The following is a 57,671-nucleotide window of genomic DNA, read 5'->3' on the forward strand; positions in this document are numbered from 1 at the left end:
CTTTTGGAATGACCGAGGCAACCGGCTGCTTGTCCGCCACCAGGCCGTTGACCATGTAGCCCCAGGTGCTGGACGCCGCGACGCCTTCGTTTTTGACGTCGCTCATCTGGACCGTTGCGTCATGCCAGTAGCGGTGGATCAAGGGCTGTTGCTTGCGAAGCAGATCCAGCGCCGCTTTGTATTGCGCTTCGTTGAGCTGGTACGGGTCTTTGATGCCCAGTTCCGGCTGTTTCGATTTGAGATAAAGCGCCGCATCGGCGATGTAGATCGGGCCGTCGTAGGCCTGGACCCGGCCCTTGTTGGACTTGCCGTCCGGCAGGGTTTGCTCTTCGAACACCACGCTCCAGCTGTCCGGCGCCGTTTTGAAGATATTGGTGTTGTACATCAACACGTTCGGGCCCCATTGGTACGGGGTGCCGTAGGTTTGCTTATTGACGACGTACCACGGGCCATCCTTGAGCCGAGGGTCGATGTTCTTCCAGTTCGGGATCAACGCCGTGTTGATCGGCTGCACACGCTTGCCGGCGATCAACCGCAGGGAGGCGTCGCCGGATGCCGTCACCAGGTCGTAACCACCCTTGGACATCAGGCTGACCATTTCATCGGAAGTGGCGGCAGTCTTGACGTTGATCTTGCAGCCGGTTTCCTTTTCGAAGCCAGTGACCCAGTCGTAGGCCTTGTCGCTTTCGCCACGTTCGATGTAGCCAGGCCAGGCCACAATATCCAGCTGACCTTCGCCGGCACCGACGGCTTTCAGCGGTTCGGCGGCCTGGATACTGGCACTGGCCAGCAGCGCGGTGGTGATTGCACTGAGCAGTGCGGTCTTGTGCACGAACATGGGGTTTCCCTCTTCTTTAATTATGGTCGGGGCAGTTTTGAACGTGGTGAAGCAGGCCGTTAGCGGCTTGTTATAAGCGTAGTCAGAGATGCTGGCCGTGGCGGGCCATGATGTGCCGCACCACGCTGTAGTCCTGGAGCGAATCGCTGGATAAGTCTTTGCCGTAGCCCGAACGCTTCAGGCCGCCGTGGGGCATTTCGCTGACCAGCATGAAATGACTGTTGATCCAGGTGCAGCCGTACTGCAAGCGCGCTGCCACCTGCATCGCCTTGTCCAGGTTCTGGGTCCAAACCGAGGAGGCGAGGCCGTATTCCGAGTCGTTGGCCCAGTCCACGGCTTGTTCGAGCTGATCGAAACGGGTCACGGTGACCACCGGCCCGAACACTTCGCGCTGGACGATCTCATCAGTCTGCTTGCAACCGGCCAGCAAAGTTGGCTGGTAATAGAAGCCGGCACCGGAATGCACTGCCGCGCCGGTCACTCGTTCGATGTGTGGCTGGCCGAGGGCGCGCTCGACGAAACTGGCCACGCGATCACGCTGGCGGGTGCTGATCAGCGGGCCGATCTCGTTGTCGGCGTCGCGCTTGCCGGCGAAGCGCAGGCTGCTGACCGCTGCGCCGAGTTCGGCCACCAAGCGGTCATGAATCCCGGCCTGTGCATAAATGCGGCAGGCCGCGGTGCAATCCTGGCCGGCGTTGTAGTAGCCATAAGTGCGCACGCCTTCGACCACGGCTTGAATGTCCGCATCGTTGCAGACGATCACCGGCGCCTTGCCGCCGAGTTCGAGGTGAGTGCGTTTCAGGGTTTTCGCCGCGGCTTGCAGGATTTTTTGCCCGGTGACGATATCGCCAGTCAACGACACCATGCGCACTTTAGGATGACTGACCAAGTGGCTGCCGACGCCTTCACCGCCACCGCAAATGATGTTGATCACACCGCGCGGCAGAATCTCGGCCAGCGCGGGCGCTAGGGCCAGAATCGACAGCGGCGTGTGTTCGGACGGCTTGAACACCAGTGTGTTGCCGGCGGCCAGGGCCGGGGCGATTTTCCACGCGGCCATCATGATCGGGTAGTTCCACGGCGCAATCGAGGCCACCACACCAATCGGATCGCGGCGAACCATGCTGGTATAGCCCGGCAGGTATTCGCCGCTGAGCTGGCCAGTCTGGCAACGCACGGCGCCGGCAAAGAAGCGGAACACATCGACCGTGGCGCTCAAGTCATCCTGACGCGCCAGGTGCAACGGTTTGCCACAGTTCAGGGATTCGAGGCGGGCGAGGAGGTCGGCTTGTTTTTCGATGGCGTTGGCGATGTCCAGCAGCAGGTTCGAGCGTTGTTGCGGCGTGGTCCGCGACCAACCGGCAAAGGCGCGGTGGGCGCCGAGGATCGCGGCTTCGACTTGCTCGGTGCTGGCTTCGGCGATGTGCGTCAGCACTTCCCCGGTGGCCGGGTTGAGGATCGGTTCGACAAACCCCTGGCCCGCAACCAATTCGCCATCGATCAACAACGCGGTGAACAACGGGGTCTGTGCGCCAGCCATTTTTCGGGTTCTCTTTTCTTGTGTGGCCATGCTGCTCCCTGTGACTGGGGCGCGGCTGTCTTATAGATGTACCAAGACTAGGCGCCGCACCCGAGGTCGACAAATACTAAATACTGAAGGTGGCGTTCGATTAAATAGATGGCTTGCGCCCGCCGTGGGGCTGCTCGCGGGCGACGGTCAGAAATGGGTCCACCAGCGCTGGGCGCGCGGTGCCCCGACGCCAGGCCAGGCCGACGTCGAGGGTCTGGCTCAGGTCGGCAATCGGCCGCGCTTCGATGATGTCGCCCTCCAGTGACCATGGGCGATAAGTCATGTCGGGCTGGATCGACACGCCCAAACCCGCTGCCACCAGGCTTCGCACCGCTTCCGTCGACGCCGTTCTCAAGGTGATGCGCGGTTGTTGGGAGGCCGCTGTCCACATGCGCTGGGCGTTGCGGTCCATTTCATCGACGTTCAGCTGAATCAACGGCTCACGGGCCACGTCGGCGAGGTTGATGCTGTCGTGTTCCAGCAGCGGATGTTGGGCTGGCAGCCATAACCGATGGGGCGAGTGGGTCAGCACTTCGGTCTGCAAGGCGTGGCGATCTTCGAGGTTGGAGAGGATCAGTACGCCGACATCGATCTCGCCGCTGACCAGCAAATGCTCGATGTAAGGGCGCTCGTCCTCCATCACCCGGATCTCGACGTTGGGGTAGGCGCGCTGGAAACGGGTGAGCAAGTCTGCGAGGTAATAACCGGCCACCAGGCTGGTCACACCTATGATCAACTGCCCGGCGACCTGATCGGTACTCTGCTGCAGGCTGCGTTTGGCGTTGTCCACCGTCGCCAGAATCAGGTGCGCCTGGCGTAGGAATTGGTGGCCCTGGTGGGTCAGCGTCATGCCCTTGGCGTGGCGGTTGAACAGGCCGACGCCGATTTCCTGTTCCAGTTGCTGGATGGCCAGGGTCAAGGTGGACTGAGAAATGAACGCGGTTTGCGCGGCGGCGGAGATCGAGCCGGTCTCGGCCACGGCGATGAAATGACGGATCTGACGCAAGGTCATCATGGAGAAAGTACCGGTGGGCGGTTTTTATAGATTTGTTTGAGTGTATATCCATTTTTCTGAAGGGTTGCGGTCGGCTGAGCGGCGCTGCGCAACATCTCGAAGCACTCTCGCCCCCGAATGCCGGGCACTTTCGATCTAGGCTGATGGCCTTATTGATCCGGTTAACCCCTTTTTTGGAGGCGGCAAATGAACACGCGTGGATTGCTCGATCAGCTACTCAAGTCCGGTCAGGACATGTTGCAGAACAAGGCCGGCGGCTCACAAAACAAGACCTCCGGCGGTGGTTTGGGCGGATTGCTCGGCGGCAGCGGCGGTTCGGGCGGCCTCGGCAGTTTGCTGTCGGGCGCGGGGGGCGGTGCGTTGGCAGCGGGGGCCATGGGGTTGCTGCTGGGCAGCAAGAAAGGGCGCAGTGTTGGCGGCAAGGTCCTGACTTATGGCGGCCTGGCTGCGTTGGGCGTGATTGCCTACAAGGCCTATGGCAACTGGCAGGCCCAGCAGGGCACCGCGGCGAAGACTGAACCGCAAACCATCGACCGCTTACCGGTGGCGCAAGTTGAACAGCACAGTCAGGCGATTCTCAAAGCATTAGTGGCAGCCGCTAAAGCTGATGGCCATGTCGATGAGCGGGAACGTGCGCTGATTGAAGGTGAATTCACCAAGCTTGATAACGATCAGGAGTTGCAGCACTGGCTGCACGCCGAACTGAACAAACCGCTGGACCCGGCCGACGTCGCCCGCGCCGCGAGTACGCCGGAAATGGCCGCAGAGATGTACATCGCCAGCGTGATGCTGGTGGATGAGGAGAGCTTCATGGAGAAGTCCTACCTGGATGAACTGGCGCGTCAGTTGAAGCTTGAGCCGGGGTTGAAGGCTGAGTTGGAGAAGCAAGTCAGGCAGGCGTCGTTATCGGTCGCCTGATCGGGTCGCTTACAACAAATCCCATCAGTGCTTTCCTGTATCACTGATGGGGGTTGTTTAGTTTTAGATTGGGCTTAAGAAGGCAACTAATGCTGTCATCCCCGATGAGGGATAGTGTTACCAAGGATTGGACATTTTAAAGTTTCCGCCGACCTCTTCATTACTTCCCTTTAATGTAACGTGGTAACTGCCTTCGGCGGATTCACCTTCCAGTCCGAAAGTAACAGTTAGCGTGCCTTTTTCAATTTCCCGATTGACGCCATTTACGTCCACGGTCCATTTCAGGGAATCAGGAAGCTGGGCGAAGTCCTCTGGATAGACCACGGTATGGAGGCCATCTTCCAGATCCTTCGGGGCACAAAGCGCTACCTGCCTGTATTGGCCTTCGTATCCGATGATGAATCTCGTACTCCCGTGAAGTCCGTAGTAGACCCTTTCACTTTTGAATATTTCTTTTGAGTCTTGCATAACATTTATTGTGCCTGTGGAGGCTTTTAGATCTTTTACAACATCGGCATAAGAAAGAGCAGGCATGACGAATTCCTTTCAAGTTTTGAAACTCGAGTTTCCGGAAGTTCGGGCTTAAAGTGCTACTGACATAAATGACAGTTTTTTATCGTATCTTGGAATCGATTGAATGGTTTTTATATAAAACCAAGATGAGTCACCTAAAATCGGCTCATGGAGCTTCGGGTTGCGCTCTGACCAGGGCATTTTTTCAACAGTGCTACAGAGTCCAATGGCCCGTTTTCTTCCGATTCATCACGGGTACCTGGCTCCCGATCTGGCGCAAAGTCTCCCAGAACTCATCCCACCGTCTTATAAATGAAACACCCTCAGCTATACTCCGCAACATTTCAACCGCCCCTCGAGGACTGACTGTGAAGAACTGGACGTTGCGCCAACGCATCTTGGCGAGCTTTGCGGTGATTATCGCCATCATGCTGCTGATGGTCGTCGTGTCGTATTCGCGGCTGTTGAAGATCGAAACCAGCGAAGCCAGCGTTCGTGAAGACGCACTACCCGGGTTGTATTACAGCTCGATGGTACGCAGTGCCTGGGTCGACACTTACCTGCGGACCCAGGAAATGCTGGGCTTCAAAGAGGGGCAGGGCTTCAGCGCTGAAGAGGCCGAAAACTTCAAAAACTTCGAGGTGCGTCTGCAAGAGCAGATGACTAACTACCAAGGCACGATCACCACGGACGAAGACAAGGTTGAGTTCGCCGCTTTTGAAAAACTCCATGGTGATTACAACAAGGTCCTGGCGGCCGTGGTCGATTTGCATAAGCGCAATCAGGAAACTGAAGCCATCAAGATGTTCAACGAGCAACTGACTCCGGCCTGGACCGCAGGTCGCATGAAGCTCAATGACATCATTCGCGAAAACAAAGCGGTGGCCGACCAGGAAATCGCGAACATCGATGACGCTGTGGACACCGCGAAAGTCATCATGGGCATTTCCCTGCTGGTCGCGGTCCTGGTCGCCGGCCTCTGTGGTCTTTTGTTGATGCGCGCAATCATGGCGCCGATGAACCGCATTGTGCAGATCCTCGAAATAATGCGTACCGGCGATCTCAGCAGTCGCCTGAACCTTGATCGTAAAGATGAGTTCGGCGCCGTGGAAACCGGCTTCAACGACATGATGACCGAGCTGACGTCCCTGGTGTCCCAGGCCCAGCGCTCCTCGGTGCAGGTCACCACCTCGGTGACCGAGATCGCTGCCACCTCCAAGCAACAGCAAGCGACCGCCACCGAAACCGCCGCCACTACCACCGAAATTGGCGCGACGTCCCGTGAGATTGCGGCCACTTCGCGGGATCTGGTGCGCACGATGACTGAAGTCTCCACCGCCGCCGATCAGGCCTCGGTGCTCGCCGGTTCCGGGCAGCAAGGCCTGGCGCGGATGGAAGAGACCATGCACTCGGTGATGGGCGCGGCCGATCTGGTCAACGCCAAACTGGCGATCCTCAATGAGAAGGCCGGCAACATCAATCAGGTGGTCGTGACCATCGTCAAGGTCGCCGACCAGACCAATCTGCTGTCGCTCAACGCGGCGATTGAGGCCGAAAAGGCCGGTGAATACGGCCGCGGGTTTGCCGTGGTCGCCACCGAAGTGCGGCGTCTGGCGGACCAGACCGCCGTTGCCACGTACGACATCGAGCAGATGGTGCGCGAGATCCAGTCGGCGGTGTCGGCCGGGGTGATGGGCATGGACAAGTTCTCTGAAGAGGTGCGCCGCGGCATGTCCGAGGTGCAGCAGGTCGGCGAGCAGCTGTCGCAGATTATCCATCAGGTTCAGGCGCTGGCGCCGCGGGTGTTGATGGTCAACGAAGGCATGCAGGCCCAGGCCACGGGCGCCGAACAGATCAACCACGCGCTAGTGCAGTTGGGCGATGCCAGCAGCCAGACCGTCGAGTCCCTGCGCCAGGCCAGTTTCGCCATCGACGAATTGAGCCAGGTGGCCGTAGGGCTGCGTGGTGGCGTTTCGCGATTTAAAGTCTGATGAGCGAACCCACGGCCAAACGCACCGCCGTGAAGCCGGCGCTGCACTCATTGTTTCTGGTGTTCCGCATCGGCAACGAGCGCTATGCCCTGCAGGCCATCGAGGTGGCGGAAGTGCTGCCGCGTCTGCCGTTGAAACCGATTCCCCGGGCGCCGGACTGGGTGGCCGGGGTGTTCGCCTACCGCGGCGCGGTGGTGCCGGTGATCGACCTCAGTGCGCTGACGTTCGGCCAGCCGGCGCAGACCCGCACCAGCACCCGCCTGGTACTGGTCAATTACCGTCCGGATGAATTCGCTGAGGCGCAATTGCTCGGGCTGATTCTGGAACAGGCCACCGATACCTTGCGCTGCAACCCGGCGGATTTTCAGTCCTATGGCCTGGACAATCGTCAGGCGCCGTACCTTGGGCCGGTGCGTGAAGATGCTCAGGGTTTGCTGCAATGGGTGCGGGTTGCCGACTTGCTCGACGATCAGGTTCGCGCGCTGCTGTTTCCGTCGCAGCCGTTGGACCTGGCGCTGTTTGAGGAGCGGCCATGAGCAGTGATCAACGGTTTTTCGATTTTCTCAAAGAGCGCATCGGTCTCGACGTGACCTCGGTGGGCCCGGCGATCATCGAGCGTGCGGTGCGCCAGCGCAGCACGGCATCCAATGCGCTGACGGCCGATGAGTACTGGCACACCTTGCAGGGTTCGCAGGACGAGCAGCAGGCGTTGATCGAAGCGGTGATTGTCCCCGAGACCTGGTTTTTCCGTTACCCGGAATCCTTCGCCACGTTGGCGAAACTGGCCACCAAACGCCTGAACGACATCAACAACATGCGCGCACTGCGGATTCTCAGCCTGCCGTGTTCCACCGGTGAAGAACCGTATTCCATCGCCATGGCGTTGCTCGATGCCGGGTTACAGCCGCACCAGTTCAAGGTCGAAGGCATGGACGTCAGTCCGTTGTCGGTGGAAAAAGCCCGGCGCGCGCTGTACGGCAAGAATTCGTTTCGGGGTCAGGACATCGCCTTTCGCGACCGGCATTTCGCCGCCGAAGGCGAGGGCTATCGCCTCAGCGGGCGAGTGCTCGAACAAGTGCGTCTGCAGGTCGGCAATCTGCTGGATCCGACATTGTTGGCCAACGAGCCGCCGTATGACTTTGTGTTTTGCCGCAACCTGCTGATCTATTTCGATCAGCCGACCCAGCAGCAAGTGTTCGAAGTGCTCAAGCGTTTGACCCATGTGGATGGCGTGCTGTTTATCGGCCCGGCCGAGGGCAGTTTGCTCGGCCGTTTCGGCATGCGTTCGATCGGCATCCCGCAGTCCTTTGCGTTCAGTCGTCAGAGCACACCAGAGCCTGCGCCCATTGCGACGTTCGTTCCGACGCCTCTGCCCGTGCACCAAGCGGTGCGCAGCGTGACACCGCCGCCCGTTCGCAATCGACCCTTCGCAACGGTGGCGCCGCTGCCTGTCGTGACGAAAGTCGCCAACCCGGACACCGCCGCACTGCTGGCGAACATCGCCGCGCTGGCCAACGAAGGCAAAAGTGCCGAGGCCCGCGCCGCGTGCGATAGCTATTTGCGCAGTCATGAACCTGTGGCCCAAGTCTTCTACTGGCTGGGCTTGCTCAGCGATGTCGCCGGCAGAGTCCTTGAGGCTCAGGGTTTTTATCGCAAGGCGTTGTACCTCGACCCGCACCATCCCGACGCGTTGATGCACCTGGCGGCGTTGCTGCAATCCCTGGGCGACACGGCGGGAGCCAGACGATTGCAGGACCGCGCCGCCCGCAGTGAGCGCGCCGCTGACAGTGAGCGTAACCGATGATCGCCGCCGACACTTTTAGCCTCACCCATCAAGATGCCCAGGCCATCGATGACTGCTGGAACCGCATCGGTATCCACGGCGACAAGTCCTGCCCGCTACTGAGCGATCACATTCACTGCCGCAATTGCGCGGTGTATTCGGCCGCGGCGACGCGCTTGCTCGACCGCTACGCGTTACAACAGGAAGACCGCGGGCAAGTCTCCACGGCGGTCGAGAGCGAGGTGAAAACCCGTTCGCTGCTGATGTTCCGTCTGGGCGAAGAATGGCTGGCCCTGGCCACTCGCAGTCTGGTGGAAGTGGCGCCGCTGCAAGCGATTCATTCCCTGCCGCACCAACGCTCCCGGGCCTTGCTCGGCGTGGCCAATGTGCGCGGCGCGTTGGTGGCGTGCCTGTCGCTGGTGGAATTACTGGCGCTCGACGGCGCCAGCAGCGTGGCGACCGGCGCACGGGTCATGCCGAGGATGCTGATCATCGCTGCCCACGGCGGACCGGTGGTGGTGCCGGTGGATGAAGTGGACGGGATTCACGCCATCGACGAACGCGTCCTCGAGGCGGCGTCCCGCTCCGGCACGCAGGCCAGCGCCAAATACACCCGTGGCGTGTTGCAATTCAAAGGTCGCAGCCTGCGTTGGCTGGATGAAGAACAGCTGCTGTCCGCCGTGACCCGGAGCCTTACATGACCCCCGAGCAAATGCGCGACGCCTCTTTGCTGGAACTGTTCAGTCTGGAAGCCGAGGCCCAGACCTTGGTGCTAAGCGCCGGCCTGCTGGCGCTCGAGCGCGATCCGACCCAGGCCGATTACCTCGAGTCGTGCATGCGTGCGGCCCACTCGCTCAAGGGCGCGGCGCGGATTGTCGGCGTCGATGCCGGGGTCAGCGTCGCCCATGTGATGGAAGATTACCTGGTCAGCGCCCAGGAAGGGCGCCTGTACCTTCGGCCCGAATACATTGATGCACTGTTGCAAGGCACCGATCTGCTGATGCGAATTGCGACGCCGAACAACGCTCCGGCGCCTGCGGATATCGAAGCTTACGTCGTCTTGATGGGACGGCTGCTTGATCACATGGTGGCTACCCCCATCGCGCCGCCGATGGCAGAACTTCAGCTGGAACCGCCGACGCCCAAGGTTGAGCCGCCCATGCCGGCCGCCACCGACGCCCCCCCGGCAGCGCCCGCCGAGCCAACGCCCAAGACTAAACGCACCACCGAAAACGGCGAGCGGGTGCTGCGGGTCACGGCCGAACGCCTGAACAGCCTGCTTGATCTGTCGAGCAAATCCCTGGTGGAAACCCTGCGGCTCAAACCGCACCTGGCCACCATGCAACGCCTCAAGCGTATGCAGAACAAGGGCCTGCGGGCCCTGGAAAACCTCAACGTCCACCTCAAGGAACATGCCTTGAGTCTGGAAGCACAGGAAGCCCTCGAAGACGCTCGTCGGCTACTGGCTGAATCTCAGCAATTGCTGGTGGAAAAGAACGCCGAACTGGATGAGTTCGCCTGGCAGGCCAGTCAGCGGGCGCAAGTGTTGTACGACACCGCGCTGGCCTGCCGCATGCGGCCGTTTGCCGATGTGTTGAGCGGGCAAGAGCGCATGGTCCGCGACCTTGGTCGCAGCCTCGGCAAACAGGTGCGGCTGGAGATCGAGGGTGAGAAAACCCAGGTCGACCGCGACGTGTTGGAAAAGCTTGAAGCGCCGCTGACCCACCTGCTGCGCAATGCCGTGGATCACGGCATCGAATCCCCGGAGCAACGGCTATTGGCGGGTAAACCCGCTGAAGGCCTGATCCGTTTGCGCGCTTCCCATCAGGCCGGATTGTTGCTGCTGGAACTGAGTGATGACGGCAATGGCGTCGATCTGGAAAAGGTCCGCCGCAGCATCATCGAGCGCCAGTTGTCCCCGGCCGAAACCGCCGCGCAATTGAGTGAAGAAGAGCTGCTGACCTTCCTGTTTCTACCGGGTTTCAGCCTGCGCGACACGGTCACCGAAGTCTCCGGGCGCGGCGTCGGACTGGATGCGGTCCAGCACATGGTCCGCCAGGTGCGCGGCGCGGTCGTGCTGGAGCAGGTGGCGGGCGAGGGCAGTCGTTTCCATCTCGAGGTGCCGCTGACCCTGTCGGTGGTGCGCAGTCTGGTGGTGGAAGTCGGTGACGAGGCGTATGCCTTCCCGCTGGCCCACATCGAACGGATGTGCGATCTGGAGCCGGCGGACATTGTCCAGGTCGAAGGCCGTCAGCATTTCTGGCACGAAGGCCGGCATGTCGGGCTGGTCGCGGCCAGTCAGCTGTTGCAGCGTCCGGCGGGTCAGAACAGTCAGCAAACCCTCAAAGTGGTGGTGATTCGCGAGCGCGAGGCGATTTACGGCGTGGCGGTCGAGCGTTTTATCGGCGAGCGGACCTTGGTCGTTTTGCCGCTGGACGAGCGTCTGGGCAAGGTGCAGGACATTTCCGCCGGGGCCTTGCTCGACGACGGTTCGGTGGTGCTGATCGTCGACGTCGAAGACATGCTGCGTTCGGTGGACAAACTGCTCAATACCGGGCGTCTTGAGCGTATTGCCCGCCAAGGCCACCAGGCGGTTGAAGCGGCTCGAAAACGGATTCTGGTTGTCGACGATTCGCTGACCGTACGTGAGCTGCAACGCAAGTTGCTACTCAATCGCGGCTACGACGTGGCAGTGGCGGTGGACGGGATGGATGGCTGGAACGCCTTGCGATCGGAGGATTTCGACCTGCTGATCACTGACATCGATATGCCACGCATGGATGGTATCGAACTGGTGTCTTTGTTGCGTCGGGACAATCGCCTGCAATCCCTTCCGGTGATGGTGGTGTCTTACAAGGATCGTGAAGAGGACCGTCGCCGTGGACTGGACGCTGGAGCCGACTATTATCTAGCCAAAGCCAGTTTTCATGACGACGCCCTGCTTGACGCGGTGGTTGAGCTCATTGGAGGAGCGCGTGTATGAAAATAGCGATCGTCAATGACATGCCCATGGCGGTAGAGGCTCTACGCCGCGCCTTGGCGTTCGAGCCGGCACACGAGGTGGTCTGGGTCGCCAGTAATGGGGCCGAGGCGGTGCAGCGTTGCGCTGAAAATACGCCGGATCTGATTCTGATGGACTTGATCATGCCGGTGATGGATGGCATCGAGGCGACCCGGCGGATCATGGCCGAGACGCCGTGCGCGATTGTCATCGTTACGGTCGACCGCGAGCAGAACGTGCATCGGGTGTTCGAGGCCATGGGCCACGGCGCGCTGGATGTGGTCGATACGCCGGCCATCGGTGCCGGCAATGCCCAAGAGGCAGCGGCCCCGTTACTGCGCAAGATCATGAACATCGGTTGGCTAATCGGTGACCGGGGTAATCGGGAGCGTGCCGCCCCGAGCCCGCTGCGCAGTTCCGGTTCGCGCCAGCGCTTGATCGCCATTGGCTCATCCGCCGGTGGGCCGGCTGCGCTGGAAGTATTGCTCAAGGGGTTGCCGCGAGATTTTTCGGCCGCCATCGTTCTGGTGCAGCACGTGGACCAGGTGTTCGCCGCCGGCATGGCCGAATGGCTCAGCAGCGCCAGCGGCCTGGATGTGCGCCTGGCCCAGGAAGGTGAGCCTCCGCAGGCCGGCGTGGTGCTGCTGGCGGGCACCAACCACCATATTCGCTTGTTGAAAAACGGCACGCTGGCCTACACCGCCGAACCGGTCAACGAAATCTACCGGCCCTCGATCGATGTGTTCTTCGAGAGCGTGGCCAGTTACTGGAACGGCGATGCCGTGGGTGTTTTGCTCACCGGCATGGGACGCGATGGCGCACAGGGGCTTAAACTCATGCGCCAACAGGGTTACCTGACCATCGCTCAGGATCAAAACAGCAGTGCGGTGTACGGAATGCCGAAGGCGGCAGCGGCCATCGACGCCGCTGTGGAGATTCGCCCACTGGAAAAGATAGCGCCACGGTTGCTGGAAATTTTCCCCAAATGAACACTTTTCACAGCAATCTGGCCCAAGTAGTACTCAGGTGACTGCCCATGACTGAATTACAGCTCGACGACTTCAAAACCGACGAAAACGCCGCCATGGTGTTGTTGGTGGACGATCAGGCAATGATCGGCGAGGCGGTGCGCCGCGGGTTGTCGAACGAAGATAACATCGACTTCCACTTCTGTGCCGACCCGCACCAGGCCATCGCCCATGCGATCCGCATCAAACCGACAGTGATCCTCCAGGATCTGGTGATGCCCGGTCTTGACGGCTTGAGTCTGGTGCGCGAGTACCGCAACCATCCGGCGACCAAGGACATCCCGATCATTGTCCTGTCGACCAAGGAAGACCCGCTGATCAAGAGCGCGGCGTTTGCGGCCGGGGCCAATGATTACTTGGTGAAGTTGCCGGACAACATCGAACTGGTGGCGCGCATCCGCTACCACTCGCGTTCCTACATGACGTTGCTGCAGCGTGACGCAGCGTATCGCGCGCTACGGGTCAGCCAGCAGCAGTTGCTCGACACCAACCTGGTGCTGCAACGCTTGATGAACTCAGACGGCCTGACCGGGCTGTCGAACCGCCGGCATTTCGACGAATACCTGGAGCTTGAGTGGCGCCGTTCGCTGCGCGACCAGAGTCAACTGTCGCTGCTGATGATCGATGTCGACTACTTCAAGTCCTACAACGACAGCTTCGGCCACCTTGAAGGCGATGAAGCCCTGCGCAAAGTGGCCACGGCGATTCGTGATGCCAGCGCCCGACCTTCGGACCTGCCGGCCCGTTACGGCGGCGAAGAATTCGCCCTGGTGCTGCCCAATACTTCGCCGGGCGGCGCGCGACTGGTCGCGGAAAAACTGCGCCAGACGGTGGCTTCGCTAAAGATTCCGCATATTTTCCCGGCCGAAGGTTCGAGCCTGACCATCAGCATCGGCCTGTCGACCATGACCCCGCAACCGGGCGGCGATTGCCGTCAATTGATCCTGGCGGCGGACAAGGGGCTGTACCTGGCGAAGAACAATGGGCGTAATCAGGTCGGGATTGAGTGAAAGGGCTGGTTGGTATCTGTGTTGTAGCTTGAGTCCACCCCTCACCCCAACCCTCTCCCCACGGGGGAGAGTGGGAAAGGGAGCCGATCGGGGGATTTTCAGAACCTGAGTTCGACTCGGAATTTTCAGGTCGCAGTATTTCGCAAGACACTTAGGTCAGTCCCCTCGCCCCTTGGGGAGAGGGTCAGGGTGAGGGGGAGCGATCTCAGCGATCTCAAGCCCGATAAAGAACCCGCTAAAGCCGCCAGGCGGGCTGCCGTGACAGCCTGATTACGTTATACTCGCCGGCTTTCAAAAGTTCGCCAACGAGTGCTGCCCGCCATGGAAATCAACCCGATCCTTAACAGTATCAAGGACCTGTCCGAGCGCTCCGAAACTATTCGGGGGTATCTTTGACTACGATCAAAAGCATGAGCGTCTGACTGAAGTCAATCGCGAGCTTGAAGATCCGTCTGTCTGGAACAACCCGACGTACGCTCAGGAGCTGGGCCGCGAGCGGTCCCTGCTGGCTCAGATCGTCGAAACCCTCGACGAAATGCACACAGGCCTGGCCGACGCCAAAGACCTGCTGCTGATGTCCGCCGAAGAAGAAGACCAGGCCGCCGTCGACGACGTCGCTGCCGAAGTCGAGCGTTTGCGCGAATCCCTGGAAAAACTCGAATTCCGTCGCATGTTCAGCGGTGAGATGGACGCCAACAACGCCTACCTGGACATCCAGGCCGGCTCCGGAGGCACCGAGGCTCAAGACTGGGCCAACATCCTGCTACGCATGTACCTGCGCTGGGCCGACAAACGCGGTTTCGACGCGACCATCATGGAGCTGTCCGCCGGTGAAGTCGCCGGGATCAAGGGCGCGACCGTGCACATCAAGGGCGAATACGCCTTTGGCTGGTTGCGGACCGAGATCGGCGTGCACCGTCTGGTGCGCAAGAGCCCGTTCGACTCCGGCAACCGCCGTCACACCTCGTTCTCGGCCGTATTCGTGTCGCCGGAAATCGATGACAACATCGAAATCGACATCAACCCGTCGGACCTGCGCATCGACACCTACCGCTCCTCCGGTGCCGGTGGTCAGCACGTAAACACCACCGACTCGGCCGTGCGTATTACTCACGTACCGACCAACACCGTGGTCAGCTGCCAGAACGAACGCTCCCAGCACGCCAACAAAGACACCGCGATGAAAATGTTGCGGGCGCGCTTGTACGAGCAGGAAGTGCAGAAACGTAACGCCGCGTCCCAGGCCCTGGAAGACACCAAGTCCGACATCGGCTGGGGTCACCAGATCCGCTCGTATGTACTCGATGCGTCGCGAATCAAGGATTTGCGCACTAACATCGAACGCAGTGACTGCGACAAGGTGCTCGACGGCGACATCGACGAATACCTGGTGGCCAGCCTGAAACAAGGCCTGTAAACCGCCAGTCAAGACCTCAAGTCCCCTGCCACCGGTGGGGGCAACGAACCTGTGATGGAATTTTTAAAGACATGAGCGACCTAGAACTCGACCCGCAAGCCCTGCAACAGGAAGAAAACTCCCTGATCGCCCTGCGCAAGGAAAAGCTGGCTGCCGAGCGCGCCAAGGGCAATGCCTTCCCGAACGACTTCCGCCGCGACAACTACTGCGAAGACTTGCAGAAACAGTACGCGGACAAGACCAAGGAAGAGCTGGCAGAGGCTGCGATTCCGGTCAAGGTTGCCGGTCGCATCATGCTCAACCGTGGCTCGTTCATGGTGATCCAGGACATGACCGGTCGCATTCAGGTCTACGTCAACCGTAAAACCCTGTCCGAAGAAACCCTGGCCTCGGTGAAAACCTGGGACATGGGCGACATCATCGCAGCCGTTGGCACCCTGGCGCGTTCCGGCAAGGGCGACCTGTACGTCGAAATGACTGAAGTGCGCCTGCTGACCAAGTCCCTGCGTCCGCTGCCGGACAAACACCACGGCCTGACCGACACCGAACAGCGCTATCGCCAGCGTTACGTTGACCTGATCGTCAACGAAGACGTGCGCCAGACCTTCCGCGTACGTTCGCAAGTGATTGCGCACATCCGCAGTTTCCTGATGCAGCGTGACTTCCTGGAAGTGGAAACGCCGATGCTGCAAACCATTCCGGGTGGCGCGGCAGCCAAGCCGTTCGAGACTCACCACAACGCGCTGGACCTGGAAATGTTCCTGCGTATCGCGCCTGAGCTGTACCTCAAGCGTCTGGTGGTCGGTGGTTTTGAAAAGGTCTTCGAGATCAACCGCAACTTCCGTAACGAAGGCGTTTCGACTCGTCACAACCCTGAATTCACCATGTTGGAGTTCTACCAGGCTTACGCCGACTACGAAGACAACATGGACCTGACCGAGGAACTGTTCCGCGAGCTGGCGCAGCTGGTTCTGGGCAGCACCGACGTGCCTTACGGCGACAAAGTGTTCCACTTCGGCGAACCGTTCGTGCGTCTGTCGGTGTTCGACTCGATCCTCAAGTACAACCCTGAGCTGACCGCTGACGACCTGACTGATATCGAGAAGGCCCGCGCCATCGCCAAGAAGGCCGGCGCCAAGGTGCTGGGCTTCGAAGGTCTGGGCAAATTGCAGGTGATGATTTTCGAAGAGCTGGTCGAGCATAAGCTGGAGCAGCCGCACTTCATCACGCAATACCCGTTCGAAGTGTCGCCGCTGGCCCGTCGTAACGACGACAACCCGAACGTCACCGACCGTTTCGAACTGTTCATCGGTGGCCGCGAAATCGCCAACGCCTACTCCGAGTTGAACGACGCGGAAGACCAGGCCGAGCGCTTCATGGCGCAGGTGGCTGACAAGGACGCCGGCGACGACGAGGCCATGCACTACGACGCCGACTTCGTTCGCGCGCTGGAGTACGGCATGCCGCCAACGGCCGGTGAAGGTATCGGCATCGACCGTCTGGTGATGCTGCTGACCAACTCCCCGTCGATCCGCGACGTGATCCTGTTTCCGCACATGCGGCCACAAGCGTAAGTGTTTCGATAAAAAAGCCGCCTAAAACAGGCGGCTTTTTATTGCCTGTCTGGTACAAACGTATCAATTGGTTACTTTTCAAGTAAGAGAGGAATACCTGTCGTGAACCGTGCAATTGCTCAAGAGGGTGCAGCGGACGTCGCCACTGCGGTCGCTGAAAGTGTTCAGTACCAGGGTCGCAAGGCTAGCCGACAGGGCAGTGAGCAGCGTCGACAGGACATTCTCGATGCGGCGATGCGCATTGTCGTGCGCGATGGCGTGCGGGCCGTGCGTCACCGCGCGGTGGCCGCCGAGGCTGGTGTGCCGCTGTCGGCCACCACTTACTATTTCAAGGACATCGATGACCTGCTCACCGATACCTTTGCCCAATACGTGGAACGCAGCGCGGCGTTCATGGCCAAGTTGTGGGCCAGCAACGAAGGCCTGCTGCGCGAGATGGTTGCTTATGGCGATGGCAGCCCCGAGTCCCGTTCACAGTTGGCCGACGATATCGCGCGGCTGACCGCCGATTATGTGCAGCGGCAATTGCACAACCGTCGCGAACACTTGATGGCCGAGCAGGCGTTCCGTCAGGAAGCCCTGTTGAACCCGCGCCTGGCGGTGTTGGTGCGCTCGCATCAGCAAATTCTTCTGCAAGGCACCTGCCATTTTTTCGAGGTGTTGGGTTCCCGCGAGCCACAACAGGATGCCAAAGTGTTGACGGCGATTATCGGACGGATGGAATATCAGGGCCTGCTCAACGACGCCGAGCCTGTCGCCGAAGCCGAAATGCTCGGCATCCTGACTCGCTACATGCATTTGGTATTGGCGTCGGTATAACCCTGGTGGGCGCCACACCTCCTGTGGGAGTGAGCCTGCTCGCGATAGCGGTTTAACATTCAACATTGATGTTGGCTGACACACCGCTATCGCGAGAGCAGGCTCGCTCCCACAAGGGGAGTCGGTGCTCACTTGAGGATTGCGTGTGTTCATAGGGAGTGTTGAATGAAAGCCTGGCGTGTCGTTGTGATCGCCTTGTCGTTCCTGCTGCTCAGCGGCTGTCTGGTGACCTTCAAGGAGCCGCTGCCCTCGAGCGAGCCCGCGCCTAAAGGGTTACTCGGCAAATGGACCAGCACCAACGCCTGGGGCCAGCCGCTCAATCTGGAGCTGACGCGCCTGGGCGACAATCACTATCAGGCCGTCAGCTACTTCAAGGCTAAACCCAAGGAGCGTGAAGCCTGTCCCTTCACGGTGACTCGCCATGGCAGTCGCTGGTACCTGTCGGCCAAGGTGCCGGCGCAATTCGGTGGGCATTTCACGCTCTTGGGTTTTGAACTCACCGATAAGCATGAGCTGGTGGTCTATAACCTCGATCTCGAGCAGATCAACCAGGCCCTGAGGCAAAAAGTCCTCAACGGCGAAGGCTTCCAGACCGACGACGGCGACGGCGTGTTGATCAACAACAATCTGGACCAGGTCTTCGCCTACCTTGATGACCCGGCCAATTCCGATGTGTTCGTCGAGGCCGTGCGCTATCAGCGCCTGGCCAAAGCCAAATAACCCCAGCACGTAAACGGTTTTTCTACAGGAGTTTCGGGTGGACGATTACCAGCAGTCGATACGCATTTTGTCCGATCGCATTGTGCTGGCGCAGACGCCGATTCGCGTCCTGGATGCGGTGAAGTGGGACGACAACATCCGCAAGGGTTTCCTCAAGGCCAAGGGCAAGGAAATGCCGGCGGTGGACCGCGATTACTACCTGAACCGGCCGCTGGCGTTCGACTCCAGCAAGGTGAAGCTGGAATTCCAGAACATCGAGCGCGACATCACCCGTCAGCTTGGTCAGTTCAACCCGGTCGGCCAGATCATGCGCCGCATGTGCAAGGAATACCGGATGGTGGTGCGCATGCTCGAAGCGCGCGGCACCGAGGATTTCGGGCTGATTTCACAGGAGCTTTACGGTGCCGCTTCCGACGCGTTCCACGCCGGCGATCCGACCCTTTCCGACTTGGGCCTGATGCTTTCGGATTACCTGAACAACATCGATGGCCGTGGCGATCTGAAGGACGAACCGAAACTCCTCACCGCCAAGGAAGCCGTCCACCTGCTGCAAACCCGCTTGAACAAGGTGTTCGGTGAGGCCGAGGAAACCATTCGCGTATTCGAGTCCGACGGGATCGTCGCCGATGCGGCGGCCGGCGCCGACTACATCAAGATCCGCGCCGACGCGATGTTCAACGACCGTGACGTACGCGCTCTGGAAGTCCACGAAGGGCTGGTGCATGTGGGGACCACGCTTAATGGTCTGAACCAGCCGATCTGCACCTTCCTCTCCAAAGGCCCGCCCTCGTCGACGGTGACTCAGGAAGGCCTGGCGATCCTGATGGAAATCATCACCTTTGCCTCGTACCCGAGCCGCCTGCGCAAACTGACCAATCGCACCCGCGCCATTCACATGGTGGAGGAGGGCGCGGACTTCCTGCAGATCTTCGAGTTCTTCCGCGAGCAAGGCTTTGAGATGGCTGAAAGCTACGGCAATGCCAGTCGGGTGTTCCGTGGCTCGGTGCCGACAGGTCTGCCATTTACCAAAGACTTGTCCTACCTCAAGGGCTTTATCATGGTTTACAACTACATTCAGTTGGCCGTGCGTAAAGGCAAGCTTGAGCAGATACCGCTGCTGTTTTGCGGCAAAACCACGCTGGAGGACATGCGCACCTTGCGCCAGTTGGTGGACGAAGGGCTGGTGGTGCCTCCGAAGTATTTGCCAGATCAGTTCCGTGACCTGAACGCGCTGTCGGCGTGGATGTGCTTCTCCAACTTCCTCAATCACCTGAGCCTGGACCGGATCGAAGCGGATTACTCCAATATCCTGTGATTGATACAGATCGTTCCTACGCTCTGCGTGGGAATGCATCCCGTGACGCTCTGCGTCACAGAGGACGCGGAGCGTCCATGGCGGCATTCCCACGCGGAGCGTGGGAACGATCATCACTTCAATTTTTGCGAGGTTTCATCGGATGAGATTCCTCGGGATTTTTTGCCTGCTGCTGACTTTGAGCGGCTGCAGCTCGCTGCTGTTCTACCCCGAGCCCGGCCAGCTGTTCACCCCGGAAAAAGCCAAACTCGAATACCGTGACGTCACCCTGACCACCGCCGATGGCCTCAAGCTGCACGGCTGGTGGTTGCCGGCCAAACAAGGGGTCGAGGTCAAAGGCACGGTGCTGCATTTGCACGGTAACGGCGGCAATCTGCCCATGCACCTAGGGGGCAGTTGGTGGTTGCCGAAAGAAGGGTATCAAGTGCTGCTGGTGGACTATCGCGGTTACGGGCTGTCTGAAGGCAAACCGAGTTTGCCGGCGATCTATCAGGACATCGACGCCGCGTTCAAATGGCTCGACCAGGCGCCGGAGGTCAAGGGCAAGCCGCTGATCTTGCTCGGCCAGAGCCTCGGCGGTTCGATGGCCGTTCACTATCTCGTTCAACACCCCGAACGGCAGAAGCAACTCAAGGCTTTCGTCCTCGACGGCGTACCCGCCAGTTACCGCAGTGTCGGTCGCTTTGCGTTGAGCAACTCATGGGTTTTCTGGACGTTCCAGGTGCCGCTGTCCTGGCTGGTGCCGGACGGTGATAGCGCGATCAACTCCATGGCGCAACTCAATGGCGTGCCGAAACTGATCTACCACAGCATCGACGATCCGATCGTGCCCCTTTCCAACGGCATCCGTCTGTATCAAGCTGCGCCGCCGCCGCGGGTGCTGCAACTGACCCGTGGTGGTCATGTGCAGACGTTCGCCGACCCGGTCTGGCGCAAAGTCATGCTGCGTTTTCTCGATGACCCGCAGCATTTCAACGGTCTGCGCCGCCTGGGTGAAGTCCCGAATTACCCGGCGCCGAAAAATTCTGAAGATGAACCACCAGAGAGTCCGCAATGAGTGAAGAACGTAACGCCATCCCGCTGATCATCACCGGTATCTGCAGCATCCTCGGCACTGTCGGAGCCCTGTGGTTCTACGGCTACCTGCACTTCGCCAAACCCGAAGATGCGCTGCTGCTCAGCGACTTCACCATGCTCAAGACGGTGCCGGGCGAAGACTACAAAGTCTCCCTGGAACCGGCCTCGCAAGTCGCGCAGTGCATCGATGGCGTGCTGGTGATGTTCGACACCGAACAGAAAGGCCTGAGCGGCGTGTTGGTCAACAACAAGAAAAAAGCGGTGCGCTGCATGGGCGAGGAAACCCCGCAGAAGCTCGAGCAGTAACGCCGGATGTATTTGTCGATGATGATCCATTGTGGTGAGGGGGAAAGCCTCCTCGCCGCATCGGCTGCACTGATTACTTATTCACTGTAAAAGGGCGATTGACTGCCCATCCGGAGCGCTTGCCGTCGATCTGCTGCCATGCACTTATCGAAAAAGGTCCGGGAGGCAGCGTCCAGGTACTTGTTACGTTCCATTTGCCATAGGCATCTACAGTGGTTTCAGCCAGCACGCTGTATTGAAGGCCACTTTGCACCACGCGAATGTGAGCCCCTGGAATCCCCGTTCCCGACAGCTGTGGGTTGGCTCCGCTGGCTGAGTTGGCCACCGGCGTTTCGATGACTGGAGGCTGTACTACCAGGTCAATGACTTTGAACATTCGAGCTGCCGATACGATTGCCTTGCTGTTGCCGAAGACCTGAAGAGCCGCGATCGTGTGGTTCCCCTGGGACTGGTTGGTCGCAGGGCTTATAGACCATCGTCCGTGAGCATCCGCAGTCGTTGTCATCGTGGTATTTGGATTTTGAGCGTCGGTAATCTGGATAACGGCTCCAGGCCACCCGGTCCCGGCAATGACTGGTTTGAATCCGGTTTGGGCATTTTGCGCCGGTGTGTCGATTGTCGGGGCAGGAACTGTTGTCGTGCAGTCGGGTAGTCGTACATCGTTGAAGGCAACAGCCAACGTCACGCCTGCCTTGTCTGCCGTACATACAGCGACTTTGACTTTAGCGGTCGTATCCTCCAGTACCTGGCCTGGCTGTAACGTCGGGTCATTCGTTGATGCTGTTTGCGGTGTAGCGTCCAATTGAATGTTGGAAACTGTACCTCCCATGTTGGTGTACCTGATCCATACGCCAGTCACGCGGTTATCGTCCGCGGAGAAACCGTCGAAAGGGGTCGGTTGCCTGAACTCCAGAGCAATCTGCGTAGGGCTGGTGGGGCGATTGATGACATACGATTGAGGGCCTGGAGTTCCCAGGGCTGTCAAACGGTAGAGTCCTGTCTGGCTGATGACAGCTGCTTGTGAGTCATCGAGCCATCCGGAATACCAGCGATTATGAGCGGGATACAGCGTATTGCCACCTGATACCGAGTCGCCGGTGTCGCGGTAGCCGATGACTGTGCATTGCTCGGGAGCAAAGACTGTCACACCGGTTTTCGGGCAATTGATATAAGTCCCCCCATGGTGGTAACCCAGACTGTGCCCAAACTCGTGATTGAAGACATGGGCTGTGTTGGGCGCGCCATAGACGCCCATCGTATTACCTGGAACGTAAGCGCTTGCGCCACCACCACAATCAACGACAGTGACGAGATAGTCGTAGGCAATGTTTTGCGCCTTTGCTGCTGCGTCTCCCAATCGCCATACCGCTCCCAGACCACAAGTTTGTATTCCGAACTCGGCTGAGATCATTTGCCCTTCAAGTAGAAGTTTCCCTCCCGACGCCGCCCGGATATAGGACCGGAATGAGAGTGGGTCGTCAGAAAAGGTTTGTTTCCAGAGTTTCGCAGTATCGAACCTGTAGCCGTTGTTCCAGTGACCTACTACTAGCAGCGCTTTTTTCTTACCAACCATGGGACGTTGGCTGATGGCTGCGTTTAATTCCAGATCTTCGCTGGGCACGGCATCATCGTCTCGATAGCCGAAGCCGTCATCGGTGGTATTGCTGTTCATCCCGGAGACAGCTGTGCCGCTTTTTTGAGGGGCAGTGCTGGTTTGCGCTGATACTGGCTGAATGTGCATCAGACATAACGCCAGGCACACGGCGAGCAGTTTCATGGATTGATTCCACCTAGGCTTGTTAAATGGCTTTGGGAAACTATCAATCCATCCAGCCGAGTCTATCTACTGTCAGAAATAACAGGAGCGACGAACGGCAACCGCACCCAAGTATAGAAAAGCCCCGCCTGATCAGATCAGGCGGGGCTTTTGTGTTTCAGCAGGCGATGCTTAGTTCGAGCTGACCGCCGAACGCGGGATCACCGGCTGGTTGTCGTTGGAAATGGTCACTTCCACCCGACGGTTCATCGCACGGCCCGAGACGCTGCTGTTCTCGGCCACCGGGTATTCCTTGCCGTAACCCTGCGCCACGATGCGCGCCGGATCAACGCCCATTTTCACCAGTGCCATGCGCACGGAACCGGCACGTCGCTCGGACAGCGACTGGTTGTGGTTTGCGGCGCCCGTGCTGTCGGTGTAGCCCTCAACGATCACTTTGCGATCAGGGTTTTCCGAGAGGAACTGCGCCAGTTTGTTGATATTCACCAGACCGCTGGACTTCAGGTCAGCCCTGTCAGTGGCAAACAGCACATCACCGAACGTCACCAAGGTACCGCGATCAGTCTGCTTGGCGTTCAGGCTGTCCTGTAATTGCTTGATCTGCGCGTCGCGGGCATCCAGACGAGCCTGGGCACGCTGCGCGGAAGCATTTTTCAGATTGGCTTCGGCGTTGCGCAGGGCGATGGTCTGCTTCGCCACTTCAACACGTTGATTGGTCAGGTAAGCCAGTTGATCGACCTTGGCCTGGTCTTCTTTGTCCTGGTAAGCCTTGTCGGCCTTGTCCAGGTAATCGCTGGCTTCCTTGGTTTCCAGCGCCGCGACTTTACTGGCTTGCGGGTTGGTTTGCAGGCCGGTGTAGTTGCTGCGGGCCTGTTCCAGGTTCGCGTTCGGCGGCGTGGAGCAGGCGGCCAGTGCAACGCTTGCGGCCAGCAGGGCAGGGATCATCAATTGTTTACGGGTCATGGTTTCGTCCTTTTAATCGAGTAAGAAGTGCGTCGTGCCGGCCGTTTATTGAACGGTGCGCTGGCTTTCCTGACGCAGTTCTTGAACACCTTTCTGAGAGTCCTTCACAGCCTGTTCAGCTTTGATCGCCTGGGCTTTGCGCTCAGCCACGCGAGCGTCCCACTCGGCCTGTTCGGCCAGGACTTTGGCTTCGTCATACTTTTTGTCGTGCAGGGCGATTTCGGCTTGTTTGAGCTTGTCCTGCGCGGACTTCATTTCCACTGCCGCGAATTCGGTACCGCCGGCACTGACGGCGCTGTTGACCGCCGATTCCGTCACGGCGAATTGCTCGCTTGGCGGATTACCGGCACAACCGGCCAGAACGAGGCTGCTGCCGATGGCCAGTGCAGCCAGTTTCAGGCTACGCAGAGGGGGGAACGAGGATTTGGCAGTTCGGGTTTTCATGGTCTTCAACTCCATTGGAATAACTCCTGAAAAACTTAAAAATCCATCCTGGGTATGGAGCCGCAACCTTCAATTTCCGTGGGTGTTTTGAAACGGCCATCCCAGGCGTGGTTAATGGGTGTGACCCGTGGCGTTTTTCGAAAGTTCAGAGAATATGGCCCATTGCCCGAAAAACTTTGACCGAACGGACAAGGCTCTAACTTGGGTATTTTGGCGATGCGAAGCGGTATTCCCGACTCGCTATAGGGTCGGGAGTACGCAATTGTCGAAGGGAAATGCACGCCAATGTGGGAGCGGCGGTGCGACGATTCGACTTGCTCGCGAAGAATCCGTCTCAGTTGAAACAAATGTTAACTGACGCACCGCTTTCGCGAGCAAGTCGAATCGTCGCACCGCCACTCCCACAGGTTCAGCGCAAATTCAGTGTTTCTGTTTGTCGTCGACGGCCGACAAATCGTGCAAATGACGACGGGATAATGCGAGAAAACGGGGAGTCGGACCGATGTCTTCGTACAGCGGATCACCTTCTTCGTCGGTGGCCACGACGGTCGAGCCCTTGACGTACGGGAAGCTTTTTTCGAGCTCTTCCAGGGCGGCGCCGATCAGTTCGCCGAGCAGTTCTTCGGGCTGGCGTTTGGGGTACATCTCGATAATGGCTGCCAGCCGTGCGGCGGCCTCCACATCCAGATGAATCGAGTATCCGGTGTCGGTCAGGCGACCCTTGGCGTTTTCTTCCCAGTGATGGGCAAGCTCGCGGATTTTCATAGTGACCTCAATGCGCACCTGCTCGTGGCAGGCAGTGTCAGTGTCCGGCAATCGCCGGTGGCAGCCTTTGTACGGCTTATTCTTCAGACTAGCTTTAACGTCCAGGGTTTAAAGTCCCTTCGTCGTCTTATTGAGCGGGGATTGGGTGTATATCCGTTTTTGCGGTCACGGCTGCTTATGGTTCCGCTCTTACAGCGGGTCACTTGGAAAAGCCCCAAGTAACCAAGGGCTCTTGCCCCTTTCGATCGGTGCCTCGCTGTGGCTCGGCATGCCCTCGCTCCGGTCCTGCTCCGTGGGCCCGCCGCCATCGGCCATCCATGGCCGGGGGCGGCTAACCCGGCATCCATGCCGGGTTGCCCACTGCGCAGAACCTCCACTCGGCCTCCCGAGGGGGCGAGTACCGCAAAAGCAACGCGAGGCGGCCTACCGGCCGGCCTGTCTCTTCAAGCGTACGCATTCCCCTTTGGGAGCGAGCCTGCTCGCGAAAGACGTGAACGATAACGCGTGCTGTCTGAATGAACGAGGTGTCCGGACGTTTTTCGCGAGCAGGCTCGCTCCCACAGATACCGCGCTAGGCTTTGGCTTTGGCTTTGGCTTTGGCTTTGGCTTTGGCTTTGGCTTTGGCTTTGGCTTTGGCTTTTGATCTAGATCTGCCTGCCCCTTTCCCAGAGGCCGAACGCAGGCGTTGCGTAGGGGGCACCGCGGCAAGGATGCCGCGGTAGCCGCCCCCGGCCATGGATGGCCGATGGCGGCGGGCCCCCGGAGCAATGCCGGAGTGAGGGCATGCCGAGCCTAGGCGAGGCACCGAATGGCGGGGCAAAAGCGCTTTGGTTACTTTCGCGCTTTTCGAAAGTGACTCGCTGTAAAAGCGAAACCGTAATCAGCCATCACCGCAGAAACGGATATGTACCCACCAACCCAATCCCAACCTCAACCCCAATCCCAATCCCAATCCCAAACTTTCTCAGGCGAACAGCATTCCCATCCTCGTCCGCTTGTAAGAACCGCTTCACAGCGGCACTCTCTAACCCAAGAGCATGGACCTCAAGTCACCCGGATTTTCGCTGGAGAACTGCTGATGACCGATATTGATGCACGCTTGCGCGAGGATGTTCACCTGTTGGGTGAACTGTTGGGCAACACCATTCGTGAACAGTACGGGGACGGTTTTCTCGACAAGATCGAGCAGATCCGCAAAGGCGCCAAGGCCGACCGTCGCGGTTCGATGGACGCTGAACTGAGCGCCAGCCTCAACCAATTGAGCGAAGCAGAGTTGCTGCCGGTGGCGCGGGCGTTCAACCAGTTTCTCAACCTGGCCAATATCGCCGAGCAATATCAGCTGATACACCGTCGCGAAGAGTCACAGCCTGCGCCGTTCGAAGCGAGGGTGCTGCCGGAATTGCTCGCCCGCCTGAGTGCTGAAGGCCATGGTGCCGAATCCCTGGCCCGGCAACTGGGACGGCTGGAGATTGAGTTGGTCCTCACCGCGCACCCGACCGAAGTCGCGCGCCGCACGCTGATCCAGAAATACGACGCCATTGCCGCGCAACTGGCCGCCCAGGACCATCGCGACCTGACCACCGCCGAGCGCGAGCAGATCCAGACGAAGTTGCAGCGCCTGATCGCCGAAGCCTGGCACACCGAAGAAATCCGCCGCACCCGCCCAACCCCCGTGGATGAAGCCAAGTGGGGCTTTGCGGTGATCGAGCATTCGCTGTGGCAGGCGATCCCCAACTATTTGCGCAAGGCCGATAAAGCCCTGCATGACGCCACGGGCCTGCACCTCCCACTGGAGGCAGCGCCGATTCGCTTTGCCTCGTGGATGGGCGGTGACCGCGATGGCAACCCCAACGTGACCGCCGCCGTGACCCGTGAAGTCTTGCTGCTGGCGCGGTGGATGGCCGCGGACTTGTACTTGCGCGATGTCGATCACCTGGCGGCCGAGTTGTCGATGCAACAGGCCAGCGATGACTTGAAGGCCAAGGCCGGGGACAGCGCCGAACCTTACCGTGCGGTGCTGAAACAGCTGCGTGAACGCCTGCGCGCGACGCGTAACTGGGCTCACGCCTCCTTGACGCAGACCACGCCGGCACCCGCCGATGTGTTGCAAAACAACCGCGAGCTGCTTGATCCGTTGGAGCTGTGCTTCCACTCGCTGCATGAATGCGGCATGGGCGTGATCGCTGATGGGCCGCTGCTCGATTGCCTGCGCCGGGCGGTGACGTTCGGGCTGTTCCTGGTACGGCTCGATGTGCGTCAGGACTCGACGCGACATACCGCGGCCATGACCGAGATCACCGATTACCTGGGCCTGGGACGCTACGAGGACTGGAGCGAGGAAGAGCGCATCGCTTTCCTGATGCGCGAACTGAACAACCGCCGGCCGTTGTTGCCGGCGTACTTCAAGCCATCGGCCGACACCGCTGAGGTGCTGGCGACCTGCCGGGAAATCGCTGCAGCACCGAGCGCATCGCTCGGTTCGTATGTGATCTCCATGGCCGGCGCGGCTTCCGACGTGTTGGCCGTGCAGCTGCTGCTCAAAGAGTCTGGCGTGTTGCGGCCGATGCGCGTGGTGCCGCTGTTCGAAACGCTTGCCGACCTCGACAACGCCGGCCCGGTGATCGAAAAACTGCTGCTGTTGCCCGGTTATCGCTCGCGCCTGCAAGGGCCGCAGGAAGTGATGATTGGCTACTCCGACTCGGCCAAGGACGCCGGCACGACGGCGGCTGCCTGGGCGCAGTATCGGGCGCAGGAGCGCTTGGTCGACATCTGCCGCGAGCAACAAGTGGAACTGCTGTTGTTCCACGGTCGCGGTGGCACCGTGGGGCGCGGCGGCGGCCCGGCACACGCGGCGATTCTCTCGCAGCCACCGGGTTCGGTGGCAGGGCGTTTCCGTACCACCGAGCAGGGGGAAATGATTCGTTTCAAATTCGGCCTGCCGGACATTGCCGAGCAGAACCTCAATCTGTACCTGGCGGCGGTACTGGAAGCGACCTTGCTGCCACCGCCGCCACCAGAGCCTGCCTGGCGCAATCTGATGGACGAATTGGCCGCTGACGGTGTCAGCGCTTACCGCGCCGTGGTGCGGGAAAATCCGCAGTTCGTTGAGTATTTCCGCCAGTCCACTCCAGAGCAGGAACTGGGACGCTTGCCGCTGGGCAGTCGCCCGGCCAAGCGCCGCGCCGGCGGGATTGAAAGCCTGCGGGCGATCCCGTGGATCTTCGGTTGGACCCAGACGCGTCTGATGTTGCCGGCGTGGCTCGGCTGGGAAGCGGCGTTGAGCAAGGCGCTGGAGCGTGGCGAAGGCGAGCTGCTGGGGCAGATGCGCGAGCAGTGGCCGTTCTTCCGCACGCGCATCGATATGCTGGAAATGGTGTTGGCCAAGGCCGATGCCGATATCGCCCGGTCCTACGATGAGCGCTTGGTCGAGCCGGATCTGCTCCCTTTGGGTGCGCATTTACGCGACCTATTGTCGCAGGCCTGCTCGGTGGTCCTGGGGCTGACCGGTCAGTCGCAGCTACTGGCACATAGCCCAGCCACGCTTGAATTCATCCGCTTGCGCAACACTTACCTCGACCCTCTTCATCTATTGCAGGCTGAGTTGTTGGCGCGTTCGCGACAACAGGAAGTGGCGCAGGGCAGCCCGGTAGAACAAGCGCTGCTGGTGTCTGTGGCGGGGATTGCCGCCGGTTTGCGTAATACCGGCTAAGGTTTTCGTCGTGGGTCAAGGCGCTCGGCGCGAGCGTCGAGTTGCCTGTGGGCGAGGGGTTGAAATGTGCTGCCAGGCGACAGTTAGTGATGGGGTTGCGACTAGGGTTACCCCGACGAAAGGCCACATCAGGCGCGGGTTTCTCCGACTTTCGGCGGCTTGTGTGGTCCGGGCCTGCTGTGTATCTTGATCAGCCTTTGACCGTTTGGGCGGTCACGACCCTTTTTTTGAGATTGGCCCCACGAGGCGAATCTGACGTTATCTATATAAAAAATTGAGGAGCACATCGATGCGCGTCATTCTGCTGGGAGCTCCCGGGGCCGGTAAAGGTACTCAGGCAAAGTTCATCACCGAAAAATTCGGCATTCCGCAAATCTCCACTGGTGACATGTTGCGTGCGGCGGTCAAGGCCGGCACCGAGCTGGGCCTGATCGCCAAGAGCGTCATGGACAGCGGTGGTCTGGTTTCCGATGACCTGATCATCAACCTGGTCAAGGAACGCATCAGCCAGGCTGATTGCGCCAACGGTTTCCTGTTCGACGGTTTCCCGCGCACCATTCCTCAGGCTGAAGCCCTGGTGAAAGCCGGCGTCGAGCTGGACCACGTGTTGGAAATCGACGTTAAAGACGAAGACATCGTTCAGCGAATCGCTGGCCGTCGTGTTCACGAGGCCAGCGGCCGCGTGTACCACATCGTCTACAACCCGCCAAAAATTGCCGGTAAAGACGACATCACCGGCGACGAGCTGGTGCAGCGCAAAGACGACACTGAAGAAACCGTGCGTCATCGCCTGTCGGTCTACCACGCCCAGACCGAGCCTCTGGTGAAGTTTTACCAGGAGCTGTCCGTCGCTCAAGGCAAACCGAAGTACAGCCACGTCGAAGGTGTTGGCTCGGTTGAAGCGATCACCGGCAAAGTGCTTGAAGCACTGAGCTAAAAAAACGCTTCATCTTCTACGGCCCGCTTGCGGGCCGTAGTTGTTTATACTGGCGCACTTTTTCTGACCTCTCTTACGGAAACATCGATGAGCACCTTGCTGGCCCTGGACACCGCGACTGAAGCTTGCTCCGTTGCCTTGCTGCATGACGGCAAAGTCACGAGCCATTACGAGGTGATCCCGCGCTTGCATGCGCAGAAGTTGCTGCCGATGATTCAGCAGTTGCTGGCGGATGCCGGGACCACCCTGCAAGCGGTCGATGCAATTGCTTTCGGACGGGGTCCGGGGGCGTTCACCGGCGTGCGGATCGCCATCGGCGTGGTACAGGGGCTGGCGTTTGCGCTGGATCGCCCGGTGTTGCCGGTGTCGAACTTGGCCGTGCTGGCGCAGCGGGCCTATCGCGAACATGGCGTGAGCCAGGTCGCGGCCGCCATTGATGCGCGCATGGACGAAGTGTATTGGGGTTGCTACCGCGAAACGGCGGGGGAGATGCGGCTGGTCGGCAATGAAGCGGTGCTGCCGCCGGAAGTGGCCGCGTTGCCGGCTGACGCCAGTGGTGAGTGGTTTGGCGCTGGCACTGGCTGGGGTTATGCCGAGCGCATCGCCGTCAGCCTGACCGGGCAGGATGCAGGCATGTTGCCTCACGCTGAAGATCTGCTGACCCTGGCGCGTTTTGCCTGGGCGCGGGGTGAGGCGATTGTGGCTGATGAGGCTCAGCCGGTGTACTTGCGCGATAAAGTCGCGACCCCCAAAGCGCGCTAAATTCCGAGACCGAGTCGGTTTTATCGCGAGCAGGCTCGCTCCCACAGGTTTTGCGCTAACCCTGTGGGAGCGAGCCTGCTCGCGATAGCGATCTAACGAATGTAGCCAATCGTCGTTTTATATCCCCAGCTTTTAAACCTTTTCCATTTTCTGTGTTCTAGTTATCACTCGGCGGTTTGCGAAGTGGGCTATGCGCCACTAAACTGCCATCATTGATACCGGACATGTACTCATGCGTATAGACGGCGTTCCCTCCCAGTCCTACCCCATCAAGCGCAAGCCTCGCAAAGGCCCTGTGGCGGATGACGACTACGTCGATATTGACGGCGAGCAGGAAATTCCATCCGAAGAGCAAATGGCCGCCCGCGCTGCCAAAGCCTCTGCGCAGCGCTTGAGTAATCTCCCCGCCCGCCAACAAGACATGCTTTATCACCGCGCCATGAGCAGCAGTGTCGCGAAGGCCCTGGCCAGCTACCTGAGTACCGCCGGTTTTGTCGATTGGGATTCGGATGTGCTGGGCCTCGATCTGTACATCTGATGCAGTTGCCTTACTACCTGGGCTGTCCGTCCTGGAGTGAAAACGCCTGGCGCGACTACCTGTATCCGCTAGACGCAAAACCCGCCGAATTTCTGAGTCTCTATTCCCAAGTGTTTAACGCAGTGGAAGGCAATACGACCTTCCACGCGAGCCCGGCTGCGACCACCGTGCAGCGTTGGGTCGAGACCATGCCCGAACACTTTCGCTTCACTGCCAAGTTCCCCGGCGACATCAGCCACAGCGGTGACCTGCGCGAACAATTGACCGCTGCCGACACCTTCCTGCAATTGCTCAGCCCCCTCGGTGAACGGGTTTCACCGCTGTGGCTGCAACTGTCCAAAAGTTTTACGCCGCAGCGACTGTCGGAGCTTGCCGGTTTTATTGATGCGGTGGACCGGCCTCTGGCGGTTGAAGTGCGGCATGACGACTTCTTCGCCAAGGGCGATGCCGAGAGAATGCTCAATCGCCTGCTACTGGATCGCGGTGTCGAGCGTATCTGCCTCGATCCCCGCGCGCTGTTCAGCTGCACATCGACCGATCCTTCTGTCCTTCACGCCCAATCGAAAAAGCCCAGGGTGCCGCCCCGTCCGGCGGCCTTCACGCAATGTCCGCAGGTGCGCTTCATCGGCCATCCGCAGCTTGAGGCCAACGAGCCGTTCCTGGTGCCATGGGTCGAGAAAATCGCCGTGTGGATCGAAGAGGGCCGTACGCCCTATATCTTCCTGCACACCGCCGATAACCTGCTGGCCGCCAAACTGGCGCAACGTTTTCACGCAAAACTGATGCTGCGTTTGCCTGGCCTGCCGCCGCTGCCTGAGCTATACAGAGAGCCCGCTGCCGAGCAACTTGACCTGCTCTGAAGCGGATTCCCTGCCCTTTTCAGGAGCCTGCCAAATGGATGCGCAAACCCTTCGAGCCCAAGCGTTCAAAGCACTGCACGAACGCGCGGGGGCTTTTGTCATTCCCAACCCGTGGGATGCCGGCTCGGCGAAGATGCTCGCCAGCCTTGGTTTCGAAGCGCTGGCGACCACCAGTGCCGGATACGCCTTTTCCAACGCCCGCCCCGATGGCGCACTGACGCTGGATGACACCCTGGCAAACGTTCGGGCGATTGTTGCGGCAACTGATCTGCCCGTCGCCGTCGATCTGGAAAACGGCTTCGCTGACGATCCAGCCGAATGCGCGCAGAGTATTTTGCGTGCGGCAGAGGCCGGTGCGGTCGGCGGCTCTATCGAAGATGCCACCGGCCGTGAAGAAGCGCCGATCTACTGCTTCGAGCACGCCGTCGCGCGCATCGAGGCTGCCGTGGCAGCCGCTCGCAGCTTGCCGTTTCCCTTTATGTTGACCGCTCGCGCGGAGAACTTTCTGCACGGCAATCCTGATCTCGCCGATACCATTCGCCGCTTGCAGGCGTTTGCCGAGGCGGGTGCCGACGTGCTTTATGCGCCAGGGCTGCGCAGCGCTGAAGACGTGTTGGCGGTGGTCCGTGCCGTGGCGCCGAAACCGGTCAATGTGTTGATGTCCGGCGGACTGAAATTGACGGTCGAGCAGTTGAGCGAAATGGGCGTCAAACGCATCAGCGTCGGTTCGGCGCTGGCCTTGGCCGCCTATGGCGAGTTTTTCCGCGCTGCCGAAGAGATCAAGACGTCGGGCACCTTCGGATTCACGTCGCGTTCCATGCCGTACGCCCAGGCCAATCAATTGTTCAAAGGCTGACGATGCATTGAAGGTCAGGCGGCGATGCGCAGGTTTTGCAGGACGATCGGGCGAGCCCAGCCATTATCGAAGTCGAGTAGTTTCTGTTGCTCCACCAGTTCTTCGGGCGAGAACGGCGGGAATGGCTTGTCCAGCAGATCGAGTTCGAATTCGGCAATTGGCAGGTGCAGCGGACGCGGTTGTGGCGCTGGACCTGCTTGCGGTACAGGCTGACCTGCGGTGAGCACGATCGGGCGGACCCAACGGCTTTCGAAGTCCTGTTGCTTCTGTTGAGCGACGATTTCCTGTGCCGGGAACGGTGGGAAAGGTTTGTCGGCCAGCTCCATTTCGAACTCGGCAATCGGCAGGAACAGTGGCTCGGGCGGGCGGACCTCGGTTTCTTTCACATCGCATTCGCGCTGGGAAATGATGTGTGCCAGCAGTTCGCTGCCAACGGTGGGTTCGATCGGGCTGTCGAGATCAACCGGTGGAAAGTTGAGAGAAGCCGGTACGACATCGCCCGACTGATCGGCCAGGGCCTGGGCAAAGAAATCCTGCCACAGGTGACTGACGCCGCTCAGTGCTTGGGAGTTTCGTAGACCAAAATCGCCGTGTCGCGAAATGTAGCCTATCGATGTGCGTTGAATGTCTGACATTTCTCTCGGTCGACGCTCAGCTCTGGCAAAATGCTCGATAGTTTTGTTATCGGCCGTTTTTGCCGATCATTAATTTTTTGAGCGTGTTTTCTCATGATTGAGCAACCTGCGGCCTGCCGCATCCACGTCGAGGCCCTGGCCGCGACTTTTCAGCCACAGGCCGAGCAATGGGCCGAGCGCCTGGGTTTGCCGATGCAGGTGGATGACGGTGAGTTCGCCTTGCAGGTCGGCGACCAGGGTTTGCAGCTGCAGCAACTGGGCCCGGACGCACCGGGGCCGGTGCGGGTGGACTTTGTCGAGGGTGGCGCGGCCCATCGCCGCTTGTACGGCGGCGGCAGCGGTCAGATGATCGCCAAGGCTGTCGGGGTTGCCCAAGGCGTGCGTCCGCGCGTGCTGGATGCCACGGCGGGGCTGGGCAAAGATGCGTTCGTGCTGGCGAGCCTGGGCTGCGAGATGAGCCTGATCGAGCGTCAGCCGTTGATTGGCGCGTTGCTTGAAGATGGCCTGGCACGCGGCGCGGAAGACTTTGAGGTGGCGCCGATTGTGGCGCGGATGCGCTTGCTCAAGGGCAATTCGATCGAGGTGATGCGCAATTGGGAAGGCGAGCCGCCGCAGGTAATCTACCTCGACCCGATGTTTCCCCATCGTGAGAAAACGGCCTTGGTGAAGAAGGAAATGCGCCTGTTCCGGCCGCTGGTAGGCGATGACCCGGATGCGCCTGCACTGCTCGAAGCGGCGTTGGCGTTGGCCAGCCACCGGGTGGTGGTCAAGCGCCCGCGCAAGGCGCCCTGCATCGAAGGGCCGAAACCGAGTCATGCGCTGGACGGTAAATCCAGCCGGTATGACATTTATCCGAAGAAGGCGCTGAAGCCCTGATCCACACTGATCGTTCCCACGCTCTGCGTGGGAATGCAGCCAGGGACGCTCTGCGTCCCATCCAAAGCCGAACGCGGAGCGTCCGTTGAGGCATTCCCACGCAGAGCGTGGGAACGATCATCGCTAAGGCCGATACGCCCGCATAAACAACTCCACCACTTCCTGCACATGGCTCTCGGCCGCATCCCCGGTCAGCGGCTCGCCGCATCCATAGAGCAGCCTGAAATTCCCCGCCCCCTTGAGCAGGCAGAAGAAATGCTCGGCCGCATTGCGCGGTTTGTCGATGCTCAACGCGCCGCTGTGATCAACCTTGGTCAGCAGCCGCTCCATGCCCTGCAGCATGCGCTCAGGCCCGGCCTCGAAGAAGATCAGCGAGAGTTTTGGGTCCTGGCTGCCCAGCGTCATCATCAGCCGGTGCAGGTTGACCGATTCGTCGCTGTTGATCAGCAGATGAAAACCGCGCGCGATGTTCAACAGCACCGTCTCTATGGCAATGCCGTCCGGCAATTCGAAAAACAGCGTCGGCAATTGCTCTTCACACTTGGCCACCACGGCGGCGGAGAACAGTGTCTCCTTGTCGTTGAAATGGCTGTAGACCGTCAACTTCGACACACCGGCCTCGGCCGCGACGGCGTCCATGCTGGTACTCGCATAACCCTTGCTCAAAAACAGAATTTTCGCCGCCTCGAGGATCGCCTGGCGCTTGGCCAGATCCTTGGGACGGCCAGGGCCGTTGGGTACTGAAAGATTGTTAGGCATATGCGCTTTTAATACTGGACTGGTGAGTTTGCTATTAATAACATACCGCCAAGTATAATTATTCCAAGCACCATTAGCGAAAGGTCCTTCACCATGTTCCGCTATGCCTTGCCCCTCGCGTTGCCAGTCAGTCTGGCGTTTTTATTGTCTGCGTGCGGTCACGAAGAGGCGCCCCAAGTCACCGTTCGCCCGGCCATGGTCGTGCAGCCAGAGCCTTCGGCCCAGGCGATAGAAAGTTTTCCCGGTGAAGTCCGCGCACGGTATGAGCCGGACCTGGCGTTTCGCATTGGCGGTAAAGTCAGTCGACGACTGGTCGAAGAGGGGCAGCGGGTCAAGGCCGACCAACCTTTGGCGGAGCTCGATCCTCAGGACGTGCGCCTGCAACTGGAAGCTACCCGTGCCCAGGTCGCTGCTGCCGAGGCCAACCTGAACCTGGTCCGCGCCGAACGTGATCGCTACAAGACCCTGATGGACCGTCAGATGGTCAGCCGTTCGCAGTACGACAATGCCGAAAACCTTTACCGATCCGGTGAAGCACGCCTCAAGCAAATCAAAGCCGAATTCAACGTCTCGACCAATCAGGCCAGTTACGCCGTGCTGCGTGCGCCGCAGGATGGGGTGGTGGCTAAACGCGCGGTTGAAGTCGGGCAAGTGGTGGCGGCGGGGCAAACCGTATTTACCCTCGCCACCGATGGCGAACGCGAAGTGTTGATCAGCTTGCCGGAGCAGAGCTTTGGCCGCTTCAAGGTTGGTCAGCCAGTGTCGGTGGAACTCTGGACCCAACCCGACCAGCGTTTCGCCGGGCGCATCCGTGAGCTGTCGCCCGCTGCCGATCCAAAATCGCGCACCTTTGCCGCCCGTATCTCCTTCACCGCCGGCAAGGTTCCCGCTGAACTCGGCCAGAGTGCCCGGGTGTTCGTTCAGACCTCCGATGTGGTGCCGCTGTCGGTGCCGCTTTCCGCGCTGACCGCGGAAAACGGCGCGACCTACGTCTGGGTCGTCAATGCCAACAACACCCTGAAGAAAACCCCGGTGCGGGTCGGTGCCTTCGGCGAGAAAACCGTACCGGTACTCGAAGGACTGAACGCCAGCGATTGGGTGGTCGCCGCTGGCGTCCATGTGCTGCTTGAAGGGCAGCAGGTGCGTCCGGTGGATCGCTCCAATCGCGTGGTCAATCTGGCGGGCAAGGAGTAATCCCCGATGGGTTTCAATCTTTCTGAATGGGCGCTGCGTAATCGCCAGATCGTACTGTTCCTGATGCTCTTGCTGGCCATTGTCGGCGCACTGTCCTACACCAAGCTCGGCCAAAGTGAAGACCCGCCGTTCACCTTCAAGGCCATGGTGATTCGGACCAACTGGCCGGGGGCCACGGCGCAGGAAGTGTCGCGCCAGGTCACCGAGCGGATTGAAAAGAAACTGATGGAAACCGGCGAGTACGAACGCATCGTTTCGTTCTCCCGTCCGGGCGAATCCCAAGTGACGTTCGTTGCCCGTGATTCCATGCACTCGGTGGAAATCCCGGACCTCTGGTACCAGGTTCGCAAGAAGATCAGCGACATTCGTCAAACCCTGCCACCGGGTATCCAGGGGCCATTTTTCAATGATGAGTTCGGCACGACGTTTGGCAATATCTACGCCCTGACTGGCGAAGGTTTTGATTACGCGGTGCTCAAGGACTACGCCGACCGCGTGCAGATTCAGCTGCAACGGGTCAAGGATGTGGGCAAGGTCGATTTGCTCGGGTTACAGGACGAGAAGATCTGGATCGAACTCTCCAACGTCAAACTCGCCACCCTCGGCCTGCCTTTGTCGGCGGTGCAGCAGGCCCTTGAAGAGCAGAACGCGGTGTCCACCGCCGGGTTCTTCGAGACCTCCAGCGAGCGATTGCAGCTACGCGTCTCGGGGAATTTTCAGACGGTCGAAGAGATCAAGAACTTCCCGATCCGCGTCGGTGATCGCACCTTCCGGATCGCCGATGTGGCGGATGTGCGTCGGGGTTTCAACGATCCGCCAGCGCCGAGCATGCGCTTCATGGCAGAAAACGCCATCGGTCTGGCCGTGGCCATGAAGGACGGTGGCGACATTCTGGTGCTGGGCAAGGCGCTGGAAATCGAGTTCGACCGGATCCAGAAAAACCTTCCTGCCGGTATGCAGTTGCGCAAGGTCTCCGATCAGCCCGCCGCCGTGAAAAGCAGTGTCGGTGAATTTGTTCAGGTGCTGGTGGAAGCGCTGGCAATCGTCCTGCTGGTGAGTTTCTTCTCCCTCGGCGTGCGCACCGGCATGGTGGTCGCGCTGGCGATTCCTTTGGTATTGGCGATGACATTCGCCTGCATGTATTACCTGGGAATCGGCCTGCACAAGATTTCCCTCGGGGCATTGGTACTGGCGCTGGGTTTGTTGGTGGACGACGCAATCATCGCCGTGGAAATGATGGCGATCAAAATGGAGCAAGGCTTCGACCGGATCAAGGCGGCCAGTTTCGCCTGGACCAGCACCGCATTCCCGATGCTCACCGGCACGCTGATCACCGCTGCCGGCTTCCTGCCGATTGCCACTGCGCAATCGGGTACCGGCGAATACACTCGCTCGATCTTCCAGGTGGTGACCATCGCGTTACTGGCCTCGTGGGTGGCTGCTGTTGTGTTTGTGCCTTATCTGGGGGAAAAACTCTTGCCGGATCTGGCGAAGATTCATGCCGCCAAACATGGCACCGGCGGCGGCCAGCCCGACCCTTACGGCACGCCGTTCTATCAGCGCGTCAGACGCCTGGTGGAATGGTGCGTACGGCGACGCAAGACGGTCATTGTCCTGACGGTCGTGTTGTTTATCGGCTCTGTCATCCTGTTTCGCTTCGTGCCGCAACAGTTCTTCCCGGCATCGGGTCGTCTGGAATTGATGGTCGATCTGAAACTGGCCGAAGGCGCCTCGTTGAGCAACACCCGCGATGAGGTCAAACGCCTCGAAGCACTGCTCAAGGATCACGCCGGTATCGACAACTATGTCGCGTACGTCGGCACCGGTTCGCCACGTTTTTACCTGCCGCTGGATCAACAACTTCCTGCCGCGAGTTTCGCGCAGTTTGTCGTTCTGGCCAAAACCATCGAAGAGCGCGAAACCCTGCGCACCTGGCTGATCGAAGCCCTCAAGGAACAATTCCCGGCCCTGCGTGCGCGGGTGACACGTCTGGAGAACGGGCCACCGGTGGGTTATCCGATGCAGTTCCGGGTCACCGGTGAGCACATCGAGGAAGTCCGCGCGCTGGCCCGTAAAGTGGCCGCCAAGGTTCGCGAGAACCCGCACGTGGTCAACGTCCATCTGGATTGGGAAGAACCGAGCAAAGTCGTGTATCTGAACGTCGATCAGGACCGCGCCCGGGCGCTTGGCGTGAGCACTGCGAACCTGTCGAAGTTCCTGCAAAGCTCGCTGACCGGTTCGAGCGTCAGCCAGTACCGTGAAGACAACGAGTTGATTGAGATTCTGTTGCGCGGCACGTTGCACGAACGCACCGAACTGTCATTGCTGCCAAGCCTGGCGGTGCCGACTGACAACGGTCGCAGCGTAGCGTTGTCGCAAATCGCAACCCTGGAATACGGCTTCGAAGAAGGCATCATCTGGCACCGCAACCGCTTGCCGAACGTAACGGTCCGCGCTGACATCTACGGCAAGGAACAACCGGCGACACTGGTACAGCAGATCATGCCGACCCTCGATCCGATTCGCGCCGAACTGCCGGACGGGTATTTGCTGGAGGTCGGTGGCACGGTGGAAGACTCAGCTCGCGGGCAGAATTCGGTGAAGGCCGGTGTGCCGCTTTTCATCGTGGTGGTGCTGACGTTACTGATGCTGCAACTGCGCAGTTTCTCACGCACGGTGATGGTGTTTCTGACGGCGCCTTTGGGGTTGATCGGTGTGACCTTGTTTCTGATGGTGTTCCGTCAGCCGTTCGGCTTCGTCGCCATGCTCGGCACCATCGCGCTGTCCGGGATGATCATGCGTAACTCGGTGATTCTGGTGGACCAGATCGAGCAGGACATCGCCGCGGGGCTCAAGCCTTGGCAGGCGATTATTGAAGCCACGGTGCGGCGCTTCCGGCCGATTGTGTTGACTGCACTCGCGGCGGTGCTGGCAATGATTCCGCTATCACGCAGTGTGTTTTTCGGTCCGATGGCGGTGGCGATCATGGGCGGGTTGATTGTGGCGACGGCGTTGACGTTGCTGTTTTTGCCGGCGCTGTATGCGGCCTGGTTCCGAATCAAAAAGGACCCAGCCTGACCTCTGTAGGAGCAAAGCTTGCTCGCGATGCAGGCGCCTCGGTCCAAATGGCAGACCGAGGTGCAGCCATCGCGAGCAAGCTTTGCTCCTACGGAAGAATGTCAGAGGGTACCAAACACCTTCTTCGCCAAACTGGTGGCTGCCGCCGCAGGATTCTGGCGAATGGTTTCTTCCTGTTTACCAATCATTTCGAACAACCCGTTCAACGCCTGCTCGGTCACGTAGCTTTCGATATTGGCGCTCTTCGCATCCACCACACCCATCGTCGCGGCTTGCCCGGCGAACGAGTTGTACTGTTTGGCCAGGCCGACCTGGTCGGTGGCTTGCTTGACGATTGGCAGGAACTTGACGCGGATCTGTTCGCGGCTGGTTTTGCTCAGGTACTGAGTGGCCGAGTCCTTGCCGCCGCTGAGAATACCCTTGGCGTCCTCCACGCTCATCTTCTTCACCGCGTCCACCAGGATCGGCTGGGCTTGCGTCACGGCGGTTTCAGCCGCTTTGTTCATGCTGGTTTCCAGCTGGTCGACCTGGTCGCCCATGCCGAACTGCTTCATCTTGCTGGCGACTTTGCCCAGTTTGCCCGGCAATTCGATTTTCATGTCCGGGTTGTTGCTGAAGCCGCCCGGCGTGCCCAGTTGTTTCACAGCCAGTTGCGCACTTTGAGTCAGGGCATCCTTGAGGCCGCCGGTGGCGTCATTTTGCGACAGGTCGTTGAGCGACAGCGCTAAAGCGTTGGCAGAGATCATCAAGCCTGCGCACAGGCTGGCGAAGCGAAGGGTAGGGCGGAACATGGCGGCTTCCTTGTTCAAAATAGAGAATTAGCGGGCGGCGTCGACGCGGATTTTCAGTGGCTGCGGATCGCTGCCATCCAGCTGCACGGCGTGATGTTCGGTGGTGATAAACATCAGTTCGCCATTCACTTCTATCCGTGCGCTGACCGAATAACGATGGCCCGGTTTGACCTGCGCTGGATCGTAACTCAGATGAAAGGGTAGCGGCACCTGGCCTTTGACCGGGCCTTTCTGTTCGTCGAGGATCACGGCGGGTGCGTCGGCGAGGGACACGTCCTGCAGGCTGACGCTCAATGTGGCGCTCGGCGGGAGGGCGATGCGTTGCAGGTAGAAAACTTCGCCATTGAGGCTGGTTTTAGCGGTGGGTTGTATTGATTGGCATGCAGCGAGTAAAGCCGTAAGCCCTAGAAGCGAGAGTTTTTTCATGAGTTGAATCCCTGTCGTTGGCGCCCGAAGTAGACGAACGCCAACAGCAATTTAACGGATTTTTCCGGTGGTTTCTCCCTATGAATCTTTTGATGGGCGCTTTTTTCAGGTTCTACCAAAGGGTTTCAATACAACGGATCCTGGATACACCGTAATTGCATTGTGGTATTCATTTTCAGTGGCTGCCAGCGTATAGCGTTTACCAGGTACGACAGTGTCCGGATCGTATTCCAGGTAAAACGCCTCCGCCATTTTTTCGCTGATATGTATTTGCGTCAGTTGTGCAGCCGTATCGTCGTGCTCGTGGGCGACAACGGTTACAGCGTGTTCAGGTTGTACCGCCCGAGGCTCCTGTGCCTGGAGATAGAGGCGGCCGATGGGGCTAAGGTGTAGGGTTTGCCGGTGCGGTGCACGGTGGACGATCACGAAGTAGTCCAGGTCAATCAGCAGTGGAACGCCGTTGTGGGTCATGCTGACGGTGACCAGGTATTTAACGCTGACATCGGAATAGTTGTGTGCAAAGTAAAAATTCCAGCGCCCACTGTGCAGTACGGGTTCACGGGATTGCGCCACTTTGATGGGGGTGGAAGTATTTGCGGTATGAACGCTTATATAAGTTTCGCCTTCGCCACCGCTGGGCGGAAGATAGTCTTCAGGCAAACTAAAGGTGAGGGTGACGTATGGGGTGGTGTTTTCTAATGGGTTCATCGCGATATCCGTATCGGGATTAGTTGTAGAGGGCCTCTATTAATTCATAACTGGGTGATTATAAGAACATCCTTGTTCTTATAATCATTGTCAGAAAGTTACCGCTAATCGCAACTAAACTTGATCCGCTGCATCTTCACTGCGATGCAACGCGACCTGACGGATCGACAAGCGAATCTCCGCCGGCAACACTCGCTTGGCCGCACCTTCGGCCAGTTCGCCGAGCAGTTCGTGATAGCTCAGCTTGCCGGCCTCGTCGCGCTTGAGCACGTCGAGGTCGAGCAGGGTCAGGATGAAGTGGCGGAACAGGCTCTTGTCGAAAAACTCCGGGGCGTTGAGGCCATGGAGGATCGACAGGCGTTGGGCCATGACCGTGCACAAGTCTTCCAGCTCTTCGGCGCTGATGCTGTTCTGACCGCTATTGAGCAGCAGCGAGACCGTCATGTAGAAGCGTTGCAGGGTCTGGGCGATGCTCTTCGACAGCAGGGTCAGCAGCACGAAATGCCGCGAGCTCGGCGCCGGGCGCAGGTAGACGTCGTTCTCGAAACGCAGCAGACCTTGCTCGACGAAGGCTTCGAGCCATTGATCGATCACCGCATCCAGTTCGTCCAGCGACCAGCGAATGAACAGCTCCGATTGCAGGTACGGATACAGCGCGCGGGTGTAGCGCAGGATCTGTTCGCGACTCATGCGCGAGGCGCTCTGGAAGAAACTCGCCAGCAACGCCGGTAAGGCGAAGATGTGCAAAACGTTGTTGCGGTAGTAGGTCATCAGGACGGCGTTCTGCTCGTCCAGATACAGAATCTTTCCGAGCGCGTCGCTCTGCTCGGACAGCAGGTCCATGTCCTTTACATGCTCGATCAATGCACGGCCGTCACCTTCCGGCAGGGTCGTGTGCGGCGAGTACGGGACCTTGCGCAACAGCGCCAGGTACAGATCGAGCACCCGTGCCATGGCGCGATCGTCCAGCGCGAGACGGCTGGTGGACAGCAGCGCCAGCGCCACGAGATTGACCGGGTTGATCGCCGCGGCTTCGTTCAGGTGCTGCGCGACTTTCTCGCCGAGGCGGTTGGTGGTTTCGTTGAGCCAGGCCGGTTTGAACTGCGGACCGAGTTCCTGTTGACGCCAGTCCGGCTGCTCGCTGTCGAGGAATTCCGCCAGTTTGATCGGCTCGCCGAAGTTCACCGCCACCTGGCCGAAACGCTGCTTGAGGGCGCCGATGACTTTGAAGATGTCGAAAATCGATTCTTTCTTCTTGGTCGCCCCACGCAGTTCGCCAAGGTAGGTCCGGCCTTCCAGCACACGCTCATAGCCGATGTAGACCGGGATGAAAACGATTGGCATCCGCGACGAACGCAGGAAGCTGCGCAGGGTGATTGCGAGCATCCCGGTTTTCGGTTGCAGCATGCGCCCGGTGCGCGAACGGCCACCCTCGACGAAGTACTCCACCGGGAAGCCTTTAGTGAACAGGGTGTGCAGGTACTCGTTGAACACCGAGGTGTAGAGCGGGTTGCCCTTGAAGGTGCGGCGCATGAAGAACGCACCGCCGCGTCGCAGCAGGCCGCCGATTCCCGGCATGTTGAGGTTGATCCCGGCGGCGATGTGCGGCGGGGTCAGGCCATTGCGGAACAGCAGATAGGACAGCAGCAGGTAGTCGATGTGGCTACGGTGGCAGGGTACGTAAATCACTTCGTAACCCGGTGCGACCTTTTGCACGCCTTCGATGTTGTTGACCTTGATACCGTCGTAGATCTTGTTCCAGAACCAGCTCAACACCACTTCCATGAAGCGGATTGCGGTGTAGGTGTAGTCGGAGGCGATCTCGTTGCCATAGCGCAGGGCCTGGGCCTTGGCTTTCTCCGGGGAGATGTTTTCACGCTCGGCTTCGTCGAGGATCGCTTGCTTGACCAAGGGCTGATTGAGCAGGCCTTTGACCAGGTTGCGACGGTGGGAAATGTCCGGGCCGATCACCGCCGCTTTCAGGTTGCGGAAGTGCACCCGCAGAATTCGCTGGGCCATGCGCACGGTGCGCTCGTGGCCCTTGTTGTGGTCGATCAGCTCGCGTAGATGGATCGGCGCGGAGAACTGAACGCGGGTTTTGCGCCCCAGCACAATGATGCTCAGCAACCGACGCAGGCGTCCGGTGACCGCCCAACTGTCGGCGAAGAGCAGTTTCCATGGGCTCGACTCGCTGTCCGGCGACTGGCCCCAGAACACGCTGACCGGAATGATCTGCGCGTCTTCGGCGGCGTTCTGGCTCAGGGCACTGACCAGGCGGGTCAGGGTCGGCGGCGCGCCGCGTTTGTCCTGGCGGCCGAGCCAATCGGGTTCTGGCGTCAGGTAAAAGAACGCGGCGGGTTCCTCAAGCGTACCTACCGAGACCGGCAACACCGGGCGCGGCAGGCCGGCCTTGCTGCATTCGGTATCGACCACGGCCAGGTCGGTCAGCGAAGGGTTTTGCAGGACGTAGAACACCGGGCGGCTGCGGTCGAGGTTGAGGGTGAACGACGACTGATTGATCGTCTCCGAGCGAACCCAGAGGTACAACAGTCGACGCAGGGTGCCAAACACAAGACGGCGGAACGGGGAGCGGGTCATACGGCATCTGCGTGAGTGAATAAAACCGAGCAAATGCTCGGGCGGTCGTAGGGGGCGTTCTCAATGAGTTTTCACGCCGTGCCGGGTCTGCTGTTGTGCAGGGCAAGGCGCGAGAAGCGTGGTTTGGTCATTCCAAATAAGCTTCGAGCAACGCCGCCCTGCACAACAGCAGGCCCGGCCCTTCGGGTTGTGCCTTAAAGCGGGCCAAGCTGCGTTGCAGGCCTTGGAAAGGGAACAACCATTCCCAGCGGCCTGCGCCTTGCCTGGCCCGCTTTAAGGCGACAACGCGGCGTGAAAACTCATTGAGAACGCCCCCTAGTGTGCCGTATTCGCCGAAAATCGGCAAAAAAGCGGCTAAGTAAAGTGAGTTGAGAGTTTTGGCGGCTGTCATATACTCGGCCGTTCAAAATAAAAACAAGGGGGGTACTGACATGGCTACGCGCGAAACCGGCAATGTGAAGTGGTTCAACGACGCCAAAGGTTATGGCTTCATTCAGCGCGAGGACGGGGTGGACGTGTTCGTGCACTACCGCGCGATCCGCGGCGAGGGGCACCGCTCGTTGGCTGAAGGCCAGCAGGTGGAATACGGCGTGGTGACTGGCGAGAAGGGTTTGCAGGCTGAGGATGTGGTGGGCCTCTAAACCCGATCTTCAGATAACCAAAAACTACTGTGGGAGCGAGCCTGCTCGCGATAGCTGACTGACATTCAACATCAATGTTGACTGAAAGGACGCTATCGCGAGCAGGCTCGCTCCCACAATGGATCTCCCTGTGGCCCTGCCATTTTGGCGTTCAACAGGTACAGCGTTCAGGTTTTAAGCCGTTTTCCAGGTGATTTCTTCTTCACCATCCGCGCTGATGCGCATCCAGCGATCCGCTGTCTCCTTACCTTTCTCCTCAACCCACGCCGCGTAATTTTCTCACCCTTACGTGGATGCTGGATGTTCAACCACCTGTCATATCTGACAGTAGACTGCTTTTTTCCACCAGCCTAACCTCGGCGAACATCATCTCTGAGCTCGCATTGGCGGGCGCAGAAACAGTCGGGAGTGATCGATATGTGGAGAATCATTGGCTTTTTGCTGGTGCTGACTGTGGCCGGGTGCAATTCGCAAGGCATCCCATCCGACCATGAACTGCCGACTTCCGACCTGGCAAAGTCTTCGGTCATGACAATACCGGTGCAGGGCGGTAGCGAGGTATTTACTACCCAGCAAGCCACAGTGTTCAAGGTGGTTGAAGCACCGGCGGGCGAGCTGAACGCCAACACCTTGGGCGCTAACGCCACCGTGCAGGTGAGTTACCCGACACTGGCGGCCCGCGATACCGTCGGTGTGCGTCTGACGGGTGTGACGTTGCGTGATGCACCGATTCAGACCGTCTCTACGGTCGGCGTACTGACGTTCAACTTGCCCAAGGCGTGGATTACCGAGAACCTCAATCGCACGGTGACCTTGACCTATACCTACAAGGTGGGCGGCGTCGGCAATCTGATCACCTCGTCACCCTTGAGCATCCGTGTAACAGGCGCTCAGGGCCAAGCGGTGTTCAAGGTCGTCGAAGCGCCAGCGGGCGAGCTTAATGCCAACACCTTGGGCGCCAATGCCACCGTGCAGGTGAGTTACCCGACACTGGCGGCCCGCGATACCGTCGGTGTGCGCCTGACGGGTGTGGCGTTGCGTGATGCACCGATTCAGACCGTCTCTACGGTCGGCGTACTGACGTTCAACTTGCCCAAGGCGTGGATTACCGAGAACCTCAATCGCACGGTGACCTTGACCTATACCTACAAGGTGGGCGGCGCGGGCAATCTGATCACCTCATCCCCCTTGAGCATCCGTGTGATTGGCGCTCAGGGCCAAGCGGTGTTCAAGGTCGTGGAAGCGTCGGCCGGTCAGTTGAATGCCGACACCTTGGGCGCTAACGCCACCGTGCAGGTGAGTTACCCGACACTGGCGACCCGCGATACCGTCGGTGTGCGCCTGACGGGTGTGGCGTTGCGTGATGCACCGATTCAGACCGTCTCTACGGTCGGCGTACTGACGTTCAACTTGCCTAAAGCGTGGATCACCGAGAACCTCAACCGCAGTGTCAACCTCACCTACACCTACAAGGTGAGCGGCGCGGGCAGTCTGATTACATCTTCGCCGTTGGAAATCAGGATCGTTGGTTCAACAACTCCGCCCGATGGACAGCGTGTGGCGAATGAGCTTAATGCGCAGTATTCCAACACCAGCAATACCTGTCCGGGTAATAAAGCTGCATATGAATGCAGCGGCGTGCTGATTCGTACGGTGGATGATTCGACGGCGTTTCGTGCCTGGAATCCAAGCCCTGGGGCTGTCGCGCTGGGTGGGGTCTCGTTCAGCTACATGAAGATCGGCATCGGTATGAATCAGCTGCAGGGCAGTCGTACCCAAGGCTTCGTGCTCGAACCGGGTCAATACTTTACGGCCAACGGGGGCTATCCCCTTCAGGTGCTGTGTTCATATCCTTATGATGGCGGCACTTTGATTCGCAGCGCTGCCGGCTGCGGTGCGGCGTCCAATTTTCCAAGCAACAGTGGCCCGTGTGCTGCACAGGGCATCAATACACTGGCGACCTGGCGTGCACACTTTCAGCAGTATCCGGCAAACAGCACAAACCGTTATCACCATCAATGCAGTTTCGGTCCGGATCAGGCGTCATTCGCACTCAGCCTGACCTCGCGAGAAAATCCTGCGGCAGAGCTTGCCGCTTGGCGACAGAACGAGGTGATGATCAAAACCTGGCCTCAGAACACCTCCAACTTGCCGATCAAGGCTTTTATCTACTTCAATACCGCGAGCCGAGCGGTGGGCGTCGAAGGGGCGAAAAACATCCAGAGGGACTTCCTCAAAATGACAGGCAGGCGAATTCCTGTGATTCGGGTCACGCCGAATGTCACGACGGGCGATATCTTCAGCTACTTTGGCGCAGACCAAGGAATTTAAAAGGGTGGTGCCCGATGCCATGTTCGTTCATCAACGAGCATGGCGTTTGAGGGGGTCAGGCAGTTTTCCAGGTGATCTCTTCTTCACCATCCGCGCTGATGCGCATCCAGCGATCGGCGGTCTCCTCACCTTCTTCCTCGACCCAGCTACCCGGTGCGCAACGCACTTCGACATTCAGTGCGGCAAACGCTGCGCGGGCGCAGGCGATGTCGTCTTCCCACGGGGTCTGGTCGCTGTCCAGGAACAGGCTGTTCCATTTGCCCACGGCTTTCGGCAGCCAGGTGACCGACACGTTGCCGGCCTTGCACTTGTAGGTCTGGCCTTTCTGGACCCAGTCGGTGCATGGGCCCAAAGCAGTGCCGAGCCAGGCCGCGACGGCCTTGTAGTCGACGTCGGCGTCTTTCAGGTAAATCTCGATATCGGGTTGGCGCATGGATGTCCTCACTGCGGGTCTGAAAAATCCATTCGCGGATTTAGCCGGCCTAAGGCAAATGCCGAAGACCAAAAAATTAAGAATTATAGAAGTACGAAGTAATCGTAGCGCATTGAAACAGTGACCTCGAACGGCTCGACCTGTTCGATCACCGCCGCCCGGCGTTCGGCACTGGCGCGCCAGCCGTGGGGGGTCATGGCCAACAGGTTTGCACGGTCCTGACCCTTTTCCAGCGTCAGTTTGAATTCCAGGGTTTCACTGTGTTGCAGCGCCATGCCTTCCGGCACCAAAGCCAGATGCTTGTCGTCGGTGTATTCACGGACTTCGTCGTACAAACGCTCGCGCAATTCCATCAGATGGCCGCTGGTCGGCCCGACTTTCATCAAACCGCCGCCGGGGCTGAGCAGGCGTTTGGCTTCCTCCCAATCCAGTGGGCTGAAGACGCTGGCGAGAAACTGACAGCTGCCGGAGGCCAACGGCACCCGCGCCATGCTGGCGATCAACCAGGTCAGCTGCGGGTTGCGTTTGCAGGCGCGTTTAACGGCTTCCCGGGAGATGTCCAGCGCGTAACCGTCGGCGTTCGGCAATGCCTCGGCGATTTGCGCGGTGTAGTAACCCTCGCCACAACCGATGTCCAGCCAGCGCTGCGGGGCGTACTGAGCGGCCAGTTCTGCCAGACGCTTGGCCACCGGCGCGTAATGGCCGGCGTTCAAGAAATCGCGGCGGGCTTCGACCATCGCCAGGTTATCCCCAGGGTCGCGGCTGTTCTTGTGCTGCACCGGCAACAGGTTCAGGTAACCCTGACGCGCACGGTCGAAACGATGCCCGGCGGGGCAGGCCACGCCGTTGTCCACTGCGTTCAGCGGTTCACTGCAGATCGGGCAGGCGAGCATCAGGCGAGCAACTTGATCAGGGTCTGGTAGTAGATTTCGGTCAGCACATCGAGGTCGGCAGCCAGTACACGCTCGTTGACCTGGTGGATCGTTGCGTTGACCGGGCCCAGTTCAACCACCTGAGTACCCATGGTCGCGATGAAGCGCCCGTCGGAGGTGCCGCCGCTGGTGGACGCTTTGGTTTCACGACCGGTGATGTCCTTGATGCTCGACGCAACGGCATCCAGCAATGCACCCGGTTCGGTGAGGAACGGCAGGCCGGACAGCGCCCAGTCGATGTGCCAGTCCAGGCCATGCTTGTCGAGGATGTCAGCGACGCGCTTTTGCAGGCCTTCCACGGTGGATTCGGTGGAGAAGCGGAAGTTGAACACCGCCACCAGATCACCCGGAATCACGTTGGTCGCGCCAGTGCCGGAGTTCACGTTGGAGATCTGGAAGCTGGTCGGCGGGAAGAAATCGTTGCCGTGGTCCCAGTGCTCGGCGGCCAGTTCGGCCAGTGCCGGGGCGGCGAGGTGGATCGGGTTTTTCGCCAGGTGCGGATACGCCACGTGGCCTTGCACGCCGCGCACGGTCAGTTTGGCACCGAGGGAGCCGCGACGGCCGTTCTTGACCACATCGCCCACCAGGGTAGTGCTCGACGGTTCGCCGACGATGCACCAGTCCAGACGCTCCTTACGGGCGGCAAGGCGTTCGATCACAGCTTTGGTGCCGTGGTGCGCCGGGCCTTCTTCGTCGCTGGTGATCAGGAACGCGACCTTGCCCTTGTGATCCGGGTAGTCGGCGACGAAACGCTCGGCCGCCACGGTCATGGAGGCGAGGCTGCCTTTCATGTCTGCCGCGCCACGGCCGCAGAGCATGCCGTGTTCATCGATCACCGCGTTGAACGGATCGATCTGCCAGGCGGTCACCGGGCCGGTCGGCACCACGTCGGTGTGGCCGGCGAAGCACAGTACCGGACCGTCGTGTTTACCGTGGGTCGCCCAGAAGTTATCCACATCTTCGATGCGCATTGGCTCGAGCGCAAAACCGGCATCGCCCAGGCGCTGCATCATCTGCTTCTGGCAATCGGCGTCGACCGGCGTCACGGACGGACGGCGGATCAGGTCGATGGCGAGTTGAAGGGTCGGCGAAAGGTCGGCGTGGGCCGTCATGGGAAACTCCGAAAACATGAAATATGGGCGCGGACTAACTAAATGTGGGAGCCAGCCTGCTGGCGATGGCGGTGTGGCAGTCAACATAAACTGTGATTGTTACATTGCCATCGCGAGCAGGCTCGCTCCCACAGGGATGGATTCACGCCAAGCCCTGCAAAATGGCGGTTATCTTAAAGCAAAACGGCGGCCATTGGCCGCCGTTTAGTGCATCTGGAACGATTTAGACCGCCGGAGCCGTCTCGCCCTCGACCGCCGGTTTCGGCAGGGAAGACAAGAACGCCATGATCAGCGCCGCCAGGTACGGCAGCGACTGCACGAGCAACATGGTCACCCAGAAGCGCATGTCGTTGCTCGGCATGCCGTTCACCACGAAAATCCCCAGCGCCGCGCTCCACAACAGCAGCATGATGAACATTTCTTCGCGAGCTTCCGAAATCGCCACCCAGAAGCCGTGGTTATCGGCGTTTTTCGGGGTGCGGAAGAACGGAATGCTGCTGGTGAAGAAACCGTACAGCACCGCTTTGGCGATGGTGTGCGACAACGCCAACCCTGCCAGTGCCGCGCAGAATGCATCCTTCAGGTTGACCCCGACCGCACGGCGGTAGAGGAAGATGATCTTGCCAACCTTGAACACGAACAGCGCCAATGGCGGGATCGCGAAAATCAACAACGGTGGATCGACCCGTTGCGGCACGATGATCATCGCCGCCGACCACAACAGGGCGCCCACGGTGAAGAAGATGTTCATGCCATCCGCCACCCACGGCAACCAGCCCGCGAGGAAGTGGTAACGCTGGCCACGGGTCAGCTCGGTGTCCTTGCCGCGCAGCAAACTGGCGGTGTGACGCTTGATGATCTGAATCGCACCGTAAGCCCAGCGGAAACGCTGTTTCTTGAAGTCGATAAAGGTATCGGGCATCAGGCCTTTGCCATAGCTGGTGTGGTAATACGCCGCTGACAAGCCTTTCTCGAACACGCGCAGACCCAACTCGGCGTCTTCACAAATGCACCAGTCAGCCCAGCCCAGTTCCTCGAGCACCGAGCGTCGGGTCATGGTCATGGTGCCGTGCTGGATGATCGCGTCACGGTCGTTACGGGTAACCATGCCGATGTGGAAGAAGCCTTTGTATTCCGCGTAGCAGAGCTTCTTGAAGGTGCTTTCGTTCTGGTCGCGGTAATCCTGTGGCGACTGCACCACGGCGATTTTCGGATCGGCGAAGTGCGGCACCATGTGCTTGAGCCAGTTCGGGTCGACGCAGTAGTCCGAGTCGATCACCGCAATGACTTCGGCATCCTTGGCGGTGTGCGGAATCAGGTAATTCAGCGCGCCACCCTTGAAGCCGGCCAATGGCGCGACGTGGAAGAACTTGAAGCGCGGGCCGAGGGTTTCGCAATAATCGCGCACCGGTTCCCAGACCGCCGGGTCCTTGGTGTTGTTGTCGATGATCAGGACTTCGAAGTCCGGATAGTCGAGGTTGGCCAGGGCGTTGAGGGTCTGTTTGACCATCTCCGGTGGCTCGTTGTAGCAAGGTACGTGAATCGAGACTTTCGGTCGGTAGTCCGAATCGCCCACCACCGGCAGGAATTCACGCCGGCGTTTGTGGGTCCAGACCGCTTCCGCCAGCTCATGCGCCTCGGTCAGCAGCACGATAAACACCCCGAGTGCGCCGAGTGCAAGCAAGAAACCCACCGTCAGGCTGAACCAGGTGCTGTATTGCTGGCTGTAGTCGTAACCGATCCATACCAGCACCGAACCGCAGAGGAACGCGATGAAGGTCAGGAAGGTGCGGCCGCGTTGACGCAAGGCCGAGCCGTCGATCATCAGCAGGGTCAGGGACAGCAGAGCCAACACCACCGAACCGATGGCCAGCACGCGCCATTGCGGGATCGCGACGACCGGGCCTTCAAAGTTGAATTTCTGCTGGCGCGCGGCGTTGAAAACGCCCCAGTAAGCGCCCACGGAACCTTCGTCACTGGCCTTCCACGGTTGGTCAAAGGCTTCGATCACGAAGTAGTTGAAGCCCTGGCGATTGAGCTTGTTGACCAAGGTCCGCAGATAAATCGCCTGGTCTGCCGGCGACGCGTCGGCGCCACCGCGCATACGGCCGTTGCTCGGCCAGCCGACTTCCGACAGCAGCAGCGGTTTTTTCGGGAACATCTTTTTCAGGTCACGGGCGCGGTCGAGTACGAACTGCCCGGACTGTTCCATCGGAACATGTTCCCAGTACGGCAGGATGTGGGCGGCGATCAGGTCGACGTGCTTGGCCAGGCTCGGGTTTTCTTCCCAGACGTGCCATTGCTCGGAGGTCGTCACCGGTACTTTCACTGCCGCGCGGACGCGATCAAGGATCACGCTCAGTTCGGCGGCGGTAATTTCCTTACGGAAGATCGCCTCGTTACCCACTACCACGCGAACCACGCTGCGGGAGGTATTGGCCAGGTCGATGGCGCGCAGGATTTCACGCTCGTTGCGCTCAAGGTCCGGGCTGATCCAGATACCCAGCGTTACGCGCAGACCGAATTCTTCGGCGAGCCTGGGAATATCACCCAGGCTGCCATCGACCGAGTAAGTACGGATGTTGTCCGTCAGCTTGCTCATGATCTCCAGATCGCGACGCATTTCATCGTCGGTCGGGTATTGCTCTTTTTGTGGGTACTGCCCTTGCTGGAACGGCGAGTACGAAAAGCCGGAGATCTGCTCAGGCCAGTTGGGGGCGGTGACCGGGCGATTGATCAGCGCCCAGAAGCCGGTAAACAAGGCTGCGATGGCGAGCACCACGACCAGGTTGAGTCCAAATTTACGCGATGACATAGCTATTTCAGGTTCCAGGGGCTGCTGAACGAAGGAACGGTCGGCGGCCGATTGCCAAGAGGCTGGGGGCGCGCATCCTACACCGGGCGTTCACTGACCGTACAGCGGACAGGGAAATGCCGGACGTTGGGCACTCCAACTCGGTTTAAGTTCTTTCGTTGGACCTTGTAGGTTAAATCTTGGTTCTGTGTAGGCTGATTAAAGAGGTCAAGACGCCCGTTCATAGCCCAAAGATGCTCTTGGCCGCTGACGGCCCTATAATGCGCGCCGGTTTTTGGGGTAATGGTCATGAGTACAGAAGATCCGCGGTTTGCAGGCATCGCCCGTTTGTATGGCATCGACGGCCTGGAGCGTTTGCGCGCGGCCCACGTGGCGATCGTCGGCGTCGGTGGCGTCGGTTCCTGGGCGGCGGAAGCCGTCGCCCGTTGTGGCGTGGGCGAGATTTCGCTGTTTGACCTGGACGACGTCTGCGTCAGCAACGCCAACCGTCAGTTGCACGCGCTGGACAGCACCGTCGGCAAACCCAAGGTTGACGTGATGGCCGAGCGCCTGCGCGGGATCAACCCGGACTGCACCGTGCACGCGGTGGCGGACTTCGTCACCCGCGAGACCATGGCCGAATACATCACGCCGAACATCGACTGCGTCATTGATTGCATCGACAGCGTGAATGCCAAGGCGGCGCTGATTGCCTGGTGCAAGCGCCGCAAGATCCAGATCATCACCACCGGCGGTGCGGGCGGGCAGATTGATCCGACATTGATTCAGGTGTGCGATTTGAACCGGACCTTCAATGATCCGTTAGCGTCGAAAGTGCGCTCGACCTTGCGCCGGGACTACAACTTCTCACGCACCGTGACCCGCCATTACAGCGTGCCGTGTGTGTTTTCCACCGAGCAACTGCGCTACCCGAAACCGGATGGCAGCATTTGCTTGCAGAAGAGTTTTGTCGGTGATGGTGTAAAGCTCGACTGCGCCGGAGGGTTTGGTGCGGTGATGATGGTGACGGCGACGTTTGGCATGGTCGCGGCGACCAAGGCTGTGGATAAGATTGTGGCGGGTGTGCGTCGTCCCGCGGATCGCATCAAACCGGCCTAACCTGATCGTTCCCACGCTCTGCGTGGGAATGCAGCCCGGGACGCTCCGCGTCCCTTTCTGGATCTGGATCTGGAACGCGGAGCGTCCCTTGAGGCATTCCCACGCAGAGCGTGGGAACGATCAGTTACTGAGCTCTTTCATTCGCTGTAACACGGCATTGAGGCCATTACTGCGTGATGGGGATAACTGTCTGCTCAGTCCAAGCTGATTAAACCAATCCGGCAAATCCACCTGCTGCAACTCAACCGCTGACAATCCATTAACCCGCGCCAGCAACAACGCCACCAACCCGCGAATCAATCGTGCATCGCTGCTCGCGGCAAACTGCCAGTGACCGTCATCCAGCGCACCCACCAACCACACCTGGCTTTCACAGCCGTGCACCCGGTTGGCTTCGACTTTATCGACATCGCTCAAAGCAGGCAGACGGTCGCCCCATTGCATCAACAGCCGCGCCCGTTGTTCCCAACCGGCAGCATTCTGAAAAACCTCCAGCGCCGCAACCGCATCGGCAGGCAAGTTCATCGCAACAACTCCAGCGCCTGATCCAGCGCTTCAAAGAACCGTTCCAAATCTTCGGAATCGTTGTACAGCGCCAACGACACCCGAATCGCCCCGGCCAATTCAAAGCTTTTCAGCAACGGCATGGCGCAGTGATGACCGGCGCGCACCGCGATCCCTTGTTCCGTCAGTAAGTGCGCCAAATCAGAGTTATGCACACCCTCGACGACAAAACTGGCCAGCGCCAGTTGCGGCTTACCCAGCAACCGAATGCCGTTGCGTGCTTCAAGGCCTTTGAGCAAATAGTCATGCAGCGCTGCTTCATGGGCGCAAACCGCGTCCTGATCGAGCCCCGCAAGATAATCCAGCGTCGCCCCCAGACCAATCACACCGGCAATCGGCGGCGTACCCGCCTCAAAACCCAGTGGCGCCGGGCGGAACCGTGCGCTGTGATAATCCGCATCCAGCACCATTTCGCCGCCGAATTGCCAGTGGCGCAGTTGCTCAAGCGCTTCATTGCGACCGAACAGCACGCCCAGTCCATCGGGGCCGTAGAGCTTGTGGCTGGAAAACACATAGAAGTCGCAACCCAGCCCCTGCACGTCGTGCCGGCCATGCACCACGCCTTGGGCACCATCGACCACGGTCAGCGCGTCATGCGCCTTGGCCATCGACAAGAGGGCGGGCAACGGCTGCCAGGCGCCGAGCACGTTGGACAGCTGACTGACCGCCAGCAAGCGGGTTCGCGGACCGATCAACTGCGTGGCAGCATCAAGGTCGATCAAGCCGTCGGCGTCCAGCGGCAGGATCACCAGCTTCAGATCGCGACGGTGGGCCAGTTGCTGCCATGGCAACAGGTTGGCGTGATGCTCCAGGGCGCTGATGACAACTTCATCGCCCGGATTGAAAAGATGTTCCAGGCCATAAGCCAGGAGGTTCAGCGCAGATGTTGCGCCGTGGGTAAAGATGATCTGCCCGCAATCGCCGGCATTGAGCCAGTGGGCGACTTTGCTGCGGCTGGCCTCGAACGCCTGGGTGGCGTGGGCGCCGGGCAGGTGTTGCGCCCGATGCACATTAGCCGCGCCGTTGGCGTAGTAATGCGCCAGGGCATCCAGCAGGGCTTGAGGTTTTTGCGTGGTGGCGGCGTTGTCCAGATACGTCTGGTCTTGCCGTTGCAATGCGGCGATGGCCGGAAAATCGGCGCGCCAGGGAGAGGCAATCATCATGCTATCGAGCCCTGTTAAACATGGGCGGGTGTACGCCTGAACCTGTAGGAGCAAAGCTTGCTCGCGATGCTTTTGGCGGCCTCGAGGGCCTCATCGCGAGCAAGCTTCGCTCCTACAGGTCAGGTGATCGTTTGACGCTCTGCTCAGTTGTGAGCGTGCAGCGCTTCGTTCAGTTCGATGGCCGATTTGTGGGTTTTGCATTCCACGGCACCGGTCTCCGAATTGCGACGGAACAGCAGGTCAGGTTGACCGGCCAGTTCACGGGCCTTCACGACTTTGACCAGTTTGTTGTTTTCGTCCAGCAGTGCCACTTTGGTACCCGCGGTCACGTACAGGCCCGACTCAACGGTGTTGCGATCGCCCAATGGAATGCCGATACCGGCGTTCGCGCCAATCAGGCAGCCTTCGCCAACCTTGATCACGATGTTGCCGCCGCCCGACAGGGTGCCCATGGTCGAGCAACCGCCGCCCAGGTCCGAACCCTTGCCGACGAATACGCCAGCGGAAACGCGGCCTTCGATCATGCCCGGGCCTTCGGTGCCAGCGTTGAAGTTGACGAAACCTTCGTGCATCACGGTGGTACCTTCGCCGACGTAGGCGCCCAGACGAATACGTGCCGCGTCAGCGATACGCACGCCGGCCGGAACCACGTAGTCGGTCATTTTCGGGAACTTGTCCACCGAGAACACTTCCAGCAGCTCGCCACGCAGACGGGCTTCCAGTTGATGCTCGGCCAGTTCGGCCAGGTCGATTGCGCCCTGGCTGGTCCATGCCACGTTCGGCAGCAACGGGAATACACCTGCCAGGTTCAGGCCGTGCGGCTTGACCAGGCGATGGGACAGCAGGTGCAGCTTGAGGTAGGCCTCAGGGGTGGAGGTCAACTGAGCGTCTTCGGCCAGAATGGTCGCGACCAGCGGCTTGTGGCTCTCGGCCAGACGGGTCAGCAAGGCAGCCTGGGCAGCGTCGACGCTTTTCAGGGCCTCAGCCAGTTGCGAGGCCTGAGCGGTAGTGAACGTGATGGCCTGATTGCCTTCGGTGTAGCCCAGAACGGGTGCGATGGTAGCGACGAGTTCGGCCGAAGGGTTGAGCAGCGGCTGAGCGTAAAACACTTCCAGCCATGCGCCTTGACGGTTTTGAGTGCCGACACCAAAGGCCAGGCTGAACAGGGTAGTGGACATGTTGATACCTCTAACAAAATGGAACGGGCTGCCTTACTTGAGCGCTGCCGCGTAGATATCTGGCTTGAAGCCAATCAGGGTTCGGTCACCGAGATCAAGCACCGGGCGCTTGATCATCGAGGGTTGTGCGAGCATCAGTTCGATGGCTTTCGGCTGGTCGAGATCGGTTTTGCGTTCGTCGTCGAGCTTGCGAAAGGTCGTGCCTGCACGGTTCAACACCACTTGCCAACCGTGCTCGTCGCACCATTGGGTCAGGTGTTCACGGTCGATTCCGACCGCTTTGTAATCATGGAAGTCATAACTGACAGCGTGTTCATCGAGCCAGGTGCGCGCCTTTTTCATGGTGTCGCAGGCTTTGATGCCGAAAAGGTGCAACGTTTTGCTTGAAACGGTCAAGGAATTGCCCCCTTTGCAGGTGCTGGAAATTAAAGGTGACGGATTATGCCATGACCGGACGGTTTCGCGTCGGTCGTGGTCGGGTTTGTCTGTGGGTCATGGCGATCAGCTATTGCGTGCGACATTGGAGCAACGGCCCGCCCGCAGTCTAAGCGGCTAATGTGGCATTCAATGCTGTCGATTGTCTGGGAACCGCACTTTATGCAAATCGCCTGCATGGCCTTGCCGCAGTTGCTGCGCGGCATCGTCGGGGCCGTCTATAGACGCGGTCTTGAGGTGCGTCCGTTTGCCCACAGCCAATATAAGAGTGCCCGCACTGCGTTGCACAGTGCGGGCAGGGATATTTACTTGTTGCGGATAATAAATTCGCGAATTCTCTTGGCCGCTTCTACACATTCGGCCAGCGGCGCGACCAGTGCCAATCGCACGCGTCCGGCTCCCGGATTGAAGCCATCAACTTCGCGAGACAGATAAGATCCGGGCACCACGGTCACGTGTTCTTCAACGAACAGATCACGGCAGAACGCCTCATCATCGCCTTCAACATTCGGCCACAAATAGAAACCGCCGTCCGGACGCTGCACATCCATCACCGGGCTGAGGATTTCCAGCACCGCATCGTACTTCTCGCGATACAGCGCACGGTTGGCGCGCACGTGTACTTCGTCATCCCATGCAGCAACGCTGGCCAGTTGGGTCTGAACCGGCATCGCGCAGCCGTGGTAGGTGCGGTACAGCAGGAAGCCCTTGAGGATGTCGGCGTCACCGGCAACAAAACCGGAGCGCAGACCTGGCAGGTTGGAACGCTTGGACAGGCTGTGGAACACCACGCAGCGCTTGAAGTCCTTGCGGCCCAGTTCCACGCAGGCGCTGAGCAGGCCGGCCGGCGGGGTTTGTTCGTCGAAGTACAGTTCGCTGTAGCACTCGTCGGCGGCGATCACGAAGTCGTATTCGTCGGCGAGGGCGATCAGTTTTTTCAGGGTTTCAACCGGGATCAATGCGCCGGTCGGGTTGCCTGGCGAGCACAGGAACAGGATCTGGCAGCGTTTCCAGATGTCTGGGGAAACCGCGTCGAAATCCGGGTTGAAGCCGTTTTCGTCCAGGCACGGCAGGTAATGCGGCTTGGCCCCGGCGAGGAACGCGGCGCCTTCGTAGATTTGATAGAACGGGTTAGGGCTGACCACCAGGGCATCGTCGCCACGATTGACCACGGTCTGGGTGAACGCGAACAGCGCTTCACGAGTGCCGTTGACCGGCAGCACATTGCGCGCCGGGTCGAGCCAGCCGTGCGGAACGCTGAAACGACGTTCGCACCACGCGGCGATGGCTTCACGCAGGGCCGGAATGCCGAGGGTGGTCGGGTACACGGCCATCTTATCCAGATTGCTTGCCAGGGCTTCGGCGACAAAGCTTGGCGAACGGTGTTTCGGCTCACCA

General features: G+C 59.6%; 51 protein-coding genes (2 of these 51 running past the window's edge). 27 read left to right on the plus strand and 24 right to left on the minus strand.

The annotated features are described in order from the left end of the window. The 3 genes from ydcS to IB252_RS01090 all read right to left on the minus strand — a co-directional run. Positions 1–838: the 5' portion of a putative ABC transporter substrate-binding protein YdcS gene (gene ydcS, locus IB252_RS01080; RefSeq protein WP_111451392.1), read on the minus strand. Its footprint begins 314 nt before the window's first position; the window shows 838 of its 1,152 coding nt (coding positions 1–838); it begins with the start codon at positions 836–838; its stop codon lies off the left edge, out of view. Positions 839–920: 82 nt separating this feature from the next. Continuing rightward, entirely contained in the window at positions 921–2,408 is a 1,488-nt protein-coding gene (locus IB252_RS01085) for a gamma-aminobutyraldehyde dehydrogenase (protein WP_111451393.1), read from the minus strand. Between the two features lie 100 nt (positions 2,409–2,508). Continuing rightward, positions 2,509–3,423 carry a LysR family transcriptional regulator gene (locus tag IB252_RS01090; protein ID WP_192406326.1) on the minus strand — a complete coding sequence of 305 codons (915 nt, stop codon included), beginning with the start codon at positions 3,421–3,423 and terminating at the stop codon, positions 2,509–2,511. 186 nt (positions 3,424–3,609) lie between these two features. Here IB252_RS01090 and IB252_RS01095 point away from each other — a divergent pair, with 186 nt between their 5' ends. Next, complete coding sequence (locus IB252_RS01095) at positions 3,610–4,341, plus strand: tellurite resistance TerB family protein (RefSeq protein WP_111451394.1); 732 nt, start codon at positions 3,610–3,612, stop codon at positions 4,339–4,341. A 117-nt stretch (positions 4,342–4,458) separates the two neighbouring features. Here the strand turns inward: IB252_RS01095 and IB252_RS01100 are convergent, their stop codons facing one another. Next, positions 4,459–4,875, minus strand: a complete 417-nt coding sequence (locus IB252_RS01100) for a hypothetical protein (protein ID WP_192406327.1) — start codon at positions 4,873–4,875, stop codon at positions 4,459–4,461. Between the two features lie 347 nt (positions 4,876–5,222). On the opposite strand from IB252_RS01100, the gene IB252_RS01105 reads away from it, so the two are divergent. The 14 genes from IB252_RS01105 (at position 5,223) to IB252_RS01170 (ending at position 20,895) form a co-directional block, all read left to right on the plus strand. Continuing rightward, entirely contained in the window at positions 5,223–6,845 is a 1,623-nt protein-coding gene (locus IB252_RS01105; RefSeq protein ID WP_111451396.1) for a methyl-accepting chemotaxis protein, read from the plus strand. Then, positions 6,845–7,381, plus strand: coding sequence for a chemotaxis protein CheW (locus tag IB252_RS01110; RefSeq protein ID WP_192406329.1), 537 nt, complete (start codon positions 6,845–6,847; stop codon positions 7,379–7,381). The genes IB252_RS01105 and IB252_RS01110 overlap by 1 nt, the downstream gene beginning before the upstream one ends. After that, positions 7,378–8,649, plus strand: coding sequence for a CheR family methyltransferase (locus IB252_RS01115; protein WP_192406331.1), 1,272 nt, complete (start codon positions 7,378–7,380; stop codon positions 8,647–8,649). Before IB252_RS01110 ends, IB252_RS01115 begins: the two co-directional genes overlap by 4 nt. Then, positions 8,646–9,329 carry a chemotaxis protein CheW gene (locus IB252_RS01120; RefSeq protein WP_111451399.1) on the plus strand — a complete coding sequence of 228 codons (684 nt, stop codon included), beginning with the start codon at positions 8,646–8,648 and terminating at the stop codon, positions 9,327–9,329. The genes IB252_RS01115 and IB252_RS01120 overlap by 4 nt, the downstream gene beginning before the upstream one ends. Continuing rightward, positions 9,326–11,611: a hybrid sensor histidine kinase/response regulator gene (locus IB252_RS01125; protein WP_192406332.1), complete on the plus strand. Its 2,286-nt coding sequence runs from the start codon at positions 9,326–9,328 to the stop codon at positions 11,609–11,611. Before IB252_RS01120 ends, IB252_RS01125 begins: the two co-directional genes overlap by 4 nt. Further along, entirely contained in the window at positions 11,608–12,618 is a 1,011-nt protein-coding gene (locus IB252_RS01130; RefSeq protein ID WP_192406334.1) for a chemotaxis response regulator protein-glutamate methylesterase, read from the plus strand. The genes IB252_RS01125 and IB252_RS01130 overlap by 4 nt, the downstream gene beginning before the upstream one ends. 47 nt (positions 12,619–12,665) lie before the next feature. After that, the gene (locus IB252_RS01135; protein WP_192406336.1) at positions 12,666–13,667 is read left to right on the plus strand and encodes a response regulator; all 1,002 of its coding nucleotides are present in this window, start codon (positions 12,666–12,668) and stop codon (positions 13,665–13,667) included. Positions 13,668–13,988: 321 nt separating this feature from the next. After that, positions 13,989–15,084 (plus strand): peptide chain release factor 2 gene (gene prfB, locus IB252_RS01140; RefSeq protein WP_111451403.1). Its coding sequence is split into 2 segments (ribosomal slippage): positions 13,989–14,060 and positions 14,062–15,084, totalling 1,095 coding nucleotides; the frame shifts between segments, so codons are not numbered across the junction. A 71-nt stretch (positions 15,085–15,155) separates the two neighbouring features. Continuing rightward, positions 15,156–16,658 carry a lysine--tRNA ligase gene (lysS, locus tag IB252_RS01145; RefSeq protein ID WP_111451404.1) on the plus strand — a complete coding sequence of 501 codons (1,503 nt, stop codon included), beginning with the start codon at positions 15,156–15,158 and terminating at the stop codon, positions 16,656–16,658. Between the two features lie 114 nt (positions 16,659–16,772). Continuing rightward, positions 16,773–17,477, plus strand: coding sequence for a TetR/AcrR family transcriptional regulator (locus tag IB252_RS01150; protein WP_033053548.1), 705 nt, complete (start codon positions 16,773–16,775; stop codon positions 17,475–17,477). A 165-nt stretch (positions 17,478–17,642) separates the two neighbouring features. Then, on the plus strand, positions 17,643–18,197 hold the full coding sequence (locus IB252_RS01155) for a hypothetical protein (RefSeq protein WP_192406338.1): 555 nt from the start codon (positions 17,643–17,645) through the stop codon (positions 18,195–18,197). Positions 18,198–18,234: 37 nt separating this feature from the next. Then, positions 18,235–19,512 carry a flavohemoglobin expression-modulating QEGLA motif protein gene (locus IB252_RS01160; RefSeq protein WP_074879795.1) on the plus strand — a complete coding sequence of 426 codons (1,278 nt, stop codon included), beginning with the start codon at positions 18,235–18,237 and terminating at the stop codon, positions 19,510–19,512. A 142-nt stretch (positions 19,513–19,654) separates the two neighbouring features. Next, positions 19,655–20,569: an alpha/beta hydrolase gene (locus IB252_RS01165; protein ID WP_192406339.1), complete on the plus strand. Its 915-nt coding sequence runs from the start codon at positions 19,655–19,657 to the stop codon at positions 20,567–20,569. Further along, positions 20,566–20,895, plus strand: a complete 330-nt coding sequence (locus IB252_RS01170; RefSeq protein ID WP_111451408.1) for a hypothetical protein — start codon at positions 20,566–20,568, stop codon at positions 20,893–20,895. Before IB252_RS01165 ends, IB252_RS01170 begins: the two co-directional genes overlap by 4 nt. A 73-nt stretch (positions 20,896–20,968) precedes the next feature. Here the strand turns inward: IB252_RS01170 and IB252_RS01175 are convergent, their stop codons facing one another. The 4 genes from IB252_RS01175 to IB252_RS01190 form a co-directional block, all read right to left on the minus strand. Next, a complete protein-coding gene (locus IB252_RS01175; RefSeq protein WP_192406340.1) occupies positions 20,969–22,672 on the minus strand; it encodes a transposase in 1,704 nt (567 codons plus the stop codon). Positions 22,673–22,843: 171 nt separating this feature from the next. Then, positions 22,844–23,635, minus strand: coding sequence for an OmpA family protein (locus tag IB252_RS01180; protein WP_111451409.1), 792 nt, complete (start codon positions 23,633–23,635; stop codon positions 22,844–22,846). A gap of 45 nt (positions 23,636–23,680) precedes the next feature. Then, entirely contained in the window at positions 23,681–24,094 is a 414-nt protein-coding gene (locus tag IB252_RS01185; RefSeq protein WP_111451410.1) for a DUF4398 domain-containing protein, read from the minus strand. Between the two features lie 405 nt (positions 24,095–24,499). After that, positions 24,500–24,844, minus strand: a complete 345-nt coding sequence (locus tag IB252_RS01190; protein ID WP_008156734.1) for a hypothetical protein — start codon at positions 24,842–24,844, stop codon at positions 24,500–24,502. Between the two features lie 1,078 nt (positions 24,845–25,922). On the opposite strand from IB252_RS01190, the gene ppc reads away from it, so the two are divergent. The 6 genes from ppc (at position 25,923) to IB252_RS01220 (ending at position 32,506) form a co-directional block, all read left to right on the plus strand. Further along, the gene (ppc, locus tag IB252_RS01195) at positions 25,923–28,553 is read left to right on the plus strand and encodes a phosphoenolpyruvate carboxylase (protein ID WP_192406342.1); all 2,631 of its coding nucleotides are present in this window, start codon (positions 25,923–25,925) and stop codon (positions 28,551–28,553) included. Between the two features lie 289 nt (positions 28,554–28,842). After that, positions 28,843–29,490 (plus strand): adenylate kinase, encoded by a 648-nt coding sequence (adk, locus tag IB252_RS01200; RefSeq protein WP_074879776.1) that lies wholly within the window; start codon positions 28,843–28,845, stop codon positions 29,488–29,490. Positions 29,491–29,577: 87 nt separating this feature from the next. Beyond that, positions 29,578–30,252: a tRNA (adenosine(37)-N6)-threonylcarbamoyltransferase complex dimerization subunit type 1 TsaB gene (gene tsaB / locus IB252_RS01205; RefSeq protein ID WP_095128123.1), complete on the plus strand. Its 675-nt coding sequence runs from the start codon at positions 29,578–29,580 to the stop codon at positions 30,250–30,252. Between the two features lie 232 nt (positions 30,253–30,484). Then, complete coding sequence (locus IB252_RS01210) at positions 30,485–30,790, plus strand: hypothetical protein (protein WP_076029904.1); 306 nt, start codon at positions 30,485–30,487, stop codon at positions 30,788–30,790. Beyond that, a complete protein-coding gene (locus IB252_RS01215) occupies positions 30,790–31,650 on the plus strand; it encodes a DUF72 domain-containing protein (protein ID WP_192406344.1) in 861 nt (286 codons plus the stop codon). The genes IB252_RS01210 and IB252_RS01215 overlap by 1 nt, the downstream gene beginning before the upstream one ends. 34 nt (positions 31,651–31,684) lie before the next feature. Further along, on the plus strand, positions 31,685–32,506 hold the full coding sequence (locus IB252_RS01220; protein WP_134101798.1) for an isocitrate lyase/PEP mutase family protein: 822 nt from the start codon (positions 31,685–31,687) through the stop codon (positions 32,504–32,506). A gap of 14 nt (positions 32,507–32,520) precedes the next feature. On the opposite strand, the gene IB252_RS01225 is transcribed toward IB252_RS01220, so the two are convergent. Then, positions 32,521–33,141, minus strand: coding sequence for an energy transducer TonB (locus IB252_RS01225; RefSeq protein ID WP_192406345.1), 621 nt, complete (start codon positions 33,139–33,141; stop codon positions 32,521–32,523). Positions 33,142–33,234: 93 nt separating this feature from the next. Between IB252_RS01225 and IB252_RS01230 the strand changes: the two genes are divergently transcribed. Continuing rightward, on the plus strand, positions 33,235–34,017 hold the full coding sequence (locus IB252_RS01230) for a class I SAM-dependent methyltransferase (RefSeq protein ID WP_008146717.1): 783 nt from the start codon (positions 33,235–33,237) through the stop codon (positions 34,015–34,017). Between the two features lie 123 nt (positions 34,018–34,140). Here the strand turns inward: IB252_RS01230 and IB252_RS01235 are convergent, their stop codons facing one another. After that, complete coding sequence (locus tag IB252_RS01235) at positions 34,141–34,776, minus strand: TetR/AcrR family transcriptional regulator (RefSeq protein WP_192406347.1); 636 nt, start codon at positions 34,774–34,776, stop codon at positions 34,141–34,143. A 93-nt stretch (positions 34,777–34,869) separates the two neighbouring features. Between IB252_RS01235 and IB252_RS01240 the strand changes: the two genes are divergently transcribed. Together IB252_RS01240 and IB252_RS01245 are read left to right on the plus strand one after the other, a co-directional pair. After that, positions 34,870–35,970 (plus strand): efflux RND transporter periplasmic adaptor subunit, encoded by a 1,101-nt coding sequence (locus tag IB252_RS01240; RefSeq protein WP_192406348.1) that lies wholly within the window; start codon positions 34,870–34,872, stop codon positions 35,968–35,970. A gap of 6 nt (positions 35,971–35,976) precedes the next feature. Continuing rightward, on the plus strand, positions 35,977–39,048 hold the full coding sequence (locus IB252_RS01245; RefSeq protein WP_192406350.1) for an efflux RND transporter permease subunit: 3,072 nt from the start codon (positions 35,977–35,979) through the stop codon (positions 39,046–39,048). Between the two features lie 101 nt (positions 39,049–39,149). Here IB252_RS01245 and IB252_RS01250 read toward each other — a convergent pair whose 3' ends face one another. From IB252_RS01250 to IB252_RS01270, 5 genes are all read right to left on the minus strand, one after another. Further along, positions 39,150–39,839: a DUF4197 domain-containing protein gene (locus IB252_RS01250; RefSeq protein WP_111451026.1), complete on the minus strand. Its 690-nt coding sequence runs from the start codon at positions 39,837–39,839 to the stop codon at positions 39,150–39,152. Between the two features lie 27 nt (positions 39,840–39,866). Further along, entirely contained in the window at positions 39,867–40,265 is a 399-nt protein-coding gene (locus IB252_RS01255) for a YbaY family lipoprotein (protein ID WP_192406352.1), read from the minus strand. Positions 40,266–40,370: 105 nt separating this feature from the next. Continuing rightward, positions 40,371–40,973 carry a hypothetical protein gene (locus IB252_RS01260; protein WP_192406354.1) on the minus strand — a complete coding sequence of 201 codons (603 nt, stop codon included), beginning with the start codon at positions 40,971–40,973 and terminating at the stop codon, positions 40,371–40,373. A gap of 114 nt (positions 40,974–41,087) precedes the next feature. After that, entirely contained in the window at positions 41,088–43,571 is a 2,484-nt protein-coding gene (gene plsB, locus IB252_RS01265; RefSeq protein ID WP_192406361.1) for a glycerol-3-phosphate 1-O-acyltransferase PlsB, read from the minus strand. 127 nt (positions 43,572–43,698) lie between these two features. Beyond that, complete coding sequence (locus tag IB252_RS01270) at positions 43,699–43,962, minus strand: hypothetical protein (protein WP_192406363.1); 264 nt, start codon at positions 43,960–43,962, stop codon at positions 43,699–43,701. Between the two features lie 40 nt (positions 43,963–44,002). Here IB252_RS01270 and IB252_RS01275 point away from each other — a divergent pair, with 40 nt between their 5' ends. Continuing rightward, complete coding sequence (locus IB252_RS01275) at positions 44,003–44,212, plus strand: cold-shock protein (protein ID WP_008146705.1); 210 nt, start codon at positions 44,003–44,005, stop codon at positions 44,210–44,212. Positions 44,213–44,629: 417 nt separating this feature from the next. Next, positions 44,630–46,543 carry a hypothetical protein gene (locus IB252_RS01280; RefSeq protein ID WP_192406365.1) on the plus strand — a complete coding sequence of 638 codons (1,914 nt, stop codon included), beginning with the start codon at positions 44,630–44,632 and terminating at the stop codon, positions 46,541–46,543. A gap of 55 nt (positions 46,544–46,598) precedes the next feature. Here IB252_RS01280 and IB252_RS01285 read toward each other — a convergent pair whose 3' ends face one another. From IB252_RS01285 to IB252_RS01300, 4 genes are all read right to left on the minus strand, one after another. Further along, positions 46,599–46,976, minus strand: coding sequence for a hypothetical protein (locus IB252_RS01285; RefSeq protein WP_074879738.1), 378 nt, complete (start codon positions 46,974–46,976; stop codon positions 46,599–46,601). Between the two features lie 83 nt (positions 46,977–47,059). Further along, the gene (locus IB252_RS01290) at positions 47,060–47,869 is read right to left on the minus strand and encodes a putative RNA methyltransferase (protein ID WP_192406367.1); all 810 of its coding nucleotides are present in this window, start codon (positions 47,867–47,869) and stop codon (positions 47,060–47,062) included. Beyond that, positions 47,869–49,020, minus strand: coding sequence for a succinyl-diaminopimelate desuccinylase (gene dapE / locus IB252_RS01295; RefSeq protein ID WP_111451022.1), 1,152 nt, complete (start codon positions 49,018–49,020; stop codon positions 47,869–47,871). The genes IB252_RS01290 and dapE overlap by 1 nt, the downstream gene beginning before the upstream one ends. A gap of 223 nt (positions 49,021–49,243) precedes the next feature. Further along, positions 49,244–51,835 (minus strand): glycosyltransferase, encoded by a 2,592-nt coding sequence (locus IB252_RS01300; protein WP_192406369.1) that lies wholly within the window; start codon positions 51,833–51,835, stop codon positions 49,244–49,246. Between the two features lie 288 nt (positions 51,836–52,123). Between IB252_RS01300 and tcdA the strand changes: the two genes are divergently transcribed. After that, positions 52,124–52,933 carry a tRNA cyclic N6-threonylcarbamoyladenosine(37) synthase TcdA gene (gene tcdA, locus IB252_RS01305; protein ID WP_409212682.1) on the plus strand — a complete coding sequence of 270 codons (810 nt, stop codon included), beginning with the start codon at positions 52,124–52,126 and terminating at the stop codon, positions 52,931–52,933. 120 nt (positions 52,934–53,053) lie between these two features. On the opposite strand, the gene IB252_RS01310 is transcribed toward tcdA, so the two are convergent. The 5 genes from IB252_RS01310 to dapC form a co-directional block, all read right to left on the minus strand. Next, the gene (locus tag IB252_RS01310) at positions 53,054–53,458 is read right to left on the minus strand and encodes a SufE family protein (protein ID WP_192406370.1); all 405 of its coding nucleotides are present in this window, start codon (positions 53,456–53,458) and stop codon (positions 53,054–53,056) included. After that, positions 53,455–54,660 carry an aminotransferase class V-fold PLP-dependent enzyme gene (locus tag IB252_RS01315; RefSeq protein ID WP_192406371.1) on the minus strand — a complete coding sequence of 402 codons (1,206 nt, stop codon included), beginning with the start codon at positions 54,658–54,660 and terminating at the stop codon, positions 53,455–53,457. Before IB252_RS01315 ends, IB252_RS01310 begins: the two co-directional genes overlap by 4 nt. Positions 54,661–54,803: 143 nt before the next feature. Then, complete coding sequence (gene dapD, locus IB252_RS01320; protein WP_111451018.1) at positions 54,804–55,838, minus strand: 2,3,4,5-tetrahydropyridine-2,6-dicarboxylate N-succinyltransferase; 1,035 nt, start codon at positions 55,836–55,838, stop codon at positions 54,804–54,806. Positions 55,839–55,871: 33 nt separating this feature from the next. Further along, positions 55,872–56,234, minus strand: a complete 363-nt coding sequence (locus tag IB252_RS01325) for an ArsC family reductase (protein ID WP_223528221.1) — start codon at positions 56,232–56,234, stop codon at positions 55,872–55,874. 344 nt (positions 56,235–56,578) lie between these two features. Further along, positions 56,579–57,671 carry the 3' portion of a succinyldiaminopimelate transaminase gene (gene dapC, locus IB252_RS01330; protein ID WP_192406372.1) on the minus strand. It continues 107 nt past the right edge of the window, so the window shows 1,093 of its 1,200 coding nt (coding positions 108–1,200); its start codon lies off the right edge, out of view; it ends in the stop codon at positions 56,579–56,581.

The sequence above is a fragment of the Pseudomonas sp. PDM10 genome (assembly GCF_014852295.1).
GTDB lineage: Bacteria > Pseudomonadota > Gammaproteobacteria > Pseudomonadales > Pseudomonadaceae > Aquipseudomonas.

Excerpts from the sequence above, each read along its gene's own strand:
- IB252_RS01245 (WP_192406350.1), top strand. The coding sequence starts at position 35,977 with ATGGGTTTCAATCTTTCTGAATGGGCGCTGCGTAATCGCCAGATCGTA.
- dapE (WP_111451022.1), bottom strand. The coding sequence starts at position 49,020 with ATGACGGCCCACGCCGACCTTTCGCCGACCCTTCAACTCGCCATCGAC.
- IB252_RS01300 (WP_192406369.1), bottom strand. The coding sequence starts at position 51,835 with ATGTCATCGCGTAAATTTGGACTCAACCTGGTCGTGGTGCTCGCCATC.
- IB252_RS01085 (WP_111451393.1), bottom strand. The coding sequence starts at position 2,408 with ATGGCCACACAAGAAAAGAGAACCCGAAAAATGGCTGGCGCACAGACC.
- IB252_RS01275 (WP_008146705.1), top strand. The coding sequence starts at position 44,003 with ATGGCTACGCGCGAAACCGGCAATGTGAAGTGGTTCAACGACGCCAAA.
- IB252_RS01250 (WP_111451026.1), bottom strand. The coding sequence starts at position 39,839 with ATGTTCCGCCCTACCCTTCGCTTCGCCAGCCTGTGCGCAGGCTTGATG.
- IB252_RS01120 (WP_111451399.1), top strand. The coding sequence starts at position 8,646 with ATGATCGCCGCCGACACTTTTAGCCTCACCCATCAAGATGCCCAGGCC.
- adk (WP_074879776.1), top strand. The coding sequence starts at position 28,843 with ATGCGCGTCATTCTGCTGGGAGCTCCCGGGGCCGGTAAAGGTACTCAG.
- IB252_RS01100 (WP_192406327.1), bottom strand. The coding sequence starts at position 4,875 with ATGCCTGCTCTTTCTTATGCCGATGTTGTAAAAGATCTAAAAGCCTCC.
- tcdA (WP_409212682.1), top strand. The coding sequence starts at position 52,124 with ATGAGTACAGAAGATCCGCGGTTTGCAGGCATCGCCCGTTTGTATGGC.
- IB252_RS01165 (WP_192406339.1), top strand. The coding sequence starts at position 19,655 with ATGAGATTCCTCGGGATTTTTTGCCTGCTGCTGACTTTGAGCGGCTGC.
- ppc (WP_192406342.1), top strand. The coding sequence starts at position 25,923 with ATGACCGATATTGATGCACGCTTGCGCGAGGATGTTCACCTGTTGGGT.
- IB252_RS01180 (WP_111451409.1), bottom strand. The coding sequence starts at position 23,635 with ATGACCCGTAAACAATTGATGATCCCTGCCCTGCTGGCCGCAAGCGTT.
- IB252_RS01310 (WP_192406370.1), bottom strand. The coding sequence starts at position 53,458 with ATGAACTTGCCTGCCGATGCGGTTGCGGCGCTGGAGGTTTTTCAGAAT.
- IB252_RS01280 (WP_192406365.1), top strand. The coding sequence starts at position 44,630 with ATGTGGAGAATCATTGGCTTTTTGCTGGTGCTGACTGTGGCCGGGTGC.
- IB252_RS01270 (WP_192406363.1), bottom strand. The coding sequence starts at position 43,962 with ATGACAGCCGCCAAAACTCTCAACTCACTTTACTTAGCCGCTTTTTTG.
- IB252_RS01240 (WP_192406348.1), top strand. The coding sequence starts at position 34,870 with ATGTTCCGCTATGCCTTGCCCCTCGCGTTGCCAGTCAGTCTGGCGTTT.
- IB252_RS01315 (WP_192406371.1), bottom strand. The coding sequence starts at position 54,660 with ATGATGATTGCCTCTCCCTGGCGCGCCGATTTTCCGGCCATCGCCGCA.
- IB252_RS01170 (WP_111451408.1), top strand. The coding sequence starts at position 20,566 with ATGAGTGAAGAACGTAACGCCATCCCGCTGATCATCACCGGTATCTGC.
- lysS (WP_111451404.1), top strand. The coding sequence starts at position 15,156 with ATGAGCGACCTAGAACTCGACCCGCAAGCCCTGCAACAGGAAGAAAAC.
- dapD (WP_111451018.1), bottom strand. The coding sequence starts at position 55,838 with ATGTCCACTACCCTGTTCAGCCTGGCCTTTGGTGTCGGCACTCAAAAC.
- IB252_RS01215 (WP_192406344.1), top strand. The coding sequence starts at position 30,790 with ATGCAGTTGCCTTACTACCTGGGCTGTCCGTCCTGGAGTGAAAACGCC.
- IB252_RS01175 (WP_192406340.1), bottom strand. The coding sequence starts at position 22,672 with ATGAAACTGCTCGCCGTGTGCCTGGCGTTATGTCTGATGCACATTCAG.
- IB252_RS01130 (WP_192406334.1), top strand. The coding sequence starts at position 11,608 with ATGAAAATAGCGATCGTCAATGACATGCCCATGGCGGTAGAGGCTCTA.
- IB252_RS01210 (WP_076029904.1), top strand. The coding sequence starts at position 30,485 with ATGCGTATAGACGGCGTTCCCTCCCAGTCCTACCCCATCAAGCGCAAG.
- IB252_RS01260 (WP_192406354.1), bottom strand. The coding sequence starts at position 40,973 with ATGAACCCATTAGAAAACACCACCCCATACGTCACCCTCACCTTTAGT.
- IB252_RS01115 (WP_192406331.1), top strand. The coding sequence starts at position 7,378 with ATGAGCAGTGATCAACGGTTTTTCGATTTTCTCAAAGAGCGCATCGGT.
- tsaB (WP_095128123.1), top strand. The coding sequence starts at position 29,578 with ATGAGCACCTTGCTGGCCCTGGACACCGCGACTGAAGCTTGCTCCGTT.
- IB252_RS01285 (WP_074879738.1), bottom strand. The coding sequence starts at position 46,976 with ATGCGCCAACCCGATATCGAGATTTACCTGAAAGACGCCGACGTCGAC.
- IB252_RS01290 (WP_192406367.1), bottom strand. The coding sequence starts at position 47,869 with ATGCTCGCCTGCCCGATCTGCAGTGAACCGCTGAACGCAGTGGACAAC.
- IB252_RS01125 (WP_192406332.1), top strand. The coding sequence starts at position 9,326 with ATGACCCCCGAGCAAATGCGCGACGCCTCTTTGCTGGAACTGTTCAGT.
- IB252_RS01255 (WP_192406352.1), bottom strand. The coding sequence starts at position 40,265 with ATGAAAAAACTCTCGCTTCTAGGGCTTACGGCTTTACTCGCTGCATGC.
- IB252_RS01220 (WP_134101798.1), top strand. The coding sequence starts at position 31,685 with ATGGATGCGCAAACCCTTCGAGCCCAAGCGTTCAAAGCACTGCACGAA.
- plsB (WP_192406361.1), bottom strand. The coding sequence starts at position 43,571 with ATGACCCGCTCCCCGTTCCGCCGTCTTGTGTTTGGCACCCTGCGTCGA.
- IB252_RS01185 (WP_111451410.1), bottom strand. The coding sequence starts at position 24,094 with ATGGAGTTGAAGACCATGAAAACCCGAACTGCCAAATCCTCGTTCCCC.
- IB252_RS01110 (WP_192406329.1), top strand. The coding sequence starts at position 6,845 with ATGAGCGAACCCACGGCCAAACGCACCGCCGTGAAGCCGGCGCTGCAC.
- IB252_RS01225 (WP_192406345.1), bottom strand. The coding sequence starts at position 33,141 with ATGTCAGACATTCAACGCACATCGATAGGCTACATTTCGCGACACGGC.
- IB252_RS01235 (WP_192406347.1), bottom strand. The coding sequence starts at position 34,776 with ATGCCTAACAATCTTTCAGTACCCAACGGCCCTGGCCGTCCCAAGGAT.
- IB252_RS01095 (WP_111451394.1), top strand. The coding sequence starts at position 3,610 with ATGAACACGCGTGGATTGCTCGATCAGCTACTCAAGTCCGGTCAGGAC.
- IB252_RS01190 (WP_008156734.1), bottom strand. The coding sequence starts at position 24,844 with ATGAAAATCCGCGAGCTTGCCCATCACTGGGAAGAAAACGCCAAGGGT.
- IB252_RS01230 (WP_008146717.1), top strand. The coding sequence starts at position 33,235 with ATGATTGAGCAACCTGCGGCCTGCCGCATCCACGTCGAGGCCCTGGCC.
- IB252_RS01090 (WP_192406326.1), bottom strand. The coding sequence starts at position 3,423 with ATGATGACCTTGCGTCAGATCCGTCATTTCATCGCCGTGGCCGAGACC.
- IB252_RS01135 (WP_192406336.1), top strand. The coding sequence starts at position 12,666 with ATGACTGAATTACAGCTCGACGACTTCAAAACCGACGAAAACGCCGCC.
- IB252_RS01155 (WP_192406338.1), top strand. The coding sequence starts at position 17,643 with ATGAAAGCCTGGCGTGTCGTTGTGATCGCCTTGTCGTTCCTGCTGCTC.